Origin of the sequence: Bacillus sp. 7_6_55CFAA_CT2 (assembly GCF_000238655.1) — a bacterium.
In the GTDB taxonomy this organism is placed as follows: Bacteria; Bacillota; Bacilli; order Bacillales; family Bacillaceae_G; genus Bacillus_A; species Bacillus_A cereus.
This window is the reverse complement of record NZ_JH414711.1, coordinates 132,477-187,732: the sequence shown is the minus strand read 5'-3', so window position 1 is coordinate 187,732 and position 55,256 is coordinate 132,477. Positions and strand designations below refer to the sequence as shown.

Sequence of the window (55,256 nt, the reverse complement as noted above, 5' to 3'; positions counted from 1 at the left end):
TGGATGTATTTGTTAAGTAAGTACTAATTTGTTAGAACTTACTTTTTTCTTTCATATACTGAACAAAACTATTAACAAAAAATATAAGAAAGTCTGTTTATCCACATGAGGTGTGAATAAACAAGAACGAATAAGCACATCTTCCCCACTTTGTTCATAACCAATTACAGCTCGTATTTCTTCCGCCTCTTCCAAAATCATAAATTGTGCGTACAACTCATTTATTTTATCATCTTTTTTATTAGCTTGTCCGAAAAAAGAATGTAATCTTTCCACATCTGCTTTCGTAGCAAAATACACTTTCTTCATAATAAATCCCTCCTCATTTTTATATATGAAGAGGGATTTATTAATAGTACTATTTAGAGAATAAAGATGTAAAAGCTTCTACAATAAACAATTTAACTTCTGGCTTTTCTTCTTCCTCTTCTACTTTTACATACTCATTTTGTTTTTCTTGTTTTTTCTCCACAGGTTTCTCCACTTTTTCCACAGTTTTTATTTCTTCTTTACTTACAGGCTGCTCTTCGACTTTTGTTTCATTTTTTACTACTTTCTTTTCAGAAGCTGTTACTTTTTTTACTACTTCCTGCTTTACAGCTTTCGTTTCTTTTACCTTATCTACTTTCTTCTCTTCTTTATCTATTACTTCCTCATCTAGTTGTTTCACCTGCTCCTCTTCAGGAGATTCCGCCTTTACAACGTGCTCTTCTTTTCTTACAGCTGTCCCACTCGAAAAATCTAAGAAACACATTGGTGGAAATAATACACACCACCAGTTCGCCCCTTCACCTTCTCCAATTGTGATTAATACTGCTTCATATTCTCCTGCTGGATAAATAAAATTCCCGTATACCTTTGTAGGAAACTTTACATTCTTACTAAATTTCACTTGAAATGAATCTTTACTTCCTTCTCTTTTTAACGTATTTTCCACCGTTTTCTCGATTTCTGGAATATGACTTTGAATTACTTTGCGTGCCTCTTCAAATGAAGTTAAATCCGCTACCCATCCATCAATTTGTGCTTTTACTTCATCACGCACTTTACGCTTTAATGCCTGGTCTTTATCTGAATCACTATTTGCTAAAATTCTTAATCGAACGGCCTCTTTCGGAATAACTGAAGGCCCTTTCGCATCAGCTTTCATATATCCAAACTGCACAAGTAACTGTGCACCAATTAATAGTATAAGAAGATAAGCAATAACTTGTTTTTTCATTTCCTCCACCGTCCCTTCTACAAACAGTGTGGACAGACTTTCATCTTTCTAAACTATTAAATTTAAAATCTATATGAATTTTTCCACAAAAAAATAGAGTAAGGTGTGAACCTTACTCCATCTCTGCAAATACCATACGATCTTTTCCGTTAATATCGAAAACAACCTCAACATGAGCATGTGGAAAAGCTTGTTGTAACAATCTTTTTACATCCTCACCTTGTCCTACTCCAATTTCAAACGCCACAATCGCTTTCTTCTGCAACACATTCGGCAATTCTTCCATAAAACGGCGATAGAAATCTAATCCGTCTTCACCACCAACAAGTGCTCTCTTCGGCTCATGCTCTTTCACAACAGGAGAAAGACCACGCCAATCCTCTTCCGGTATATATGGAGGATTTGAAACAACAACATCTAGTTTTTGACCCGTTTTATGAAATGGTAACAATAAATCACCGTGATAGAACGTTACTTCTGCACCTAAAGCTTTTGCATTTTCTTTTGCAACTTCAATCGACCCTTGTGCAATATCTACTGTATAAACATGAAGATTTTTATTTTCTAAAGCAAGCGTAATAGAAATCGCTCCACTACCTGTACCTATATCTGCTACATGTAGTTTCTCATCACCAAAATGGCGCTCGATTCTTTCTAATACTCCCACTATAAGCTCTTCTGTTTCCGGTCTTGGTATTAATACTTCTTCATTCACAAAGAAAGACCGTCCATAAAACATTTCATAACCAATCATATATTGAATAGGAATACCTTCTACATGCTTGTGGATAAACTCCGTAAAGCTTTTCTCTTGATCCTCAGTTATTTCTTCACGCATATTCATAAGTAATCCTGTTCTGTTCACCTTTAATACATGACAAAGGACAATTTCTCCCGCATTTTCATCTCGTCCATTTTCCTGTAAAAAAGAAGAAGCCCATTTCAGGGCTTCATAGACACGCATTACTCAGCTGCCTCCATCTTTTGAGCCTGATCTTCCATCACTAAGGCATTGATGAAATCATCTAACTTACCTTGTAAGATTTGATCTAGCTTTTGAATCGTTAAACCGATTCGATGGTCTGTAACACGGTTTTGCGGGAAGTTATACGTACGAATACGCTCTGAACGATCTCCCGTACCAACAGCTTGTTTACGGTTTTGATCATACTCAGCTTGCGCTTCTTGTCTAAACTTATCATAAACACGTGCGCGTAATACTTTCATCGCTTTTTCTTTATTCTTGATCTGTGATTTCTCATCCTGACAAGATACAACTACACCAGTCGGTAAATGCGTTAAACGCACCGCTGACATCGTTGTATTAACGCTCTGTCCACCAGGTCCACTAGAAGCGAATGTATCAACACGAACATCTTTCTCGTGAATATCAATTTCTACTTCTTCTGCCTCTGGTAATACAGCTACAGTTGCTGTAGATGTATGAATACGTCCACCAGATTCCGTTTCAGGAACACGTTGTACACGGTGAGCACCATTCTCGAATTTCAGCTTCGCGAAAGCACCTTTACCATTAATCATAAAGATAATCTCTTTATATCCACCTAACTCTGTATAGCTAGCCTCAATAATCTCCGTTTTCCAGCCCTGTACCTCAGCGTAACGGCTATACATACGGTATAAGTCACCAGCAAATAAAGCTGCCTCGTCTCCACCAGCAGCTCCACGAACCTCAACGATAACGTTCTTATCATCATTAGGGTCTTTTGGAACAAGTAAAATTTTCAGACGCTCTGATAATGTTTTATCTTGTGATTCTAACTCAGAAACTTCTTCTTTTACCATTTCACGCATTTCTGCGTCTAACTTATCTTCTAACATTGCTTTCGCATCTTTTAATTGCTCACGAACATCCTTATACTCACGATACACCTCTACCGTTTCCTGTATATCAGACTGTTCCTTTGAATATTCACGAAGCTTATTCGAATCACTAATAATCGCTGGATCACTTAACAATTCATTTAACTTCTCATAACGATTTTCTACAGCTTGCAAACGATCTAACACATCATTCACCTCTACATCCTAGTATCTAATACAAATAGTATATGGTACTTACTCAAAAAAACGCAAATTATATTTAAAAGCGCAAGCGGCTCGCTCAGAATCGCAGGCCATTGGAGCTCTCGACCTTGAAGCGCTTTTTGCTTCGAGCGAGAGAGCGAAATGGCCGGAGATTCTAGCCGCTGGAGCTAGATAATATATTTAAAAGTGGCGGTGGCTCTTTCAGCTCTGACCAGCTAAGGTTCTTTCGACCTAAAGGTGCTTTTTACCTTTTGGGCGAAAGGTTCTTAGATGCGAAGAGCTAGCCACCAGAACTAGATATATTTAAAAGCACAAGCGGCTCTTTCAGAATCGCAGGCCACTTTCAACTCTCGACCTTGAAGCGCTTTTTGCTTCAAGCGAGAGAGTGAAATCGCCGGAGATTCTAGCCGCTGGAGCTAGATAATATATTTAAAAGTGGCGGTGGCTCTTTCAGCTCTGACCAGCTAAGGTTCTTTCGACCTAAAGGTGCTTTTTACCTTTTGGGCGGAAGGTTCTTAGATGCGAAGAGCTAGCCACCAGAACTAGATATATTTAAAAGCGTAAGCGGCTCACACCGCTCATTCTCTCTATTTTGAAAAAAACCCGCCTTGCGCAGCGAGTTTTACTTATCTTTGTTTGCAGGTACTGCATGACAATGACGACAACGCGGTTCATACGATTCTGAAGCTCCAACTAAAATAATTGGATCATCAAATGCCGCTGGTTCTCCATCAATTAATCTTTGTGTACGACTTGCTGGAGATCCACATACAGAACATACTGCTTGTAGTTTTGTCACATGTTCAGCAATCGCCATCAGCTGAGGAACTTGTCCAAATGGTAGACCACGGAAATCTTGGTCTAAACCAGCTACAATGACACGATAGCCACGATTTGCCAATACTTGCACCACTTCCACAATGTCCCCATCAAAAAATTGCACCTCATCGATTGCAATAACATCCAGCTCTTCTGTAATATGTTCAAATATATCCTTTGAAGCTGAAACAGGAACTGCTTTTACCTTTAATCCGTTATGTGATACTACATCTTCTTCACTATATCGATTATCAATACATGGTTTAAATACAATTGCATGTTGTTTTGCAAATTGCGTACGGCGCACACGGCGGATTAGCTCTTCTGACTTGCCAGAAAACATACTACCGCAAATCACTTCAATCCAGCCATTTTGATTTATTAAGTACATGAAGCTCTCCTTTCATCTACTTTTCAGTTAAAAGTAGGGTAAAGGTATAATATTTTCGCAAAAAAAACAGACAAGCGAATACATACACTTGCCTGTTTTATGTTTTTATTACTTAAGACCGTATTTCTTATTGAAGCGGTCAACGCGTCCGTCTGCAGTAGCAAACTTCTGACGTCCAGTGTAGAATGGGTGAGAATCAGAACTGATCTCAACTTTTAGTAATGGATAAGTGTTACCATCTTCCCACTCAACAGTTTCGTTAGATCCTTTAGTAGATCCGCTTAAGAATTTGAAGCCTGTGTTTGTGTCCATGAATACAACTTTCTTGTAATCTGGGTGAATTCCTGCTTTCATTCTTTTCATCTCCTTCCGCCCTGAATCATTTTCGAAACAGAGTTTTTCATCTTCAGCTGCATACACAACTATATTGATGAAACACATATGATGAAATTATAACAAGGCTAACTTCATTTTGCAACTACCTGTTTTTGTCTTTTGAAATTAAAAGTGTAGACGGCTCGTTTAGCTCTGACTGGCTAAGGTTCTCTCGCACAAAAGGTGCTTTTTACCTTTAGTGCGGGAGGTTCTTAGACACGAAGAGCTAGCCGTCGGAACTAGATACAATTTAAAAGCGCAAGCGGCTCGTTCAGAATGGGAGGGGGATGGAGCTTCTGACGTAGAGGCGCTTTTTGCCTCGTAGGAAGACGCGAAGCCACCGACCATTCTAGCCGCTGGAGCTGGATATTAAATTTAAAGTGGAGGTGGCTCGCTCAGCTCTGACCAGCTAAGGTTCTTTCGCCCTAAAGGTGCTTTTTACCTTTCGGGCGGAAGGTTCTTAGATGCGAAGAGCTAGCCACCGGAACTGGATATTATCTTAAAGTGTAGACGGCTCGCTCAGCTCTGACCAGCTAAGGTTCTCTCACTTATCTCTCTCTTTAATATCACCTAAACAGCATAAAAAACTCGCTTACTATAAAATAAGCGAGTCCTGATTTTTTCCCTTTACTTAGTTGTTACATACCTTTTTGAGTCTGCAACAATGTTTTGTAAAAACTCTTCATTTGTCTTCGTTTGACGAAGCTTACGTAAGAAACTTTCAACGAAGTCTGGTGTATCACGCATTGTTTTACGAATGCCCCATAACTTGTCTAAATGTTCTTTTGGAATTAATAGATCTTCTTTACGTGTACCAGAACGACGAATATCGATCGCCGGGAAGATACGACGTTCAGCTAATGAACGATCTAAGTGAAGTTCCATATTTCCAGTTCCTTTAAATTCCTCGTAAATAACATCGTCCATACGTGATCCTGTATCAACAAGGGCTGTTGCTAAAATTGTTAAGCTACCGCCTTCTTCAATATTACGCGCAGCTCCAAAGAAACGCTTCGGTCTATGGAAGGCAGCTGGATCGATACCACCTGATAATGTTCTACCACTTGGTGGAATAACGAGGTTGTAAGCTCGAGCTAAACGGGTAATACTATCCATTAAAATGATAACATCTTTCTTGTGCTCTACAAGACGCATCGCACGTTCTAACACAAGCTCAGCTACTTTAATATGATTTTCTGGCACTTCATCAAAAGTAGAACTTACAACATCTCCTTTAACAGAACGTTCAATGTCTGTTACTTCCTCTGGACGCTCATCAATTAAAAGTACAATTAATTCTGCTTCCGGATGATTTGTTGTAACACTATGCGCGATTTCTTTTAATAGACTTGTTTTACCAGCCTTTGGAGGCGCAACAATTAAACCACGTTGTCCAAATCCAACTGGTGCGATTAAATCCATGATGCGTGTCGGTAACTTTTTAGGTTCCGTTTCCAATTTCATTTGGCGATCTGGGTATAATGGTGTTAATGCAGGGAAATGCACACGCTCTTTTGCTGAATCTGGATCATCTCCGTTTACAGCTTCAACTTGTAATAACCCAAAATAGCGTTCATTTTCTTTCGGAGGTCGTACTTTACCAGAAACCTTATCTCCATTACGTAAATCGAAACGACGAATTTGCGAAGCTGAGATATAAATATCTTCTGAGCTTGGAGAATAGTTGATAGGACGTAGGAATCCAAATCCTTCTGATTGAATAATTTCTAATACGCCTTCCATGAAAAAGAAACCTTCTTTTTCTGCTCGAGCTTTCAAAATAGAAAAAATTAACTCTTTTTTCGTTAATTTGCTATAATACGAAATCTTAAATTCTTTCGCAAGCTCGTATAACTCTTTTAATTTCATGTTTTCTAATGCTGCAATTGACAAATTCATTCAGACACCACACTTTAACGTTATTCTCTTTTTTCATGGGTAAAGGGAAAAAATACGGAAGGCAAATAATTAATAATGAAAGGCAATAAGTTCAAGTAGGGTAATATTCACTATTGTAACCCTTTTATCTAGTTTTAATCAATACGTTGGAACACAAATACAAGAAGCGAAGACAAGAAAATTTGTCTTCGCTTCTTATTTAATTTAGTTCCAGCTCCGATAGTTAGAAAAGTCGACCATTTTAACCTTTCTGATCGAGCCGCTTCCACCTTTTATTTAATCCAGCTTCAGCAGCTAGAATGGTCGGTGGCTTCACTTCTTCCTACGAGGCAAAAAGCGCCTCTACGTCAGAAGCTCCATCCCCTTCCCATTCTGAACGAGCTGCTTACGCTTTTTATTTAATAACCAAGTTCGGTTTTTTATTTAAGCTATGACGACCATCTACGAAGCGAACTGTGCCTGATTTTGCGCGCATAACAAGGGATTGCGTTGTTCCTACGCTACCTTTAAATTGAACACCGCGTAATAGTTCTCCATCTGTTACGCCTGTTGCTGCAAAGATTGCATCGTCACCTTTTACTAAGTCCTCCATACGAAGGATACGATTAATGTCTTCTATACCCATTTTTTTACAACGCGCTAATTCAGCTTCGTTTTGTGGCAATAGTTTTCCGTGAATTTCTCCACCTAAACATTTTAAAGCAACTGCTGCTAATACACCTTCAGGTGCTCCACCAGATCCAAATAAAATATCTACACCTGTACGATCAAACGCTGTATTAATCGCTCCAGCTACATCTCCATCATTAATCAATTTAATGCGCGCACCAGCTTTACGAATTTCTTCGATAATTTCTTGATGACGTGGACGATTTAAAACTGTCGCTACAACATCTTCAATATCTTTATTTTTCGCTTTCGCAACTGCACGTAAGTTATCAATAATAGGCGCATCAATGTCTACCGCCCCAACTGCTTCTGGGCCAACCGCGATTTTATCCATGTACATGTCAGGGGCATGTAACAAATTACCGTGGTCTGCAATTGCAATAACAGCAAGAGCATTCCAGCCACCAGCTGCTACGATGTTTGTCCCTTCTAAAGGATCAACCGCAACGTCTACACGTGGTCCATATCCTGTACCTAATTTCTCTCCGATATATAGCATTGGTGCTTCATCCATCTCACCTTCACCAATTACAACTGTACCTTTCATCGGAATTGTATCAAATACATCACGCATAGCTGATGTTGCTGCACCGTCTGCCTCATCCTTTTTCCCGCGCCCCATCCAACGCGCTGATGATAAAGCTGCAGCCTCTGTTACACGTACTAACTCCATAGATAAACTTCTTTCCACGATAATCCCTCTCCTTTAAGTCTTTATATTTCTGCCGTATTTTGTGAATCGTGTTTTTCTATAAAGTGTACTTCCGCAAGTAGTGATGCTTCGCTTCCCCCTTGCGGAAGTATCACTTATGCGTTCTTCATTTCTTCAATTTCTTGCTTTGTCATTTGTTCTCGCCAAATGTTTGCTCCAAGCCCTTTAAGCTTGTCCACTATATTCTCATAACCTCGATCAATATGCTCAAGTCCTGTTACTTCTGTAATTCCATCTGCCATTAATCCTGCAATAACAAGTGCCGCTCCTGCTCGTAAATCACTCGCCTTCACTTTTGCACCTTGCAATAATACAGGACCAGTTACAATTGCCGAACGACCCTCTACTTTAATTTGAGCATTCATACGACGTAATTCATCAATGTGTTTGAAACGGGCACCGTAAATTGTATCTGTTACAACTCCCGTCCCGTGCGCCTTTGTTAAAAGCGTCGTAAACGGCTGTTGTAAATCCGTTGGAAAACCTGGATATACAAGCGTTTTGATATCAACTACTTTTAACTTTCTATTACCGTTCACCGTAATTTGATCATCGTTCGTTTCAACTTGAACACCAGCTTCTCTTAGCTTTGCAGTAACTGATTCTAAATGCTGAGGAATAACGTTATCAACCGTTACTTCTCCTCCTGATGCAGCTCCTAGAATCATATACGTACCAGCTTCAATACGATCTGGGATGATAGTATGGTGACAACCATGTAAAGAGTCAACACCATCTATTCGGATTACATCAGTACCAGCACCTTTAATACGTGCTCCCATGCTTGTTAACAATGTAGCTACATCAATGATCTCAGGCTCTTTCGCTGCATTTTCAATAACAGTTCTACCTTTTGCTCGTACAGCTGCTAGCATAATATTAATTGTAGCTCCTACACTAACAACATCTAAATAAATACGTGCCCCGCGTAGCTCATCTGCTCTTAAATAGATGGCACCTTGTTCATTCGTAACATGTGCACCTAGCGCTTCAAACCCTTTAATATGCTGATCAATCGGCCTCGGGCCTAAATGACATCCACCCGGAAGCCCAATAACAGCTTTTTTAAAACGGCCAAGCATTGCACCCATTAAATAATAAGAAGCGCGCAATTTTTTCACTTTTCCATTTGGCAAAGGCATTGCAACCATGTTAGAAGGATCGACTACCATTTCTTCCTCCTGTCCATAAGTTACTTTCCCTCCAATTTCCTCTAGTAAGTCTCCTAACATTTTCACGTCCGAAATATTAGGGACACCACCAATAGTTACTGGAGTATCTGCTAAAATTGTCGCTGGAATTAATGCAACGGCACTGTTCTTTGCACCACTTACTCGAATTGTTCCATTTAAAGCTCTTCCGCCTTCAATTAGCAATTTTTCCATATTGAGCTCCCTTCTTGTGAATGTATTTACTTTCTATCTTTTTATAGAAAGCTCCCCTTAAGAATCTCAATTACTCTTTCCATCCCAAAACTCAATAAATAGGAAACCATTATCTTCATTTCTCCTGTAGCACGAATAGATAAAGATCAACTATTCATCGAATTCACTTTATCAATTTAGATACGTTATCACATTTATTAATAGGACTATGCACATTATTTTCTATTTAAAAACCAAAAATGATAAAATCTTTAGACTTGTTCACGCTTTCATTATACAACGAAAGGAAACCGTCTAAAAGACTAGACGGTTTCCAAAACGGAATTTTATTCTTACGCTTTACCGTTAGAACCGAATTCGCGAATTTTACCAATAACAGTTGCTTTGATAGCGTCGCGGCCAGGTCCGATAAATTTACGAGGATCGTAAACTTCTTGGTCTTTGTTTAATACTTCACGAACAGCTTTTGTAAACTCGATTTGGTTCTCAGTGTTTACGTTGATTTTTGAAGTACCTAAAGAGATAGCTTTTTCGATATCAGCAGTTGGGATACCAGTACCACCATGTAATACTAAAGGTACGCCAGTGAAGTCACGAACTTGTTCCATTTCAGCGAATCCTAAGTTAGGCTCACCTTTGTAAGGACCGTGTACAGAACCTAAAGCTGGAGCTAGGCAATCGATACCTGTTGCTTCAACAAGGTGCTTACACTCTGCTGGGTCAGCGTAAATTACGCCTTCAGCGATTACGTCGTCTTCTTGTCCGCCAACTGTTCCAAGCTCAGCTTCAACAGATACGTTACGAGCGTGTGCGTATTCTACTACTTGTTTAGTAGTTTCAACGTTTTCTTCGAATGGGTGGTGAGAAGCGTCGATCATTACAGATGTGAAACCTGCATCGATTGCTTCTTTACATTTTTCGAAGCTTGAACCATGATCAAGGTGAATCGCTACAGGAACAGTGATGTTCATTTCTTCGATTAAAGCTTTAACCATAGCTACAACTGTTTTGAAACCAGTCATATGACGAGCTGCACCCTCAGATACACCTAGGATTACAGGAGATTTTTCTTCTTCCGCAGCAGCTAAGATAGCTTGAGTCCACTCTAAGTTGTTCATGTTGAATTGACCAACTGCGTATTTTCCTTCTAGTGCTTTGTTTAGCATTTCTTTCATAGAAACTAAAGGCATGGTGAATCCTCCTAAAAAACGTTTTTTGTATCCGATAAGTTCTTATCGCTGGTAGTATGACCAGAATAAGGTAAAATATGTATATCTACATACCGGACTTTTTTCTACACTCAATAGGATAACAACTTGTACTCAAAAACTCAACCGTATTCACCTGCACAATAGTCCATGTAAACGCTTTTTTCCATATTTTTTATAAAAAATTCATTTTTACGCCTCTACAGCGAGCTCATTTCTCACAGCTTGACGAATTTCATCAATATCAAATGGTTTAGCAAAATGCATTAAAGCACCTAAATCTTTTGCTTCTTGGATCATATCAAGCTCTCCATAAGCAGTCATTAAAATTACTTTAATACTCTCATCAATTTCTTTTACATGCTTTAAAATCTCTATACCATCCATGCCTGGAATTTTCATATCTAACACTACTAAATCTGGATTATCTTTTTTCACGATATCTAAAGCTTGAAATCCATTTGCTGCTTGGAATGTCTGATAACCTTCTTTTTGGAACACTTCATGTAATAGCACACGAATCCCATATTGATCATCAACGATTAAAATTTTACCTTCCATAATTCCCAACCTTTCTGTGTAAGTACAAGATTTAAAGCTTCTTATATCTTAACGATTTATTTTCGCTATTCTTTGGCAAATTCCTTCCTATTCTTTCTTATTTTACCGTTTCCTATTTTGTTATGCTACCCTACGATTTCACCTTTCTAAAAAAATAAACTATAATGAAAGCCGGCAAACACGTACGAAGGGAGTAACATTATGTTAAAAATTTTTTCAACTCAATTAAGTGGTTATTTCTCCAGAGTTTCTCAAAAAGAAGAAATGAATATAGAAGATAGTGCTCGTTTACTTGCTCAAGCACTAGTTGGCGATGGTTTCATTTATTTACATGGTACAAATGAAATGGAAGGCGTTGTTGCCGAGGCACTATTCGGTGCTGAACCAATGAAGCAAGCAAAACGCTTATTTGAAAATGGTAAAGAAGCAGAAGTAACCTCTGCGGATCGTGTACTTCTTATTAGCCGTTTTTCAACAGATGAAGCGATTGTAGAAATTGCAAAAAGACTACAAGCAGATGGACACTCTATTGTCGGCATTTCTGCTCTTCAAGAAGGTACGGAATCACTCGAAAGATATACAGACGTACATATTGATACAAAACTGTTAAAAGGTCTTATTCCAGACGATGAAGGTAATCGCTACGGATTCCCAAGTTTAATAGTAGCTTTATTTGCTTATCACGGAATCAAATTTACAATCGATGAAATGTTAAATGAATATTAAAAAAGCGCCTTATTTCAGGCGCTTTTTTTATTACTTGCTCTCTTTATTCGTAATAGAAGCTCTTACGAAGTCATGGAACAATGGTTGTGGACGGTTTGGACGAGAAACAAGTTCTGGGTGGAACTGTGCTGCCACGAACCAAGGGTGGTCTTTTAATTCAATGATTTCAACTAGACGGCCGTCTGGGCTTGTACCAGAGAATACAAATCCTTCTTTTTCCATATCCGGACGGAACTGGTTGTTGAACTCATAACGATGACGATGACGCTCATATACAACCGGCTCATTATAAGCATTGTAAGCATTTGTTTCTTCAGCAAGCTTACATGGGTATAGACCAAGACGAAGTGTACCACCTAGGTCCTCTACATCTTTTTGTTCTGGTAATAAGTCGATGATTGCATATGGTGTGTCAGGGTTGATTTCAGAAGAGTTAGCACCTTCTAAACCTAATACATTACGTGCGAATTCGATTGATGCAAGTTGCATACCTAAGCAAATTCCTAAGAATGGAACTTTGTTTTCACGAGCATATTGAATCGCAACGATTTTACCTTCTACACCACGATCGCCGAAGCCACCTGGTACAAGGATACCATCTGTATCGCCAACTAATTCTTTTACGTTTTCTGCTGTTACGTGCTCAGCATTTACCCATTTTACTTCTACATCTGTGTCGAATGAGTAACCAGCATGACGAAGTGCTTCTACAACAGAAATATAAGCATCTTGAAGTTCTACATATTTACCAACAAGAGCGATTTTTGTTTTCTTAGAAAGATTACGCACTTTGTTAACTAGCGCAGTCCACTCTGTCATATCTGCAGCTGGATTGTCTAATTTTAAGTGATCACAAACGATTTGGTCCATGTTTTGTTCTTGAAGAGATAATGGAACCGCATATAAAGTATCTGCATCGCGAGCTTCGATAACTGCTTTTGTATCGATGTCACAGAATAATGCAAGCTTGTCTTTCATATCTTGAGAAACAGGCATTTCTGTACGAACAACGATAATGTTTGGTTGAATACCTAAGCTACGAAGTTCTTTAACACTATGTTGTGTTGGTTTTGTCTTCATTTCACCCGCTGCTTTTAAGTACGGGATTAACGTACAGTGAATGTACATTACATTGTCACGACCGATGTCGCTCTTAATTTGACGGATTGCTTCTAAGAATGGTAGAGACTCGATGTCACCAACAGTTCCACCGATTTCTGTAATAACAACATCCGCATTTGTTTCACGACCAGAACGATATACGCGTTCTTTAATTTCGTTAGTAATATGAGGAATAACTTGAACTGTTCCTCCTAAATATTCACCGCGACGCTCTTTTTGAAGAACTGAAGAGTAAATTTTACCTGTTGTTACGTTGCTGTATTTGTTTAAGTTAATGTCGATGAAACGCTCATAGTGACCAAGGTCTAAGTCAGTTTCAGCGCCATCATCTGTTACGAATACCTCACCGTGTTGGTATGGGCTCATAGTCCCTGGGTCTACGTTAATGTATGGATCAAACTTTTGAATCGTTACGTTTAAACCACGATTTTTTAAAAGTCTTCCAAGAGATGCTGCTGTAATACCTTTTCCTAAAGACGATACTACACCGCCTGTTACAAAAATATACTTAGTCATGAAAAAGCTCCCTTCTACTCTGTTGTTATATAATCACCGTTGCAAAGCGCAACGTATGTAGATAACACTGTATCCATCTTATTGTTAGACTCTTTTTATTTTCTAAACAAAAAACAAAAAAGAAAATTGCTCCCCTCATCACAAAAAGTAATAAGTAGGGAGCAATTTTCTTTTATATTTACACTTTAAAAGTATTATCGTCCTTTTTTAAAGAGCCCAAAAATGATTCTACATGGACGATAATGAAAAGTCAAGAACTACAGTTCTTCCTCTTCTTCTTCTTCAGTTTCATCATACTCAAGTTCTTCTTCGGCGAAGTCGTCATCATCTTCATCTAAATCATCAAGATCATCGTCATCTCCGTCTTCATCTTCAAGAACCTTGTCCAAATCTTCTACATCATCATCTTCATCTTCAGTTATGTCTGCATCGTCGAAGTCTTCATCTTCTTCAATGTAGTCGTCAAAACCGTCTTCTTCAACTTTACGTTTCTTCTTCGGTTTTGGTTGAGGCAAGATTTCTTCATCAATTTGCTCATATGGGTACCAGCTGCGTAGCCCCCAACGATTTTCTCCTAAATTAATGAAACGTCCATCGATGTTTAAGTCTGTATAAAATTGTGCGATTTTCGCATTAACTTGCTCTTGAGATAGTCCCAGCACTTGAGCGATTTCTTGAACCAACTCGTTGAATGTCGTTGCTTGTTTTTTATCCCCTAAAACGCTATGTACAACTTCAATCATTGAACATTCTTTTAGCTCTTCTGGTGAATATTGCTTAAAATCCACTTATGCGGCACTTCCTTTCATCAAATATAATCTTATATATAACGGCCTGCTTAAAAAAATCCATACTATTCATTATAAACAAAAGTCGCACAAATATGCTACAAAAAAACGGGAAACTTTTATAGGGTAGTAAAATTATAATTTGTCTGTTCCTTATTTCGGAAGCATATGGGCCCCTTGCAATACATACCTAATTTGCATTTCTGTATATTCTTCGAGCGTATACAGTTTTTGCAGCGCCCAGCGTCTAAATCCCCACATCTGTCCTTGTATAAAAATATTATGCGCAAGAAGCTGTATTTCTTTTTTATTTAATGTAAATGTTCCATTTTCCGTACACTGTTCTAAAATATTCTCGAACATTCCTACCATTTGAAACTCCTTTTCTAATACATATGGGAGTGATTCTTTCGGTAAAAAGCGTACCTCTTGATACATTATTAATACTTCTTCCTGCAATTCGTCCATCACTTTAAAATAATTCGTTATCGCTATCTTTAAACTTTCTACACTTCCTTTTTCTGTACAAACTACTTCCTCTAATCTTTCTTTTACATGTTCATAAATACTATCACAAACTAAATACAAAACATCGTCTTTTGTACGAATGTATTCATAAAGCGTTCCAATACTAAATCCAGCCGCTTTTGCAATTTCTCTCGTTGTTGTACGCGGAAATCCTTTTTGTTTAAACAGTTGCACCGCACCTTTAATCATTTGTTCACGTCTTAACGCGACTAATTTTTCATCTTTCACCGATGCATGTACATTATGTTTAACCATTCCCTTCACCTCTCTCTATTATTTTTTGGAAGGAAAAAGCGTAGGAAAATACCTACGCTTTCGTTCCTACTTCGTTAACATACGAGAAATTACAAGCCTCTGAATCTCTTGTGTTCCTTCATATATTTGTGTAATCTTTGCATCTCGCATATAACGCTCTACTGGATAATCTTTCGTATAACCGTAACCACCAAATACTTGCACCGCTTCAGTCGTCACCTTCATAGCTGCATCGCCTGCAAATACTTTTGACATCGCTGATTCTTTTCCATACGGAAGCCCTTCTGATTCAAGCCAAGCCGCTTGATATGTTAAAAGGCGTGCTGCTTCTACATCTGTTGCCATATCCGCAAGTTTAAAGCCAATCCCTTGCTGCGCCGCAATTGGTTTTCCAAACTGATGGCGCTCCCTTGCATATTCTACAGAAGCATCTAAAGCCCCTTGTGCAATACCAACAGCTTGCGCCGCAATACCGTTACGACCTCCATCTAATGTTTGCATCGCAACTTTAAACCCTTGCCCCTCTCCTCCAAGTAGATTCTCTACAGGAATACGGCAATCTTCAAACATAATTTCAGTCGTTGGTGAAGAGCGAATCCCTAGCTTGCTCTCCTTCTTCCCAACTGAAAATCCCGGTGTATCACTTTCTACAATAAATGCACTCGTACCGCGCTGCTTCGATTCAGGATCAGTTAGTGCAAAAACAACATAAATATCAGCAATACCACCATTAGTGATAAATATTTTTGATCCATTTAATACATAATGGTCTCCATCTCTTTTAGCAATCGTCTTCATTCCACCAGCATCCGATCCAGATCCTGGTTCCGTTAAGCCGTATGCACCAATTTTCTTCCCTTCAGCCATCGGTCGTAAAAACTTTTGCTTTTGCTCTTCCGTCCCAAATTTAAAAATTGGCCATCCCGCAAGTGAAGTATGCGCGGACAGTGTTACACCTGTTGAAGCACAAACGCGAGATAATTCTTCAATAGCGATTACGTATGCTAAGTAATCGCTTCCAATTCCGCCGTACTCTTCAGGCCATGGAATACCAGTTAAACCAAGCTCTGCCATTTGATCAAATAACTCTCGATCAAATCGCTCTTCTTCATCACGCTCAGCTGCTGTTGGTGCCACTTCATTTTTAGCAAAATCTCGAACCATTTTTCTTATCATTTCATGTTCTTCTGATAGTTTAAAATGCATCTCCGTCTCCCCCTCGCCCTTTTATAAAGCACGGCTAATAACAAGTTTCTGTATTTCACTTGTTCCTTCATATATTTGCGTGATTTTCGCATCACGGAAAAATCGTTCTACTGGATAGTCTTTCGTATAACCGTAACCACCAAATACTTGCACCGCCTCAATCGCGACTTCAACCGCTGTCTTAGAAGCAAATAATTTCGCAATAGATGCTTCTTTACCGCATGGTAATCCTTGTGCCCTAAGAGATGCCGCTCTATATACGAGTAACCTTGCTGCCTCGACACTTGTTGCCATATCTGCAAGCTTGAAGCCAATCCCTTGCTGCGCCGCAATTGGCTTCCCGAATTGCTCTCTTTCTTTTGCATAATCAATTGCACAGCCAAGCGCCGCTTCAGCAATTCCTAAAGCCTGCGCACCGATTCCAATTCGCCCAACATCTAAATTCGCCATCGCCACTTTGAATCCTTGTCCTTCTTCCCCAAGTAAATTCTCAGCTGGCACTTTCATATCTTCAAAAGTAAGTTGTACTGTACGAGAACCGAGAAGTCCCATCTTATGTTCATCTTTTCCAATGATTAAACCCGGTGTATCTTTCTCTACTATAAATGCAGAAATACCACTTTTTCCTGCCTCTGGATTTGTAGAAGCGAATACAATGTATGTACTCGCTTCACCACCATTTGTAATAAACACTTTCGATCCATTAATAATATAATGATCACCTTTTTTCACAGCTCTTGATTTCAAACTCCCTGCATCTGATCCTGCATTTGGCTCTGTTAAAGCAAATGCACCTAAATATTCCCCGGTTGCAAGTTTAGAAACATATTTTTTCTTCTGTTCTTCTGTTCCAAAATATAAAATCGGATTCATTCCAACTGACGTATGTACAGCTAAAATTACACCAACTGTTGCACTTACCTTTGAGATTTCCTCAATTGCTAGAATGTAAGAAATAAAGTCCATTTCTGCCCCACCGTATTTTGCAGGCGCTGGAATACCCATTAATCCAAGCTCACCCATCTTTTGCAAAATCTCTTTCGGGAACACCCCTTGTTCCATACTAGGAACAAAGGGAGCTATTTCCTTCTGTGCAAAATCCCGAACCATTTTCCTCATCATTTGCTGCTCTTCATTAAAACGAAAGTTCATATATTCCGCCTCCATTTGCTATATATCCTTTAAATAATTTGGTAAGACCACTATGTTGTAACAAAGGGGGCATTTATTCGTAAACGTAGAATCCACGACCTGTTTTACGCCCTAACCATCCTGCATTCACATACTTACGTAATAATGGACATGGGCGATATTTACTATCTCCTAATCCTTCATGCAACACTTCCATAATGTATAAACACGTATCTAAACCGATAAAATCAGCGAGTGTCAAAGGCCCCATCGGATGGTTCATACCAAGCTTCATGACTTCATCAATTGCTTCTTTCGTCGCTACACCTTCATATAACGTATAAATTGCTTCGTTAATCATCGGTAGTAAAATGCGGTTTGATACAAAACCTGGGAAATCATTCACTTCAACTGGTACTTTCCCAATTTTTTTCGTAATATCTTCAATTGCTTCATATACCGCATCATCGGTAGCCAAACCACGAATAATCTCAACAAGCTTCATAACTGGGACTGGATTCATAAAGTGCATACCGATTACTTTTTCCGGACGCTTCGTTACCGCTGCAATTTCTGTAATTGGCAGAGATGACGTATTCGTCGCTAAAATTGCGTGTTCTGGAGCAATTTCATCTAGATTCGCAAAGATTTTCTTTTTAATATCCATTTTCTCAACAGCTGCTTCAATAATAAGATCCGCTTCTTTCACACAATCTAAATCAAGCGTTACTGTAAGACGATTTAATGTCGCTTCCTTCTCTTCTTCCTTCATGCGTCCTTTTTCTACTTGGCGCGCTAAGTTTTTCGTAATGATAGCCATTCCTCTATCTAATTGCTCTTGCTTTAAATCTTGTACCTTCACGTCATATCCTGCCATTGCACATACTTGTGCAATTCCTGATCCCATTTGCCCTGCACCAATTACAACAATGTTTTGTACACCCATTTTTTCTTCCCCCTTAATTGTTAATAAATTTTATACCCTCGAACTTTAATTAGTGAACTTCAATCATCACTGCGTCCCCTTGACCGCCACCGCTACAAATCGAAGCAATTCCAATTCCGCCGCCGCGCTGCTTAAGTGCATGGATTAGTGTAACGATAATGCGCGCTCCGCTTGCTCCAATTGGATGTCCCATCGCTACCGCGCCGCCATTTACATTCAATTTTTCCGGATCAATTCCTGCGATTTCTGTACTTGCAATTGCTACCGCTGCAAATGCTTCATTAATCTCGAATAAATCGATGTCTTCAATTTTCTTGCCTGTTTTTTCAAGCAATGCGTTAATTGCATAACCTGGCGTTCTTGGGAAATCTTTAGATTCCACTGCAATTGCTGTATGTGCCAAAATTGTCGCTAATGGCTTTCTTCCTTCTTGCTTCGCTCTGTCTTCGCTCATTAATACAAGTGCGGCACCACCATCATTTAGTCCCGGCGCATTACCAGCTGTCACCGTCGCTGTCTTATCAAATACAGGTTTTAACTTTGCTAACTTTTCAATCGTTGTATCTTCACGTGGCGCCTCATCCTTTGCAACGACAATAGGATCGCCTTTTCTTTGCGGAATCGTTACTGGCACGATTTCCTCTTCAAAACGCCCTTCTTTATGCGCTGAAACCGCACGCTGATGGCTACGATATGCCCATTCATCTTGCGCTTCGCGAGAAATTCCATCTTCCTTCGCAACTTCTCCACCGTAAACACCCATGTGTGTACCTGAAAATGCGCATGTTAAACCGTCAGCAATGTTTAAATCAACAACTTCGTTGTTACCCATTCTGTATCCCCATCTTGCTCCGCGTAAAATGTAAGGACTGTTACTCATCGACTCCATACCGCCGGCTACAATCAGTGATTGATCGCCAGTACGAATAATCTGATCCGCTAACGTAACCGCACGAAGTCCTGATGCACAAACTTTATTCACTGTTTCCGTCTGCACTTCCCAAGGGATTCCAGCAGCCCTCGCAGCTTGGCGCGATGGAATTTGCCCCTGTCCACCTTGAATAACCGTTCCAAATATAACTTCTTCAACATCACTAGCCGCAACATTTGCTCTTTCAAGCGCTGCTTTAATTGCAATTCCTCCAAGTTCCGTCGCTTTTACATCTTTTAAAGATCCTCCAAATTTTCCAACTGGTGTTCTTGCAGCACTTAAAATAACTGTTTTACTCATGTTTCTTTCCCCCATTTCATTTTTTAACACTGAGCGCTCGCTCGGTATCCCTACGTTGAGAAGAGGTGCAATCATTGCACCTCTTTCTAAAGTTGTATACATTCTTACAAATTACATCGCTTCTTTTTTCTGTCCGATAACAGATCGTTCTAAAATCTCTGTCACATCAAGAGTTTGAACTTTCTCTTCTACCTCTTTCGCTTTCGTTCCATCACTGATCATCGTTAAGCAATATGGACAACCTGTACCGATAATGGATGGCTGTACAGCTAATGCTTGTTCTGTACGAGCAACGTTAATACGTGAACCTGTTGTTTCTTCCATCCACATTAAGCCACCACCTGCACCACAGCACATTCCCGTTTCACGGTTACGTGCCATTTCTACAAGATTCACCCCAGGAATCGCTTTCAAAATGTCACGTGGCGCTTCATACACTTCGTTGTATCTTCCTAAATAACAGGAATCATGGTACGTAACTGTTTCTTCAATAGCGTGAACAGGCTTTAAGCGCCCTTCTTTCACCCACTGAGCTAACAATTCTGTATGATGATAGACTTCTGCTTGCAAGCCAAAGTCCGGATACTCATTTTTAAATGTGTTATAAGCATGAGGATCAATCGTAACGATTTTCTTCACTCCTGCCTTTTCAAATTCTTCGATATTCTTTGTCGCCATCTCTTGGAATACAAATTCATTTCCAAGGCGGCGTGGTGTATCTCCAGAATTCTTTTCTTTATTACCGAGAATTGCGAATGAAATGCCTGCTTCGTTCATTAACTTCGCAAACGATATCGCAATCTTCTGACTACGATTGTCGTATGATCCCATTGAACCAACCCAGAATAAATACTCGAATTCCTCCCCAGCTTTTGATTTTTCTTTTACAGTTGGAACTATTACTTCGTCATCACCTTGGCGCCATGTTTCACGCTCTTTACGGTTCAGCCCCCACGGATTTCCTTGACGCTCGATATTTGTCATCGCGCGTTGTGCTTCCGCGTCCATTTTCCCTTCAGTCAAAACGAGATATCGACGTAAGTCAATAATTTTGTCAACATGCTCATTCATAACTGGGCATTGATCTTCACAGTTACGACACGTTGTACATGCCCAAATCTCTTCTTCTGTAATAACATCTCCGATTAAACTCGGATCGTAAGCGAGCGTTGTAGACGCTGATTCTTGTTGCCCTTTTCCAGCTGCCATCATCGCTAACTGATTTCCTTGTGTATTATTGAAGGCAACTACTGGAACCCACGGTGCTTTTGATGTTACCGCAGCTCCTTTATCAGTTAAATGATCGCGAAGTTTTAAAATTAAGTCCATCGGTGATAACATTTTTCCTGTTCCTGTTGCCGGACACATATTTGTACAACGGCCACACTCTACACAAGCGTATAAGTCAATAAGTTGATTTTGTCTAAAGTCTTCAATTTTACCAACACCAAACGTTTCTTGCGTTTCATCTTCAAAATCAATCTTTTCAAGCTTCCCTGGGTTTGAAAGACGACCGAAGAATACATTAGCTGGTCCTGCAATTAAATGCGCATGTTTTGATTGTGGAACATACACTAAAAAGGTTAACAAAATTAGTAAATGCACCCACCAAGAAAAATAGAACACTGAAATGGCTACGGTTTCATTTATCCCGCTAAAAACGTAAGCGATTGCAGAAGCAATTGGTTCACTCCATGAAAGCTCCTCGCCATGCCATATAAGTCCCATACCGTTACCAAGTAGCACAGAAATCATTAAACCACCGATAAAAATAAGAACAAGACCTGATTTGAAGTTACGTTTTAAACGAACAAGCTTTTCTACATAACGTCTATGAAAAGCCCAAAATACTGCAATTAAAATAACAAGTGTGACAATTTCCTGGAAGAATGTAAATGCAGGGTATAGTGGTCCAAGTGGAAGATGTGATCCTGGTGCGAGTCCTTTCCAAACGAAGTCAATTGCTCCAAATTGGACAAGAATAAATCCGTAAAAGAACATAACGTGAATGATGCCGCTTTTCTTATCTTTCAGCAGCTTTTTCTGACCGAAAACATTGACCTTAAGGAGATCCCAACGCTCTTTAAAACGACGGTCAAACTCAATTTTTTTTCCTAATTGTATGTAGGCCATTCTCGTCCGTATAAGATATACAAACAAATATCCTGCATAAGCAATAACAGCAATGGCAGCCAGCCAATTAATAATCAGTAAGCTATTCATTTTTATGCTACCCCTCTCTTTGTAAGCCCTCTTTCTTTTTGAATCTTCAAAAATATATAATTTTCTGAATTATATCCCCTATCCCCATTATATAATGAGTGAGCATTCAGTCAACAGTTTTTTGTTATAGAACAACACATTTTTTCATAAAGCTGTTTATTTCGGTGAAACTATAAAGTGAAACTTTAATCAGTAGGGGCGGTTCTTCCCCCGCTGATTATTAGTTGAACCAATCGGGCTTTTACGGGCAGTTGATTTCCTAACTAGCTTCTGCTTATTCATCAATTTTTGAAATAGGAAGCTTACTGCCCGTTAAAGCGGGGTAAAGTGAAACTTTAACCAGTACAACATCTATCCTCTAAAGAAATTTATAATAACAGCCGTGCTACCCATATCATTTGTAACACACTGAAGGTGAAAAGAATGCGAAGGAGGGAATTCACTGATGCTCTACTTATCTCTTTTGTTAATATCCGTTGCTCTTTGGATTACAATTGACCTTTCATACGGGCGACTTCTTCATTTAAAACGAGTAAGCTCTCGCACTTTCCCTTTACGTCAAAGTGATTTTCGCCTTTATACATACGGGAAAGATTTATATGACGCTTTATTTACTGACATAAAACAAGCACAGCACCACATTCATATTTTATTCTTCATTGTAAAAAACGATAAAATCAGTCGTGAATTTTTAAAATTGTTGATTGATAAGGCTCAGGAAGGAATTGAAGTACGACTTTTACTTGATCGATTTGGCAGCCATTCTTTATCAAACGAAGCTATTCGCTCCCTGCAAAAACATGGTGTATCTTTTTCATTTTGTCATAAGGTAAAATTTCCTCTTCCTTTCTTTTCTGCCAATCAAAGAAATCATAGAAAAATTACAGTGATTGATGGGAAAACCGGCTATATCGGGGGATTTAATATTGGCGAAGAGTATCTAGGGCATAATGAACACTTAGGATTATGGCGAGACTATCATTTACGTCTTACAGGAGAAGGGGTTCAAGATTTACAAAAGCAATTTTTACATGATTGGTTTGATGATACGAAACAGAATTTATTGGATGCTTCTCTTTATTTTCCAAAACAACAACCAGGTACCATCCTGCATCAATTTATTCCGACTGATGGTGCTTATTTACAGCATACTTTTTTACATTTAATTAACGCGGCAAAAAAAGAAATCTGTATCGGTACACCATATTTCATTCCTGGAAAAAAAATTATGAATGCCTTATTAAAAGCAAGAGAAAGAGGGGTTCAAATCACAATTCTTGTTCCAGAAAAAGCTGATCACCCTCTCGTTCGGGAAGCAAAATTCCCGTACTGCCGAAAATTAATACAGGCTGGTTGCAATATTTATGCATTTCAACAAGGTTTTTTTCACGCCAAAATTATTATAGTGGACGATGATATTTGTGATATCGGAACGGCAAACTTTGATATGAGAAGTTTATATATTAATCATGAAATAAACTGCCTGTTATATAATAAACATTTCATTCAAACAGTAAAAAATAAATTCCATGAAGATCTAGAGAATGCATCCGTACTTTCCTATAGCGATGTAAACCCGCCTTCTCTTATCGATAGAGGAAAGGAATGGATTGGAACAATGTTTGCTTTCTTTTTATAGGAAAGACAATGAATAAAAGAGGTGTATCTCATATGATTATACGGTTTGGATATGTCTCACATGCAATGGCACTCTGGGACTGTTCTCCTGCCAAAACAATGACGTTTACAAGCTTTAAGAAACTTAGCAAGCAAGAACGAGAAGACAAACTGTACCATATTATAAGGCAAAATTTAGAGCACACAATACGTATCCTTCATTACAATATAGCACATGAAATCCCACTATATCGCCTATCGTCTTCCATCGTCCCACTTGCAACACATCCCGAAGTCGAGTTTGACTATATTGGGGTATTCACACCACTTTGGCATAAAATAGGGGCTTTAATTAAAGAACACAATTTACGAATAAGTTTTCATCCGAATCAATTTACGCTATTTACAAGCGACAAACCACATATTACTACTAACGCTATTACGGATATGACTTATCATTATAAAATATTGGATGCTATAGGCATTGCAGATTCTTCTTACATTAATATTCATGTAGGTGGAGCCTATGGAAATAAAGAAAAGGCAATTGAGCGCTTCCATGAAAACATAAAAAAACTTCCTACACATATAAAAAAACAAATGACTCTTGAAAACGATGATAAAACCTATACAACCGCTGAAACTTTATCAATTTGCCAAAAAGAAAATATCCCATTTGTATTTGATTATCATCATCATATGGCCAATCCTTGCGAAGAACCACTAGAAGAGTTGCTTCCTGCAATTTTTGAAACTTGGTCACATACAAATATCTCTCCTAAAGTTCACATTTCCTCCCCGAGATCGGAAAAAGAATTTAGGGCCCATGCTGAATATATCGATTTAGAGTTTATTAAGCCTTTCTTACACATTGCGAAAAAAAACAATCATAATTTCGATATTATGATTGAAAGTAAACAAAAAGACTTAGCACTATTCCAATTAATAGATGAACTTTCTGCTATAAGAGGAATGAAAAGAATAGGTGGTGCAAAGTTACAGTGGTAAATTGTAACTTTGCACCATTTTTTCAAAAAAGTAATTTTTATAGTAAAAAATATTCTATTTTATATGCTATTATTTAAATTAGCATTTTCTCCCCGAGATTCAACTTTATTGAAACGGAGTCACAATATGATTAATCAAAAAAAGTATATACAATCTGTCATAATATACATATTTATATTTGCTCTTTGGATATTCCTTATACCAAATGAGTCGTATATAAAAGAAATCGGGATTCTTTTCTTATTCTGTTTCGCTGCACTTTTTTCTTGCTATTGCTTATGTAAAGCGATTAGAAAAATGACGCATGGTGATAAATTATTTTGGATTTTATTATTATGTACTTGTCTATGCGGGTTAGCTATGGAGATAACTTTATTTCTTCCTTCACTTTCTATTCATAAGCAAGTTATATTCTCATATAAAGCATTACCTTTTTTTATCATACAATATGTTTTACTCTTTGTTGGATTTGCTATAAAGTTTATAAAAATTTACTCTATTAAGGGTCTTGCTCAATTTTCATTCGATAGCATCTTTATTGTTATTATGAACATTTATTTCACTTTAACTTTTATCTTGGACCTTTCAAACTTCCGTATGTTAACAAAGGAAACTTGGATTTTAATTGGCTATTTCATTGCACAATCATTAGTAATTTACGCCGTTATTAGTCTATATAGAAGAGAACAATATTCTTCGAGTAGAATCGCATTAATTATCGGTTTCACTATTATACTCGTATACGGTTACATTCATCTGTTTCAATTAAATTTTGGGATGAAAACTTCTCCTGAATTTAATTATTTAATACACACTGCTTCTATTTTATTAATTGGACTTTCTTCCATACTATATATCTTGGATAAACCAATGCAACATGAAACGAAAGCAAAATATTATCGATTCGATTATGTACGTTTTATACTACCTTATTTTAGTATAATTATTACTTTTTCCTTTATTATCATTCAACCTTGGGATGATAAATTTATGTTAATTGGTCTCGTATTATCACTTATTTTGTTATTCTTGCGGCAACTTTACATGTGGAAAGATAATCAAGCACTAATCCTTACATATGAACAGTTGACTACACAACTAGAGGACGAAGTTGAAGAAGGTGCATTTGCATTATCAAAAAGTGAACAACGCTATAAGTCTTTATTCGAAGATCATCCCGATGCCGTTTTCTCTTTAAATATGAATGGCATTTTTCAACAATCTAATAAGGCATGCGAAAGCTTATTTACTGCCTATTATTGCGAAGTGGCAAGCTATTCTCTGCTACACTTCATTGATTCAAAAGACCACGAACTACTGAAGAAGGCTTTACAAATAACAAAGGAAGGTAGGCCACAAACGTTAGAAGTTCGTACAAAAGAACAAGAAGGCTATTATTATTATCTTCATATTACACTTATCCCTACTTTTATAAACAAAGAAGTGGTCGGAATGTTTGGGATAGCGCGTGATATTACAACTTTATATGAAAAACAAAAACAAGTAGAGCATTTAGCCTTTCACGATGCACTTACTGGATTACCAAATCGCCGAAAGTTCGAAAAAGATTTAAAAGCCATTTTAAATACAGCCCAAACTAACGCAAATGATGTTGCCGTCATATTCCTTGATTTAGATCGATTTAAAAAAATTAACGATAGACTTGGTCATGACGTCGGAGATTTATTATTAATTGAAGTAGCAAAAAGATTACGCGGTTGCTTGCGTTCAAAAGATATCGTCGCTCGCCAAGGTGGAGATGAGTTTACAATTCTATTACCAGAAATGTACTCAGAAAAAAGTGCAATTTTTATAGCTGAACAGATTTTAACTATTTTAAACAAACCATTCTTCATTCAAGGCGAAGAACTCTCTATTACACCAAGTATCGGAATTGCGATGTACCCTGATTATGGAACTAATGTAAATGAGTTAATGAAAAATGCTGATATGGCTATGTACCGTGCGAAAGCAAATGGAAAAAACAGATTTGTTTTCTTCTCAAAAGAAATGAGTATCGCTCAAAATGAAATTCAATTCTTAGAAGGTGAACTTTCAAAAGCATTACAACAAAATGAATTTTTCCTTGAATACCAGCCACAAGTAAGCACAAAAACAAAACAAATTATCGGTTTTGAAGCATTAATACGTTGGAAGCATCCAAAACTCGGTATCGTATCTCCTGCCCAATTTATCCCTCTAGCAGAGGAAACTGGTTTTATTATTGAACTTGGCAATTGGATTTTACGTACTGCCTGCTTAGAGGCAAAAAGATGGCATAATCAAGGTTTTTCTCACTTAAAAGTTGGTGTAAATTTATCTGTTGTTCAATTTAACCATGCAGATTTAATCCCAACTATTTCAAAGGTGTTGGAAGAAACAGAACTGAAACCAGAAGCACTAGATATTGAAATTACGGAAAGCATCGCAATTAATCAAAATCAATCTGTAGTTGCAAAACTAGAACAACTTCAAAATCTCGGTATTCAAATTTCAATCGACGACTTTGGAACTGGTTATAGTTCTTTAGCTTATTTAACAAAATATCCAATCAACACATTAAAAATCGCTCGAGAGTTTATTTGTGGAATTACAACTAGCCCTTTAGAAGAAGCAATTGTCTCTTCCATTATTACACTATCAAAAGAACTAAATTTAGAAGTGATTGCAGAAGGTGTAGAAACAGAAGAAGAATGGAAATTTTTACATAAACAAAATTGTGATCACATTCAAGGATTCTTTATTAGCAAACCTGTTTCTAGTAAAGACGTTTGGATGTTACTCCATAAAAAAACAACCGTCTAAGTAAGACGGTTGTTTTTTAGAACTCAAAAGGTACTTCATTAGCTAATTGTATCTCTTGATTATTATGAGAAATTATTTGGTTTTTCTCTAATGCTGTATCTCCTAATGAAATACCCCATGCCATCGCTAACGTTAGTAAACTACCAATAAGTAGTTTTTTCATATTCCATCACCCGCATTTTTTCTTTAAATATATCATGAAAAATTATCCAGACTTTATGCAATTATGCATATTTGTTCTTTATGTCTTTTTTATTTCTTCATTTTTTTTATAAGTGATTCTTTTAATTCATGGTTTCCTAATATATCAAAAAAGAAGCATGCTTTTTCGTAAGCATCTTCAATTTCTGCTCTATCACACCCAAGTTTTGCTAAGCATTCACCTTTTCGAAAGTATAACTGTCCAATCAATGTCATACTGTTAATTTGACACGATAGGTCAATGGCTTTATTTGCGTGACAAAGCGCTTCTTCGTATTGATTGTCTATGTATAATGCTTTTGCATGATTATGTCTCACCTTCACATCAAACTCTTTATTATCATGCAATGCCTCTAATTGTTTTAATATATTTTCAAACAAATCAATACCCTGCTTCAAATAGCCGTTTTCAGCATAAATGTTTGCAATTGCGTTTTCAATATAAAGGTTCTGATATACATCTATTCCTACCAGTTGTTGATTGAGCAATTTCTTTAATTCTAAAATGCAATATTCGTAATCGATTTTTTTCAATACGTAAGCAGCTACATAATATTGCCATTGAAGAAATTGCTGAAGCTCGGGATGATATTCTTCCTTTTTCAATTCATTGCATACTCTATTATAAATTTCTTTATATTTTTTTTGCTTACAAAGTAGAATAATTTGATCTTTTAACTGCTTATTCCTCTCAATATCAGAATAAATGAGTACCTCATAAAAATGAATGATGGGAACTTGTAATTTTGCTGCAATACCTTGCAATATATCCATACTTGGGTATACCGCGCCCGATTCAATTCGACTTACTTCCGATTGATGACATATGTTCTCGGATAACTGTTTTTGTGTTAATCCTCTCATCACCCTAATTTTCTTAATTTCACTTCCTAATTTTTCTGCGTGCATACTTACTCACCATCCCATTATAACAATCTAGTTTTTTAAGTTGTCATACCACTACAATAATGTGAATTCGACAATTTTTGATATGAAATAATGCATAATATATATATAATTCGGCAAATTTTTCATACAATTCATCTCACATACAATAATAGATTAGGAGTGTTATAGATGAATTATAGAAAATTTGCTAGTGCTTTCGTTACGTTCGGTCTCCTTTGTCCTTTATCAACAAAAGCTATTCATGCCCAAGAATTAGATAAAAATGAAGTCAAAGTTGAAATTGCTCAGCCTGGTTTAACAATTGGAAAATTAACAGAACCTCAAAATGATACGAAAGAAAATATTGCGAAAAAGTATTTAAAAGGTGAGGTAAACGGGGCTAAAGCTCAACAAGAACAAGTCACTACTGAAAAAAATGTAGATTTCCAACCTACAAATAAAGAAACCAAAGAAAATCAAACCGAAGTTCGCCTTGCACAAACATATAAAAACTATAAAGTATATGGCCAAGATCTCATTGTAAAAGTAGATAAAAATGGAGTGATCACAACTGTTAGTGGTAAAGTTGTTCAAAATTTAAATCAACAACCTAATCTTACTATAACAAATTTTTTGTCGAAAAATGAAGTAAAATCTAAATTACGCGATATAGTTCAAATTCCAAGTGATGCAGTTGAGACAGAATTCTCTAGCGAAACCGTTGTTTATAAGAAAAAAGATGGCTATTATACATTCGCAACTGTTATTACATTTACTTATGAAAACAATGAACAAATTATAAACGGCAATGCTATCGTTGATTTAAAAACTGGCGAAGTACTTTTCCAAGAAAAATTCATTAAAAACAAAGAGAATAAGACTATAAATCAAGTAACATCACCTAGATTATCCCCTGCAAGTGAGCAAGGAACTGGGAAAAATGCACTTCAAGAAAACATCTCTTTCAATATTGCCAAAGGAACTGATGGGAAGTTTTATTTAGCAGATTTATCACGCGGAAATGGTATTTATATTTATAATGCAAACTACGCCGATTCTCTCGGAGGATATAGTCGAGCTGGTTATCCAGGGACACTAATTTCAAGTAGCAATCCTAATTTTGCAGATAAAGAAGCCGCGGGCGCTATGAAGAACATGAGTGATATTTACGATTACTTTAAGAAAGAACATAATCTAAAAAGTTACGACAATAAAGATTCAAAAGTTGTTGCTAGTGTACACGGTTTTGATTCTACTGAAGTTAGTGATGGTGTAAAAGAAGACTATGTAAATGCATTTTGGCATCCCGCTTGGAACCAAATGGTATTTGGTGATGGTTTAGACGGAAAACTAACATCCGCTCTTGATGTAACAGCTCATGAATTTGGACATGCTGTATTCAGTGGCACGACGAAAAATAAAGTCGTGAGATATCCAAGCGCTGAAACATCTGCACTAAACGAGGGATTAGCGGATTTCTGGGGTACACAAATCGAATATTACGTAAAGAAAGATAAAGGAAACTGGATTATGGGCGATACATTAGGTGACCTAACAATTCGTGATATCCCAAGGGAAATTGGTGACGGCGGTCATAAACTATATACAAATTTACAAGATTTCTATAACGATGGTAATAATCAAGAATCACACGTGAATTCTGGTATTATCAGTCACGTATTATATCAATTAGCTGAAGGTAAAACATATAACGGTGTTGCTGTTCAAAAACAAGGAAATGAAAAAGTAAGTAAAGTTGTTATGCGTGCATTGCAAAATTATGCAACTTCCGCTGAAGACTTTGAATCACTTCAATCTCACATCGTACAAGCTGCAAAAGATCTATATGGCACTGCCGTATCAAATGAATTTGCAAAAACATTTGAAGCACACGGTTACAAACCGTTACAAAAAGTAAATCAAGTAATAGAAGTACAATAATTATAAAAAGAAGGTTACCTCTCATAGGTAACCTTCTTTTTTATATCCAACCCTTTTCTTCCGCAATTGTAATTGCTTCAATTCTATTTTTCGCATCAAGCTTCGCTAATACTTCAGAAATATAATTACGTACTGTACCCGGCGAAAGATAAAGTGCCTTCGCAATTTCGTTTGCCGTCTTTCCTTCTTTCGCAAGCAACAGTACTTCCTTTTCGCGATCTGACAACGGATTTTGCTCCTGCCATAAGCCAAACATTAAATCTTGGGAGACCTCTCGTTTCCCCTTCATTACATTACGAATTGCTGCCGCTAAATCTTCACTTGGGCTATCCTTTAATAAATAGCCGTGCACACCAGCTTTCATTGCTCTTTCAAAATATCCCGGCCGTGCAAATGTTGTTAAAATCATTACTTTGCATGATGATTTTTCTTTCTTTAAAGTCTCAGCGACATCCAATCCACTTTGAATCGGCATTTCAATATCCATAATACTTACATCTGGCTTTAACGATTCAATTAATTTTAACGCCTCTTCCCCGTTCGCAGCTTGCCCAATTACTTCGATATCATCTTCTAGATCAAGCAGGGCCCCTAATGCACCACGAAGCATCCGCTGGTCTTCTGCAATAATAATTCGAATCATGCCCTCACCTCATCTTTTCCTGTTCTAATAACAACTGGAACTTTTACCGTTAATAACGTCCCTGGATTGATTGTACCTAGTTCAACAAATCCATCAATAAGAGCAATTCGTTCTTTCATGCCGCGAATACCATTTCCATCATGATTTTGATCTGTTAAACCGATTCCGTTATCTTCTACTTTCAAAATCAGTTCACCTTGTGATTCTAATACAGAAACTGCGCACCGCGTTGCCTTACTATGTTTTACAACATTTGTAACGGCCTCACGTAAACACATCCCGACAATATTTTGTTCAATTGGTGATAACGAGCTCGATCTTGCTTCTTGCCTCACTTCTAATTCAATATTAGCTGCTTGTAAGATCGCTTTTATTTGCTCTAGCTCTTCTTCTACCGTAATCATACGCATATCAGAAATTAATTCTCTCAGCTGTTTTAAGGCGGTACGAGAAGTTTGTGTAATTTCCTTCGCTTCCGCACTTGCACGCTCTGGATTTTTCACAATTAACTTCTCTACAAGCTGGCTTTTTAAAGTAATAAGAGATAACGTATGCCCTAATGTGTCATGAAGATCTCTTGCAATTCGCTGCCGTTCTTCACGTTTTACTAAATCTTTAATTTGCTCGTTCGCCTCATCTAATTGATTTCTTAACATCTTTTTCTGATTAAAATTACGCATACCAAATGGCGTAAGAAGCATTAAGATAAACATCGGAACGATATTTACTAAACTTGTAGTTGTTAGTTGATTCATATTTGCAAATAAAAATGCTCCAAGCATTATAACTAACGAGCATAACAGCACTCGAAATACTTTCTTATTTGGCGCAAATCCCATCGCACTTGCTGTGAAAAAGCCAAAAAATATCATAAAAGGATTATAAAATAAAGCAAATAAAAAGATGAGTATCATTTGAATGCATGCCCATAAAATAAACGTCTTCTGAACAAAATATAGCTGACGGTATGTGATAATAAAAAGTATCAACATACTGCCTCCTAGCACAAGCTTCCATCCTGATGCTTGTGCTAAGTGATAAATTGGAAATAATAGATAAACAAACCACATGTACGGAAAAAATCCCATATGTTTCGGAAAAATCTCAATCCTCTTCTTCTCTATCATTTATACCGCTTCCTGTCTTTTTCTTATATATATTGATACTACAACAAATATAAGGAAATAACCTCCTAATACCGCGATATTTTCCCATCCAATTGATTTTCCAGCTACAATATCCCACGCACCACTTCCGAAATGGTATGTCGGTGTCCATTCACCAATCGTTCTTAATATTTTTGGGAATACTTCAATCGGCATCCACAACCCGCCAACTATAGCTAAACTCATATTTAAAATATTTGCTAAGCCAGCAGCTGCGTCCGCCTTCTTAATGGAACCTATTACTGTTCCTAACGCTAAAAATGGTGTTACCCCTAACAATAACCATAACCCCGCACCTATCCATTGCCCTACCGTTAACTCAACATGATTAATTAGTATCCCTGCAATAAAAATAACTAATATTGAAAAAGCATTTACTACTGTTTGAGCGATAATTTTTGCTGTTAAATATGCTCCCTCTGGAAGTGGTGTAATTTTTAGAAGATGTGTCCATCCTTGCCCTCTTTCCTGAGAAAGTCTCACACCAAAACTAAAGAGTGCAGTCCCTACAATACTGAAAGTTGCCATCGAAATTAAATAATGTGCTTTCCACGCATCTCCGTTTTGTGGTACTTGAACAACATTTGTGAAAATGTAGTAAAACATAACAGGCATTAATAGTGAGAAAAAGATAAATAATTTATTGCGGAATGTGCGTAAAATTTCTATTTTGCACTGCATCCATAACGCTCTCATGCGATTTCCTCCTTCTGATTTGCAACGAATTGTTCAAATGCCTCATCAAGACTTCCACGTTCAACTGAAACATCTGTTACAGGTAAACTCCTTTGATAAATGGCTTTTAAAGTTGCATCCGTATCCTCCGTTGTTAAAATGAAGCGGCCTTCGTTTGACTTTACTTCTATTACATTTGGTAATTCCTTTAGTAATTTTGTAGGAATGCTTTCCTTTGAGTAAAATGTGATTGTTTTTCTCGAAATCGTTGCTTTCATTTCGTCTGGTGTACCATCTGAGATAATCTTTCCGTTCGCAAATAATAAGATACGATTTGCTAAAGCATCTGCTTCTTCTAAATAATGCGTCGTTAAAATAATCGTTTTCCCTTCACTTGCTAACTTTCGAATCGTTTCCCAAAACGTTCTTCGAGACGTAATATCCATTCCGACTGTCGGCTCATCTAAAAATAACAAATCCGGATTTCCCGCAAGTGCAAGCGCAAAGTTTAACCTTCTTTTTTGCCCACCTGATAATTTCTCACATCTTTGCTTTCGCTCTGATTCTAAATTTGATAACTGCAGTAACGTTTCTTTCTCTATAGGATTCGTATAATAACTACGGAATAACTCAATTGCCTCTTCCACCGTAATACTATCAATGACACTTACTTCTTGCAGCATCGCACCGAGGCTATTACGAACATCTTTATGCTTTGGACTCTTTCCAAATATAGAGACCTTACCTTCCGTTGGTTCCTTTAATCCAAGCATCATCGACATCGTCGTTGTTTTCCCCGCACCATTTGGACCAAGCAACGCTACTATTTCCCCTTTATTTACATGAAATGAAACATTATTTACTGCGTTTTTATGTTTAAATGTTTTAGAAACACCATTTACTTCAATAATCTTTTCCATCTCTCCACCCCCGCTGTTTCTTATATTTACATTGTATTACTTGGAAAACTTAGGAAACAGTATAGTGCGTCATAACATCGATATGACAATTGTCATGTATTCTTTATGAGAGGAATCAACCCGCATACCGCAAGCGAGTAGCAGGACGAAAATAAACATGATACAATCGGATAAGATATATATTCGAGGAAGGACAGTGGTTTTCATGATTATTCGTAATGAACAAGATTTAGAAGGCTTACGAAAAATCGGCCGCATCGTTGCGCTTGCACGTGAAGAAATGAAAAAACAAGCGAAGCCAGGTATGACAACGAAAGAGCTTGATTTGATCGGTAAAAAAGTATTAGATGAGCATGGTGCTATTTCTGCACCTGAAAAAGAATATGATTTTCCAGGTGTAACTTGCATTAGTGTAAATGAAGAAGTTGCTCATGGTATTCCAGGAGATCGTGCATTAAAAGAAGGCGACTTAGTAAACGTCGATGTATCTGCTGCACTTGATGGCTATTATGCAGATACAGGCATTTCATTTGTTCTTGGAGAAGACGAGGCAAAAGAAAAACTTTGCCAAGCAGCGGTTGATGCATTTTGGGCAGCAATGAAAAAGGTTAGAGCTGGCTCAAAACAAAATCAAATTGGTCGTGCTGTTTCAAACTTCGCACATAAAAGTGGATACAATGTTATCCAAAACTTAACTGGTCACGGCATTGGTCTTAGCTTACATGAAGCACCAAATCACATTTTAAGTTACTATGACCCAATGGATAATGCGCTTCTAAAAGACGGTCTTGTTATCGCTGTAGAACCGTTCATCTCTATGAAAGCTGATCATATTATTGAACGTGGTGACGATGGTTGGACATTCGTTACACCAGATAAAAGTCTTGTTGCACAATGTGAACATACCGTTGTCGTAACACGCGGTGAACCAATAATCTTAACAGAAATCTAATACCAAAAACGGCTGTTTTGTAGATTTATTCCACATAAAACAGCCGTTTTTTATTTTTGGGAAAATATGTGAACTAGTGTTGAACTCTTTATCATTTAAGTATATAATCTTTAGCGGAGGTTACTTAAGCTTATCTTTACTAAAAAGATATTGTAACTAAGGAGTAAAACACCTTCTTTGCTATTGTTTAAACAGGCTCAAAAATGACCGTAGTAACGTGTTAGTCGAATATTCTGTAATCCTTATATTTCTCTAACAATGTAAGAAACTATCACCTTTCAACTTCGGTCCACTAATCGCACAACTCTCTTTAGACAAAATAAATGACTATTTTCAAAGTACATATTGTCTTCATTCTGACCAAAACCAACCCTATCTAGATTTTTATTTCCACATAACTTTAAGGCAAAAATAAGCCTTCACAAAGGGATACACTACATTGGTTAGTATGTATCGTAAAACTTACCTTTATAACCATTCTTTTTTACTAGATATACATGAAAACTATCTCACATATAAAGGTCTGATATCATTATTTATATCAGTATTTTTTTCGACATTTTTTGTCGAATTGTGTATATTTCCATAGAACTGTGTAAATATACATTTTGTTTTACGTTAAATAATATTGCTTTGAACATAATTCTGTTTGTCTGAGAACGCGTATAGAAACGGAGGGATAACAAAAATAAATAGCTTATAACAAATACTTTTAATATTCCATTTGTTCATGTGGAATAAGTCCCCAATGGACAAATGAATGTTCAGAGGAGGAAAAATGAAAAAACTTTTTAATGTATGTTTAATTGTATTCGTACTATTTTCGCAACTTGCTAGTTTTCCATACAATCAAGTAAGAGCGGAAACCTTAACAGGAGATTCCTTATTTGACACTGTTGAAATGAAAGATGCAACGAATCATATTATTGACGAAGCATTAAATCCTAAAAACTTAATAAAGATAGGATCAATCATTCACCTAGAATATGCTTGGTCAATAAAAGATCATCAAATTGCACAGCAAAAAGACGCAACAGTTCTTCAAATACCTAATGTATTAAAAGTAAAAAATGACCAACAAGGAAACTTGATGGCAGATCAACAAATTATTGGTCAATATTTTGTTACGGCAAACGATAACAAAATAAAAGTAGTCTTTAACAATTCAGTAAAAGATTCAAAAGGTGTTAAGGGAAAAATTAAATTTGACACTGTATTCAATCCAGATTTAAAACCTGGCATAAAAGCTGTCCCACTCACTTTCCCTCTAGGTACAGTAGCTAAGACTATCTCAGTTCCTGTTCAAGTAGATAACCCTACTTCACCTACTATTAATAGTGATGCCGCTAAGCAGACTACCGAAGAGCAAAAGAACGGTGTCACACAGCAACCTATGGAACAGCCAAAGGATGGGAATCCCCAGCAGCCTGCGAAACAACCAAAAGATGGTGAGACACAACAACCTGTTGAACAACCAAAGGACAGAAATCCTCAGCAACCTGCGGAACAACCAAAAGACGGGAACACTCAGCAACCTGCGGAACAGCCAAAAGATAGTGAGACACAGCAGCAACCTGTTGAAAATCCAGATCCATCACCTAAGCAAATTAAAGAAAATATTTTAACGAGCGTAAAATTAACAGATAAAGACGGAAAACCATTTAATGATACAGATAATCGTCCAAATCCTGATTCTGCTGCCAATATCGATTTTACATGGGAAGTTTTAGAATCATTAAAAGTAAAAAAGGGAGATTACTATATTTTCCAACTACCGGAATATTTTATCGTCCACAACACCATTACACAGCCTTTAGTTGATGGAACAGGACATGAAATTGGGACGTTCGTTGTTGACTTAAACGGAAAAGTAACTATGACTTTTAACGAGTACGTTGAAGACAATCCTAATATAGATGGTCATTTAAAAGTTGGTACGGAATTTAATAAAACAAAAATTAAAGGGACTACGGAACAAAAAATTCCTTTCCCAATTAAAGAACAAGACGTTATTATCGAGCTTGATTTCAAACCTAATGTAAAGAAATCTATGAATAAAAAAGGGATACCTGATAGACCGATTAATACGAATCAAATCAATTGGACAGTCGAAATGAACAAAACAAAAGACATTCTTACAAGCGCTGTCTTCCAAGACAATATTCCAAATGGAGCTAGTCTCAATGAAGATTCTATTAAAGTTTATGAGTTAGAAGTAGATATTAACGGGAAGACAACTCGTGGAGCCGAAGTTAGTAAGGAAGAATATACACTCACTTCATCCTCCGATAAATTAAATATCGCTTTTAAAAAGGAAACGAAAAAAGCATATCAAATTGAATATGCGACAAAAATTACTGACGAAAGTGTTACTAGTTTCAAAAATGAAGCAAAAGTATCCAGCAAGAATCAAGGAGATGTATCCGCAAATGCAACTGTAACTGTTTCACGCGGTACACATCTAGAGAAAACTAGTAAATATAATCCAAAAACACAAACAATTGAATGGACAATTACTTTCAACGGTGACCAGAGAGATATTAAACAATCTGATGCGCTTTTAAAAGACATTTTGGACAAAGCTCATAAAGTTGATGCAAGTTCTATCGTCGTTAAAAATGCTTCTTATGATAATAACGGAAAACTTGTTACAGGTGACAACGCCACAAACTTTACTGTAAAAGAAACCGATGAGGGATTTGATTTACAATTTAATGAAGATATTAATAGTGCCTATGTAATTACTTATACATCGAAAGCCAAGAATGATGTTATACAAGATGGCGAAATCGAAAATACAATTATTGCAGATGGAAAATGGAGTAAAACAAACAAAGTTACATTACAACAACAAAACATCATAAAGAAACATAATAAAAATGCAAACGATACAGATTACAATAAGAAAACAACGAAATGGACAATTATTGTAAATGATAACAATTACGTGTTAAATGATGCTGTTATCACTGATACGTTTGACTATAGTGGACTTACATTACAAAAAGATAGTTTCAAAATTACTGATGGATCAACTGAACTGAAATTAGACTCTGATTACACACTTGATGTAACAGCTGACGGATTCAAAGTAACACTAGCTGGTATTTATAAGTCTAATATGGATAAAACTTTAACCATCACGTACACAACAGACTTTAATTACGAGACTCTATCTAAAAAAAATAGATAATAAATCATTCAAAAATACAGCAGAGTTATCATGGAAAGATACAAATGGGAACGATAAAAATAGTTCATCCCATGATAGATTCAATCCTGACGGCTATACAAAAGGAAACGGATTTAAATACGGTTCTTACAATGCCCAAACGAAAGAAATCAAATGGGACATAGGGTTTAACTATAATAACAGGACTATTAAAGACCCTTCTATCGTTGACGTACTAGAAAACAATCAAAAACTTATACCAGACTCCATTGAGATTCATCATATGGAATTAACTGGTGGTGCAGACGGTTATAAATTAGGGGCACTTGTTTCCCCTGACGAATATACGGTAGAAAATGCAACGAAAGATAATAAAAATACATTAACAATTCATTTTAAAAATGAAATTAAAACAGCGTACCATATCAGCTTTAAAACTTCACTCGCAGGTGAAGAAATTAATAAGCGCTATGATAATTACGCCAAATTAAAAGATGGATCGGAAACTATCGCCAATATTCATGGTGCATTCGAGATCAAAAATGGTGGTAGCGGCGTTACGAAAAAAGCAAAACAAAATGACAAATACATTGATTGGAGCGTTTCTATTAATGCAAGCCAATCAACGATTGAAAATGCTGTCGTAACAGACGATCCGACAGACAATCAAATTCTCGATGAAAAGTCATTCCACCTATATGGGACAACAGTAGCAGTGGATGGCACTTTAACGAAAGATACAACAAACGAATTAAAAGAAGGAAAAGACTATAAACTCAAAATAACAACAGACAACAATACGGGGAAACAACAATTTACAATTGAATTTCTTCATACTATTGATCGAGCTTATATTTTAGAATACCGTTCACTCATTAATGCAGACAATAATGAAAAGGTAAGCAATAAAGCGAAGATTACTGGTAATAGTTTGAAATTAACAGAGACTGAAAAAATTGAAGAAATAGTAGTTAAAGTATCTTCTGGATCTGGAGGCGGTTCTGCTACTAAGGGACGCGGAAACCTTCAAATTAAAAAAGTAGATCATGCAGATCCAAATAAAATTTTATCTGGCGTAGTATTTACTTTATTCGATCGCACAGGTACAACTGCTATTCGAACAATTACAACAGACGAAAATGGTATCGCTCAGTTTAATAACTTAAAACGCGATGAATATCTGCTCAGAGAAATGAAAACTCTTGATGGCTATGTCATTAGTAAAGAATTAAAAGCAGGTAAACTTGTTAAGCTTGGTGCAGAAGAAACTACAACATATACTCTTAAAAACGAGAAATTTGTTGGAAAAGTAGTACTTACAAAGACTGATGCTCATAACAAAGAAAAGCTTAAAAATGCAGTTTTCTCTCTGCTTGATCAAAACCATAATGTCATTCCTGAACATAAAGAATTAATAACAAATGATAAAGGACAAATTACTGTAGATAATTTAAAACCAGGAACTTACTATTTAAAAGAAATAAAGGCTCCTGAGCATTATCAATTAGATGATCGACTTATTGAATTTACAATCGAGGAAGATCAAACAACAGTAATTAATAAAACGGCCCAAAACAGCTTAATTAGAGGCTCAGCTATCCTAACAAAAGTTGATAAAGAGGGTAATACTTTAGAAGGTGCTGTATTTAGTATACGGGACCAAAATAACAAAAGAATTCCTGGTTATACCAAATTAACGACAAATGGTAACGGACAAATCGAAGCGAAAAATTTACTTCCTGGAGAGTACCAGTTTGTTGAAGAGAAAGCACCTGAACATTATGATATAGATAAAAAACCGCTTAAATTTACAATTGAAAAAAGCCAACAGAAAGCACTTACTGTTACCGCGACAAATCACCTCATTAAAGGTGGTGTCACTTTAACGAAAGTCGATGATGTCGATGGCACTGCCCTTGAAGGTGCTGTATTTAAAATTGTCGATGCGAATGACGAGAAACAAGTAATTCGTGAAAATATAAAAACAGGTTCAGATGGAAAAGTTACCATTAAAGATCTAGAGCCTGGTGTTTATAAATTTATCGAAACAGAAGCTCCTAAGGATTATACGTTAAGTACAAACCCTATCGAGTTTACAATTGATAAAAGCCAACAAGCTCTTGCTACTGTTACGGCAAATAACAGCTTAAAAACGGGCGAAGTTGAATTATTAAAAGTTGATGAGTTTGGTGAGAAAAAACCACTTGAAGGTGCAGTATTCAAGCTTGTCGATACAAATAATAATGACGTTTCCCCTTACACTAACTTAACTACTGATAAACACGGTAAAGTTAAAGTTAGTAACCTACGTCCTGGTACGTATAAATTCATTGAAATAGCTGCTCCTGAACATTACGTTTTACGAGCAGAACCTATTGAATTTACAATCGATAGAAGTCAGAAAGAAACTCTACTTGTGAAAGCTGAAAATGCTTTAAAACCAGGAGATGTTGAATTAACAAAAGTTGATGATATCGATGGTACAGCTCTTGAAGGTGCTGTATTTAAAATTGTTGATGCAAATGATGAAAAGAAAGTCATTCGCGAAAATGTAGAAACTGGTGCGGATGGTAAAGCTATCGCTACTGGCTTACGCCCTGGCGATTATAAATTTATCGAAGTAACAGCACCGAAGTATTACGACAAAAATACAAAACCAATTAAATTTACGATTACAGAAAGTCAAACAACTCAGGCTACTGTTACCGCTAAAAACAGCTTAACAAAAGGCGGTATTGAGTTAACAAAAGTGAATGCTGCAGATGAAAAGGAAACACTTGAAGGTGCAGTATTTAAAATCGTTAATAGAGATACTAATGAAGATGTTCGTACGGACCTTGTTACGAATAGTAAAGGAAGGCTAGTTGTAGATGACTTACGTCCTGGTAACTATAAACTTATCGAAACAAAGGCTCCAACTTATTACGATGTAAATGTAGAACCAATTGAATTTACAATCGAAAAAGGACAACAAAAACTCCTTCCACTTACATTTAAAAATAGTTTAACGAAAGGAAAAGTTAAACTTATTAAAGAAGATGATGTGGAAAGTAGTAAAGCTCTTGCCGGCGCTGTATTCACATTGCAAGACGCAACTGGCAAAGAAATTATGAAAGATTTAACAACAGATGATCACGGAGTATTAGTTATTCCTGATTTAGCACCAGGGGATTATCAATTTATCGAAACAAAAGCCCCTGAACATTATAAATTAGACAAAACACCTATTAAGTTCACAATTAAAAAAGCTAGTAAGGAAGATCTTCCTATCCCTGTTACTGTAAAAAATAGTTTACTTACAGGTGGCGTCACTTTAACAAAAGTTGATGATGTTGATGGCACTACTCTTGAAGGTGCAGAATTTATAATCGTTGACGCTCATGATACTAAAAAGGTAATTCGCAAAGGTTTAACGACTGATAAAAACGGTAAAATTACTGCTTCTGATTTACGTCCTGGAGACTATCAATTTATTGAAGTAAAAGCTCCAAAAGACTATACCTTAAGCAAAGACCCTATTCCGTTCACTATCGAAAAAAGTCAAAAAGAGAATATTACTGTTACCGCTACTAACAGTTTAAAGAAAGGTGCAGTAACATTAACAAAAATTGATGACATCGATCGTACGATGCTCGAAAGTGCAATCTTTAAGATTGTGGATATGAATGGTAAGGAAGTTCATACGAATCTTGTTACAGATAAAAACGGTAAAATTTCTGTTTCTGATTTACGCCCTGGAGACTATCAGTTCATTGAAACAAAAGCTCCTGAGCACTATGTATTAGATGAAACAACGATTCCATTTACAATTGAAAGAAGTCAAACGAAAGAGATCAATGTTACAGGCAAAAATGCTTTGAAAAACGGTAGCGTTGAACTAACAAAGATTGACGATATTGATATGAATACAAAACTTGCTAACGCCGTATTTAATTTATTAGATGCAGACGGAGAGCTAGTTAAAGAAGGCTTAAAAACAAATGATGAAGGTAAAATTGTTGTTGAAAACCTACGTCCTGGTACGTATCAATTCGTTGAAACAATTGCTCCTGAACATTACGATTTAGATAAAAAACCTATCGTATTTACAATTAAAAAGAGCCAAACTGAAACTCTTCATGTCACTGCTACAAATGCTTTAACAAAGGGTGCAGTTAAACTTTCTAAAGTAGATGATGTTGATGGCACTGTTCTTAAAGATGCAGTATTTAAAATTGTTAATATGAACGGTGATGTAGTTCATAAAGACCTTGTTACAAATGAACAAGGAATAATCGAAATTAACGACCTACGTCCTGGTGATTACCAATTTATCGAAACGAAAGCTCCGAAGCATTACGTTTTAGATGAAACACCAATCAAATTCACTATTGAAAAAGGACAGAAGAAAGCTATTTCTTTAACTGCTACAAATAGCTTACAACAAGGTAGTATCGAATTACTTAAAGTTGATGATTTAAACACTCAAACAAAACTTGCCGATGCGGTATTTAATTTACTAGATCAAGATGGCAAAGTACTTAAAACAGATTTAAAAACAAACAGTGAAGGTAAAATCGTTATCGAAAACTTACGTCCTGGTACGTACCAATTCGTTGAAATAACGGCTCCTGAACACTATGATTTAGACAAAAAACCAATTATATTTACAATTGAAAAAAGCCAAAAAGATATTGCTACCGTTACTATGAAAAATAGTTTAACAAAAGGCGGCGTGGAACTTTCTAAAGTGGATGACGTCGATGGCACTACTCTTGAAGGCGCAGTATTTAAAATTGTGGATATGAATGGCACTGTAATTCGCAAAGATCTTGTTACGAATCAACAAGGTAAAATTAGCGTTTCTGACCTACGTCCTGGTGATTATCAATTCATCGAGACAACGGCTCCGAAACACTATGATTTAAACAAAGAGCCAATTCCATTCACAATCACAAAGAGCCAAGCTGATCCTATCTCCGTTACAGCTACAAATAGCTTAACGAAAGGCGCTGTGGAACTTTCTAAAGTAGATGATGTAGATGGTACTGCTCTTAAAGATGCGATATTTAAAATTACTGATATGAATGGTAACGACATTCGCACTGAGCTTACAACAGATGTACATGGAAAAATTTCTGTTTCTGATTTACGTCCTGGGGACTATCAGTTTATTGAAACGAAAGCTCCTGAACACTATAAATTAGATAGTACACCTATTAAGTTTACAATTAAGAAAAGCCAAAAAGAAAAGCTCCAAGTTACTGCTACAAATAGCTTAACTGAGGGTGCTGTAGAATTAATAAAAGTGGATGATATAAATCCAGATACAAAACTTTCTGATGCAGTGTTTAACATCATCGATGCGAAAGGTAAAATTGTTCGCACTGATTTAACTACTGATAAAGATGGGAAGATTTCAGTTTCTGATTTACGTCCGGGAGATTATCAGTTCATTGAAACGAAAGCTCCAACTGGCTATGATTTAAACGTTAAACCAATTCCTTTCACAATTACGAAAGGACAATCTCAGGTTACCTCTGTTACAGCCTTAAATAGTTTAACAACAGGTTCAATTGAGTTAACTAAAGTTGATATTGATCACCATGGAACACTTGAAGGTGCCATTTTCAATATTTTAGACCAAGATGGAAAAGTCATCCGAGAAGGTTTAAAAACAGATCAACACGGAAAAGTAATCGTAAATGATTTGAAACCTGGTAATTATCAATTAGTAGAAACAAAGGCTCCTAAAGGCTATCAATTAGATGCATCACCAATAAACTTTACAATTGATAAAGCCCAAGCTAAGCCACTACAAATTACAGTTTCAAATAAAAAAATTGAATCTTCTTCAGGTGGAGATGACAAGCCAATTACTCCTCCAAATAAAGAAGATAACAAAGGCAATGAAACATCTGAGAAACACGAAAACGGAACTTCTGAAGAACAAAATAATGAAACACCTGAGAAACACGAAAACGGAACTTCCGAAGAAACATCGAATAAAACAGATAACAAACAGCAAGATGATCGAAATACGGATAAGCACCTTCCAAATACAGGTCATAAAGAAGACCCTACACAAACAGTAGGTATTGTTCTTCTACTAGCTGGATTATTAAGTATTTTAGCTACAAAACGCAAAAAAAATTATTAATAATTTTTTCACATCCAATCAATCTCTCAATTGATTGGATGTTTTTTTATACAAAAAGGACGATACATAAAGTATCGTCCTTTTAACGGGGTGAGGCTGCCCAAAAGTACGGAAAACCTTTGAACAGCCTCTTATTTTCATATGGATGCCTTACATATATCACTGATAATAATTATGAAATGCGGAAACATAATTACCATCAACTGATTCAAACATGAGAAATGAAACCCTACAGTGGTTCCATTCCTCTACATAATCTAAAGTTTGGGTACACTAGATTCATGCAATGTAGGAGCTTTCAGAGTAGAAAGCGAACCTTCGTTTAAAATGATAGCATACATATCTCCCTCAAAAATATGCAAATATGCATATATCGTTTTTTTATTTCTCAATGTCAGAATATTGAAAAATAAAAGGTGTGAAGGTAAAATAAAGTCATTATCCGTCTTCTTTTGTCAGTCAGAGAGAATAGAAGAATAGGAGAGGAAAAAATGAGAAAATCATTGAAACAAAAAATAGTAAGCTCTTTGCTTGCTGTATCACTTGCTGTTAGCTTAGCTCCAATTGGGCAAGCAAAAGCGGATTCCACGTCAGAGGTTACACAAACTCCATCTATTACAAAACAGATTGATCCAAACCGCGCGATTGAACATGTTCGTTTCTTATCTGAAACAATTGGTCCTCGCCCCGGTGGAACAAAATCCGAAGAATGGGCTTCTCGTTACATTGGTATGCAGCTTAAATCAATGGGCTATGAAGTAGAATATCAACCATTTCAGGTGCCCGATCAATACGTTGGATTCATTGAATCACCCCTATCAACAAAACGTAATTGGCAAGCTGGTGCTGCTCCTAATGCACTAATTTCTACAGAAGCTGTTACAGCTCCCCTTATCTTTGTTCAAGGTGGGACAAAATTAGAAGATATTCCAAATGAAGTAAACGGTAAAATTGTTTTATTTGAAAGAGGAACGACAGTTACCGACTATAATAAACAAGTTGAAAATGCTGTTAGCAAAGGTGCAAAAGGTGTTCTTTTATACAGTTTAATTGGCGGACGCGGAAATTATGGACAAACCTTCAATCCCCGCCTAATGAAAAAGCAATCTATCCCTGTCTTTGGCCTTGCTTATGCGCAAGGAAATGCATTTAAAGAAGAAATCGCTAAAAAGGGGACAACAATTCTTTCCCTAAAAGCGAGACATGAATCTAAATTAACATCTCTAAATGTTATCGCCAAAAAGAAACCAAAAAAGAGTACAGGTAATGAAAAAGCAGTCGTTGTAAGCTCGCACTATGATAGTGTTGTCGGAGCACCTGGCGCAAATGATAATGCTTCTGGAACTGGATTAGTATTAGAACTAGCTCGTACTTTTCAAAATGTAGAAACTGATAAAGAAATTCGCTTTATTACCTTTGGTTCTGAAGAAACTGGATTACTTGGTTCGGATTATTACGTGAATAGTCTATCCCAAAAAGAACGCGACCGTATTTTAGGTGTCTTTAACGCCGACATGGTTGCAACAAATTATGATAAAGCAAAGAATTTATACGCTATGACACATGATGGCTCTACAAACTTTGTAACAGACGCTGCCTTGCAAGCAGGTAAACAACTAAATAACAACCTCATCCTACAAGGTAAATTCGGTTCTAGTGATCATGTTCCATTTGCTGAAGCTGGTATTCCTGCTGCTCTATTCATTTGGATGGGTGTCGATAGTTGGAATCCATTAATCTATCATATTGAGAAGGTATACCATACACCTCAAGATAACGTATTAGAAAACATTTCACCTGAACGAATGAGAATGGCATTAGACGTTATCGGAACAGGTGTTTATAACTCGCTTCAAAAACCTGTTACTCAAACTGAACAGAAAGCTGCTTAATCAATAAAAGACCACTGATTTTTATCAGTGGTCTTTTATTGAGAAAAAATATATATGCATAAAAGCATATTTTATCCTACTCATTATCGTATACAATATTAACTGTAACAATACCGATTACAACTTATAAGGAGGCTTTTTCTATTATGAAAAAAATGATTTTAGCAGGTGTGTTAACTTTAGCAGGAATTACCGGCGCTACCGCGTTTATTCCTGAAACAAAAGTCGCTGCTGCCGCTCAAGAACAAAGCTTTACAAAATTTTATTCTTTGCAAACTGGAGGTAGTTCTGAACAAGAACCTATTTTCCTTCAAAAGGGACAAGAGTTAACAATTCAACCTAACAGCAAAACTCCTAGTTACAGTGTTTATGACTCAAATCATAACCTTATTGGACGTTATTCTGATGGTTACGGCCGAATTTTCACTGCAAAAACAGATGGAAATATGTACGTTCAATTTCATGCACCTTACGTTTACTATAGTCCTGTTAGTTTTTCTGTTACTTATACTATTCAATAGAAAAGAGGTCCTTTATAGGACCCTTTTATTTCTCTTCCCAATTCACTTTTACAAATCCATCTTTTACTGTTAATCCGCTTATATTCAATACATATTCTTCATTTGCTTTTAAAGTAACTGTAAAAGTACCTTTTTTCGATTCACAAATTTCCTTTAACTCTTTTATACCTTCTCCTTTTCTTTCATACACACTAAAACATAAGTTTCCTCGTTTTGCATCTGTCTCATAAGAAAATGTCACTTCTGTATCCTTTTCATACTGAAATTCAATATCCTTACCGGCAATATCCCATGATGAGAATTTTGCCTCGTAACTTGTTTTCCCTTGCTTCTCATTTGCTAAATATATATCTCCGGCTCTCCACGCATCATCTAACGTTTGTGCAAAAGTAAAACCACTAAGTAATACAAACATTGTGCTTGCCAATATCGCAACTAATGTTATTTTCTGTTTTTTAACAAAGTTCATCTTATATTCTCCTTCAACTTTCTTTTTACTTCTTCTTACCATATATAATAAAAACCCAATAAAGAATGGCAATATAACTGCTAAAATACTCCATCCTTTGCTCATTTGATGTGCTTTAGCATCTGTATATACCCATGACCCAACACATATTAAAAGTGCTATAAAAGCCAAAAACATTGTAATCCCAGCTATCTCAAATACTACAAATGGATTAGCGAACTCTATCATGTAATTTATACTCCTTCTTTAAAAACGACTGTATTACAACATATATCGGAATGTATACGTGCATCGTAATCACACTTGCTATCAGCATAGGAATTTTATGATCCAAATGAGTGATAAATTGTTCTATAACAATTGTTAACAAAACAATCCAAATGGTGTGAATGCAAATCATCCATTTCCTCTCTAACTTCTGAGCCTTTCGCACGCCCTGCTTCGTGTTATTTATTAGCTCTTCGCTTGGAGTTATCTCTTCTGCTAAGCTACTCTTTACCTTCTGTTCAAATTTATCTTCTGTCATAAACGAACCCCTCCAAATGTTCTCGCATTTGCTTCTTCGCATAATTAAGGCGATATTTCACTGTACCAATCGGTATATTTAATATTTCGCTCATTTCTTTATAAGAGTATTGTTCATAATAGTAGAGTACGAGCACGGTTTTATATTTTTCATTCAATAGCTGTATAACTTCCCGTATCATTTCCGCTTCCACTTTTTGAATAAATTCTTCTGATATATTCACATCATCTGCGAAATCTATTTCTCCACCATCTTCTTTATGGAATAAATCTAAGACGCGATCTTTCCATCTTTTCTTCTTGCGGTAAAAGTCATAAAATGTACGAACGCAAATTGTAGTAATCCACTTTTTATAATTATCCACATAAGAAAGTTGGTGCCTTGATGAAAAAACCTTTATCCACGTCTCTTGAAAAATATCTTCCGCATCTTCTTTCGTTTTCGCTAACTTATAGCATAAGGAATATATTTGCTGCTTATATATATCAATTAATTCTTCTATCTTTTCTTCCATCATAAGCCTCCTGTCATTTATATAAGACGACGCAAATTCCCCTTTTGTTTGATAAATTTTTTTTATTATCTCCACATAAAAAAGGCAATCACAACATCGTGTGATTGCCTTTTATTTAAAAACGAAAGTCCGCTTCCGTTTTTCTTTATGTCCAGCTCTGCCTCCTAGCCCCTTCTGTCTAAGAACCTTCCTCACGAGAAGATAAAATGCATCTTCTGTTGGAAAGAACCTTAGCCTTCGGGACTAAACAATCGGCTCCGCTTTTCTTTATTGTCCAGTTCCAGCGGCTAGAATACTCGGTGGCTTCGCGCCTTCCTCCGAGGCAAAGTACGCCTCTCTGTCAGGAGCTCCATCCCCCTCCTATTCTAAACGAGCCGCTTCCGCTTTTCTTCATTACATTTTTTCTGGTGCAGATACTCCTACAATTGCTAGTGCGTTTTGAAGTGTAGTGCGTACTGCTTTCATTAATTCATAACGAGCTTTACTTAATTCTACGTTATCTTGGTTTAATACTTTTTCTGCATTGTAGAAGCTGTGTAATGTTGCTGCTAATTCAAATGCATAGTTTGTAATACGGTGTGGCAGACGTTTTTGTGCTGCATCCGCAACTACAGCTGGGAATTCACCAAGTTTTTTCAGTAACTCTACTTCTTTCTCAGAAGTAACAAGCTTGTAGTTCACATCTCCGCCTGTAGCTAATCCTAACTCTTCACCTTGACGAAGGATACTGCATACGCGAGCATGAGCATATTGTGCATAGTATACTGGGTTTTCATTAGATTTTGATACAGCTAAGTCCATATCGAAGTCTAAATGAGAGTCACCGCTACGCATTGCGAAGAAGTAACGCATTGCGTCCACTCCTACTTCTTCCATAAGCTCACGAAGTGTAACTGCTTTACCCGTACGCTTACTCATCTTCATTTTTTCACCATTTTGATATAGTTGTACCATTTGGATGATTTCTACTTCAAGCGTGTCTTTATCGTAACCAAGTGCTTGAATAGCAGCCTTCATACGAGGAATGTAACCGTGGTGGTCAGCACCCCAAATGTTGATTAACTTATCAAAACCACGCTCTAATTTATCACGGTGATACGCGATATCTGGCGTTAAGTATGTGTAAGAACCGTCGTTTTTAATTAATACACGATTTTTGTCATCGCCGTAAGTCATTGAACGGAACCAAGTTGCGCCGTCTTCTTCAAAGATTTCTTCACGCTCTTTTAATACAGCAAGAGCTTGATCGATTTTTCCGTTTTTGTATAGTGATGTTTCTGAGAACCATACATCAAATTTAACACGGAAGCTTTCTAAGTCTTTTTGAAGTTTTGCTAATTCATATTTTAAACCGTATTCACGATAGAATTCATAACTTTCTTTTTCATCAGCTTTCGCATAACGATCGCCGAATTCTTCAGCTAAACGTTTACCGATTCCAATGATATCCGCACCATGATAACCGTCTTCTGGCATTTCTTTATCTAAGCCTAAAGCTTGCATGTAACGAGCTTCAACAGAAAGAGCTAAGTTATGAATTTGGTTACCAGCATCATTAATGTAGTACTCACGAGATACATCGTAGCCTGCTTTTGCTAATAGGTTACATAAAGTGTCACCTACTGCCGCACCACGTGCATGTCCTAAGTGAAGGTCACCTGTTGGATTCGCAGATACGAACTCAACTTGTACTTTTTCACCTTTACCAGTATTCGTTTCACCGTAAGCTTCACCAGCGTTTACGATTGTTGGAATTAAATCTGTTAAGTAGCTATTATCCATATAGAAGTTAATAAAACCAGGACCAGCGATTTCGATTTTTTCAATAGAAGCTTTTGCTTTATCGAAGTTTGCAACTAGTTCTTCTGCAATCATACGAGGTGCTTTTTTCGCAACGCGTGCAAGTTGCATTGCCATATTTGTAGAGAAGTCACCATTTGTTTTATCTTTTGGAGATTCTAATACAACGTTTGGAATCTGTTCTTCTGTCGCTAATTCTGCCTTTAATACAGCAGCCTGAATTTCTTCTTTAATCAATCCTTTTACTTGTTCTAAGGAATTCATTATTTTGCCTCCTTCAAATTAATTGTAATAGTATATCTGCCAGCTTCTTGTTCACTTAGAAGCAATGCGTAAGTTAAGAAGAGTTGTCCTTTTTTCTTTTCATCCGACCATTTAAAAAGAACGTTATCAGTCTTTGTTTGCAATGCAAACGTACCAAGTTCACTCGTATACGTACCAGTTGTCCATTCACCTTTCACATGCGTCTGACGCATAGAAACAGCACCTGAACGCATAATGAGAACTTGTTCATCTTGAATTTTAATAATTGTTTTCACTTCGCCTTGTTCGTTCGGCTCCTGGAATGTTACATATGTACCTTGACCTTTTACATAGTATTGACCATTTGCTTCAAAAGCAACGGTTTCCTTCCTCGCCCCTTCACGGATTTCTGTTACGAAATGAACGTGTACCGGCAAGCCTGCAAGTTGTTTCTCCACGTCTTGCACACCTTTCAAATGTTATAGATATTAAATACTACTTATAATAAATCACTTTTCCTATCATATCAAAAAAAGACTCTGTCTGTCTGCTGAAAAATCAGGAAAACTCCATTTCAAAAAATAATTCACTTCTACTTTATTTTATATGATAAAATATTTTTTAAATCTAAATATTCTTTCAATTAAAGAGGTGAATATAGTGATACCAACAAAGTTAAAAAAGGGTGATGAAATACGGGTGATTTCACCATCGTGTAGTTTAAGTATTGTTTCAAATGAAAATAAAAAATTTGCTATAAAAAGATTAACCGACATGGGCTTTCAAGTTACATTCTCAAAATATGCCGATGAGATAGATCGATTTGCTTCCTCTTCTATTTCTTCCCGCATTCAAGACCTCCATAAAGCATTTAGAGACCCTAATGTAAAAGCTATTTTGACGACACTTGGCGGATACAACTCCAATGGTTTATTGAAACATCTCGATTATGATCTAATTCGTAAAAATCCGAAATTTTTCTGTGGTTATTCAGATATTACTGCTTTAAATAATGCAATTTACGCAAAAACAGGTCTCGTTACATATTCAGGACCCTATTTCTCTTCCTTTGGAATGGAGAAAGGGCTCGAGTATACAACCGATTACTTTTTAAAGTGCTTAACTTCTAATGAGCCTATTGAAGTCCTGCCATCTGAAACATGGAGCGATGATTCTTGGTATATAGATCAGAAAAATCGAGAATTTATTAAAAATAAAGGATACGTTTCAATTCAGGAAGGAGAAGCTACGGGAGATATTATCGGTGGCAATATGAGCACATTTAACTTACTGCAAGGTACACCATATATGCCAAATTTAAAGGACAAAATTTTATTTATTGAAGAAGATAGTTTAACTGGAACATCTACTCTTAAAACTTTTGATCGTTATTTACATTCCCTTATGCAGCAGCAAGATTTTGAATACATAAAGGGAATCGTTATAGGAAAGATGCAAAAAGGTGCAGAATGTACGATAGAAGACATTCAAGAAATGATTGCTTCAAAACCTGAACTTGCACATATTCCTATCATTGCAAACGCAAGTTTCGGGCATACAACCCCGATTTTCACTTTCCCAATTGGTGGACGTGCAAAAATTATTTCTAACAAGGAAAAAACATCTATCACTATTTTAACGCACTAAAAAGGAGCGAATGAGTCGCTCCTTTTATGGTTTTTCTATTTTTTCCAACGCTTTTTGTGGAATAGATTCTTTCGGGATTTCAGCCCATCCTTTTCCTTGCATACCTTTTGCATAAATTTTTATAAACGCCCCCGTATGCAATTCACGGTTCATCATTCTTTTAATGATCTGTAACTTTCCGTCTTCTGTATACCCTTTAAAAGTATACAAGTATTCTCCGTCTTTTTTCTCACCTTTATCTATAACCGCATAATAATCTTGTATTTCTTTATTTGAAAAGAAGTTGTCTACAAAAGCATGTACACCTTCTGTTTTTGTGTTCAAATAATACGCTGTTCCACCTAGAATAATGGCGAATACAGCTAAAACTTTAATTACCAATTTCATACATGAACCTCCTGTTTGCACTTCTTTCTCACTAGTATTATATCTATACTTGTATTATACGGAAAAGAGCATACTATACTCTATCTAAAAGTCTTACACTTTCCTTACATTATTGTAAGGGATTTTTCTTACAGCAAGTTCCCAAGAAAAAATTTTTCCGTTTCATACACTTTTATATTATTATTGAATGATACGAATTTTTATTACAAAAATCAAAGGAGACAGTTTTCAAATGGCTATCTTGCAAGGTTTAGCACTATTACTTGTTGTACTTTGTCTATTTACACTTTTTAGTTACCGTGCGCCTTATGGAATGAAGGCGATGGGTGCTTTAGCTAATGCAGCAATCGCAAGTTTTCTTATTGAAGCATTTCACCGTTATATAGGTGGAGAAATGTTTCATAATGACTTTTTACAATCAGTAGGAGAAGCTTCCGGTAGTATGAGCGGTGTCGCAGCAGCGATTTTAGTCGCATTAGCAATCGGTGTTTCCCCCGTATACGCTGTTTTAATTGGTATCGCTACTAGTGGATTCGGTATTTTACCAGGATTTTTCGCTGGATACGTTTGTGCTTTCGTCGTGAAATTTCTCGAAAAGAAATTACCAGCTGGCGTGGAATTTTTAGCAATCCTATTTATCGCTGCACCAATCTCACGCGGAATGGCAATGCTTATGGATCCGCTTGTTAACGCAACACTCGGTAAAATCGGTTCTATGATTTCAGTTGCAACTACAGAAAGCCCTATCATTATGGGTATTATGCTTGGTGGATTAATAACAGTTATTTCTACCTCTCCACTGAGTTCTATGGCACTAACTGCAATGCTTGGATTAACAGGTTTACCAATGGCGATTGGTAGTCTTGCCGTTGCGGCCTCAGCCCCGATGAACTTTATTTTCTTTAAACGATTAAAAATTTGTTCAAAGAAAGATACAATTGCTGTAGCAATCGAACCTTTAACACAAGCCGATGTTGTCTCAGCAAATCCAATTCCAATCTATATGACAAATTTCGTTGGCGGTGCACTTGCCGGTATTATTACATCGCTATTCCAGCTTGTTAATAATGCACCAGGAACAGCATCACCAATTCCAGGTCTTCTTGTCCTATTCGGATTTAATGACGTTGTAAAAGTAACACTTGCTGCTATATTATGTGGAATCGTTACCACTATTGTCGGATACATTGGATCTATTGTGTTCCGTAAATATCCAATCCGCTCTGCTGATGAAATTCGCGGAGTTACTTCAGAAGAGAAGGTTGCATAAGAAAAAGAGCTATTCCCATCGTTTGAGAATAGCTTTTTTTGTGTTGCGTAACGGTAAATGAAATTATATCGGCGATTTTTTCAATATATCGACTTACCGACACATAACGACAAAATAAGAGCCCTCTAATCATATAGAGGGCTCTTATTTTATCTAGCTGCAGCGGCTAGAATGATCGGTGGCTTCGCTTCTTCCTTCGAGGTAAAAAGCACCTTTTGCAAGAAAGAACCTTAGTCACCGGGTCTAAACAGTTGGCTGTACTTTTATTTCACCCAACCGAGCAGCATTTCCCGCACGAATTTGCTTGCTGCAACTGGTGTTTGATCACTATGGTCGTAGACAGGAGCTACTTCTACTAAGTCTGCTCCAACTACATTTATATTTGAATTTGCAATTGCCACGATGGAATCTAATAATTCTTTAGATGTGATACCTCCAGCTTCTAACGTTCCTGTTCCAGGAGCGTGAGCTGGGTCTAATACGTCAATGTCAATTGTGACATAAACTGGGCGTCCTGCCAGTTTCGGTAATACTTCTTTTAACGGTTCTAATACGTCAAATTTATATAAGTTCATACCTACTTCTTTTGCCCATTCGAATTCTTCCTTCATTCCAGAACGAATACCGAAAGAATATACGTTTTCCGGACCAATTAAATCGCACACCTTACGAATAGGTGTAGAGTGGGATAAAGGCTCCCCTTCATACGACTCACGTAAATCAGTATGAGCATCCATATGGATGATTGCTAAATCCGGATATTTTTTTGCCATTGCCTTAAAAATTGGCCAAGACACTAGGTGCTCACCGCCGAGACCTAGTGGAAACTTATCGGCATCTAAAAGTTTTGATACATACTCTTCAATCATGTCTAAGCTGCGTTGTGCGTTTCCGAATGGTAATGGGATATCACCCGCGTCAAAATATTTTACCTCTTCTAGTTCACGATCTAAATACGGGCTATATTCTTCAAGACCGATTGATACTTCACGAATACGTGCAGGGCCAAAACGAGATCCCGGACGGTAACTTACTGTCCAATCCATAGGCATCCCATAAATAACTACCTTTGACTCTTCAAAACTTGGATGACTTTTAATAAATACTTTACCTGAATAAGCTTCATCAAAACGCATATTCTTTTCCTCCTTATGTGGAACTTAAGGTATCCCAACCTTTCATTATTTCTCAAATTTGGAGCGCATTGCTCCTCTTTCTCGATTTACCGGGTCTTCTTTTTCATAACAAGAAGACGATTTTCTTTACAGGAGTGTAAGTAGCTAGCATGTTCAAGTCTTCTGGACAAACACCTTAAATGAGCTACTCACACTTTATTTGTTCAAACGCGATTTTCTTACTTAATTAAATCGCCAACAAATTTTGGTAATGCGAACGCTGCGTTGTGTAATTCTTTTGTGTAGTATTTCGTTTCGATTTCGTGGAAACGCTCTTCACTTACTTGTAATGGATCATGTTTTTTAGATCCAATTGTGAACGTCCAAAGACCACTTGGGTAAGTTGGAATGTTCGCTGTGTATAAACGAGTAATAGGGAAGATCTCTTTTACGTCTTTAAACACAGTTGTAATTAATTCTGGTGTAAACCAAGGGTTGTCCGTTTGTGCAACGAAAATACCGTCTTCTTTTAACGCTTTAGAGATTCCAGCGTAGAAACCTTTCGTAAATAAGTTTACTGCTGGTCCTACTGGCTCAGTAGAATCTACCATAATTACGTCATATTCATTTTCGCTCTCTGCGATGTGTAGGAAGCCATCTCCTACTTTTACTTCTACACGCTCATTATCTAATGCGCCTGCAATTGATGGTAAGTATTGTTTAGAGTACTCAATTACCTTTCCATCGATTTCAACAAGAGTTGCTTTCTTTACACTTGGGTGT

At 36.8% G+C, this 55,256-nt stretch carries 42 protein-coding genes and 2 pseudogenes (1 of these 44 only partly in view); 11 read left to right on the top strand and 33 right to left on the bottom strand.

Going from position 1 to position 55,256, the window contains the following annotated elements; all coding sequences use genetic code 11:
- Window positions 1-40: 40 nt before the first annotated feature.
- The 11 genes and pseudogenes from HMPREF1014_RS21520 to spo0F all read right to left on the bottom strand — a co-directional run.
- Window positions 41-309 (bottom strand): annotated as a pseudogene (locus tag HMPREF1014_RS21520) (GNAT family N-acetyltransferase); the annotation flags it as partial.
- A gap of 49 nt (window positions 310-358) precedes the next feature.
- Window positions 359-1,222: a stage II sporulation protein R gene (gene spoIIR, locus HMPREF1014_RS21515; RefSeq protein WP_000745063.1), complete on the bottom strand. Its 864-nt coding sequence runs from the start codon at window positions 1,220-1,222 to the stop codon at window positions 359-361.
- A gap of 112 nt (window positions 1,223-1,334) precedes the next feature.
- Window positions 1,335-2,186: a peptide chain release factor N(5)-glutamine methyltransferase gene (prmC, locus tag HMPREF1014_RS21510; protein ID WP_001267057.1), complete on the bottom strand. Its 852-nt coding sequence runs from the start codon at window positions 2,184-2,186 to the stop codon at window positions 1,335-1,337.
- The gene (gene prfA, locus HMPREF1014_RS21505; protein ID WP_000887064.1) at window positions 2,186-3,253 is read right to left on the bottom strand and encodes a peptide chain release factor 1; all 1,068 of its coding nucleotides are present in this window, start codon (window positions 3,251-3,253) and stop codon (window positions 2,186-2,188) included. The genes prmC and prfA overlap by 1 nt, the downstream gene beginning before the upstream one ends.
- Window positions 3,254-3,893: 640 nt before the next feature.
- The gene (locus tag HMPREF1014_RS21500; RefSeq protein WP_000280859.1) at window positions 3,894-4,481 is read right to left on the bottom strand and encodes a thymidine kinase; all 588 of its coding nucleotides are present in this window, start codon (window positions 4,479-4,481) and stop codon (window positions 3,894-3,896) included.
- A gap of 108 nt (window positions 4,482-4,589) precedes the next feature.
- Entirely contained in the window at window positions 4,590-4,835 is a 246-nt protein-coding gene (locus tag HMPREF1014_RS21495; protein WP_000643433.1) for a type B 50S ribosomal protein L31, read from the bottom strand.
- Between the two features lie 648 nt (window positions 4,836-5,483).
- On the bottom strand, window positions 5,484-6,755 hold the full coding sequence (rho, locus tag HMPREF1014_RS21490) for a transcription termination factor Rho (protein ID WP_001053903.1): 1,272 nt from the start codon (window positions 6,753-6,755) through the stop codon (window positions 5,484-5,486).
- Between the two features lie 394 nt (window positions 6,756-7,149).
- Complete coding sequence (gene glpX, locus HMPREF1014_RS21480) at window positions 7,150-8,115, bottom strand: class II fructose-bisphosphatase (protein WP_000442340.1); 966 nt, start codon at window positions 8,113-8,115, stop codon at window positions 7,150-7,152.
- A 116-nt stretch (window positions 8,116-8,231) separates the two neighbouring features.
- Window positions 8,232-9,521 (bottom strand): UDP-N-acetylglucosamine 1-carboxyvinyltransferase, encoded by a 1,290-nt coding sequence (gene murA / locus HMPREF1014_RS21475; RefSeq protein ID WP_000413254.1) that lies wholly within the window; start codon window positions 9,519-9,521, stop codon window positions 8,232-8,234.
- 332 nt (window positions 9,522-9,853) lie between these two features.
- Window positions 9,854-10,711 (bottom strand): class II fructose-bisphosphate aldolase, encoded by an 858-nt coding sequence (locus tag HMPREF1014_RS21470; protein ID WP_001131855.1) that lies wholly within the window; start codon window positions 10,709-10,711, stop codon window positions 9,854-9,856.
- A gap of 210 nt (window positions 10,712-10,921) precedes the next feature.
- Entirely contained in the window at window positions 10,922-11,290 is a 369-nt protein-coding gene (spo0F, locus tag HMPREF1014_RS21465; RefSeq protein ID WP_000398594.1) for a sporulation initiation phosphotransferase Spo0F, read from the bottom strand.
- A 201-nt stretch (window positions 11,291-11,491) separates the two neighbouring features.
- Here spo0F and HMPREF1014_RS21460 point away from each other — a divergent pair, with 201 nt between their 5' ends.
- Window positions 11,492-12,016, top strand: a complete 525-nt coding sequence (locus HMPREF1014_RS21460) for a DUF2529 domain-containing protein (protein ID WP_000912401.1) — start codon at window positions 11,492-11,494, stop codon at window positions 12,014-12,016.
- A gap of 30 nt (window positions 12,017-12,046) precedes the next feature.
- Here the strand turns inward: HMPREF1014_RS21460 and pyrG are convergent, their stop codons facing one another.
- The 8 genes from pyrG to HMPREF1014_RS21420 form a co-directional block, all read right to left on the bottom strand.
- Window positions 12,047-13,654, bottom strand: a complete 1,608-nt coding sequence (gene pyrG, locus HMPREF1014_RS21455) for a CTP synthase (protein WP_000170460.1) — start codon at window positions 13,652-13,654, stop codon at window positions 12,047-12,049.
- Window positions 13,655-13,911: 257 nt separating this feature from the next.
- Window positions 13,912-14,442, bottom strand: a complete 531-nt coding sequence (gene rpoE, locus HMPREF1014_RS21450; RefSeq protein ID WP_000346284.1) for a DNA-directed RNA polymerase subunit delta — start codon at window positions 14,440-14,442, stop codon at window positions 13,912-13,914.
- 153 nt (window positions 14,443-14,595) lie between these two features.
- The gene (locus HMPREF1014_RS21445) at window positions 14,596-15,225 is read right to left on the bottom strand and encodes a TetR/AcrR family transcriptional regulator (RefSeq protein WP_000238605.1); all 630 of its coding nucleotides are present in this window, start codon (window positions 15,223-15,225) and stop codon (window positions 14,596-14,598) included.
- 66 nt (window positions 15,226-15,291) lie between these two features.
- On the bottom strand, window positions 15,292-16,431 hold the full coding sequence (gene acdA, locus HMPREF1014_RS21440; RefSeq protein ID WP_000545549.1) for an acyl-CoA dehydrogenase AcdA: 1,140 nt from the start codon (window positions 16,429-16,431) through the stop codon (window positions 15,292-15,294).
- Between the two features lie 21 nt (window positions 16,432-16,452).
- A complete protein-coding gene (locus HMPREF1014_RS21435; protein WP_001011179.1) occupies window positions 16,453-17,583 on the bottom strand; it encodes an acyl-CoA dehydrogenase in 1,131 nt (376 codons plus the stop codon).
- A 73-nt stretch (window positions 17,584-17,656) separates the two neighbouring features.
- On the bottom strand, window positions 17,657-18,508 hold the full coding sequence (locus tag HMPREF1014_RS21430) for a 3-hydroxybutyryl-CoA dehydrogenase (RefSeq protein ID WP_000538880.1): 852 nt from the start codon (window positions 18,506-18,508) through the stop codon (window positions 17,657-17,659).
- Window positions 18,509-18,557: 49 nt separating this feature from the next.
- Complete coding sequence (locus tag HMPREF1014_RS21425) at window positions 18,558-19,841, bottom strand: acetyl-CoA C-acetyltransferase (RefSeq protein WP_009327427.1); 1,284 nt, start codon at window positions 19,839-19,841, stop codon at window positions 18,558-18,560.
- A gap of 9 nt (window positions 19,842-19,850) precedes the next feature.
- Window positions 19,851-21,962, bottom strand: coding sequence for a (Fe-S)-binding protein (locus HMPREF1014_RS21420; RefSeq protein ID WP_001086775.1), 2,112 nt, complete (start codon window positions 21,960-21,962; stop codon window positions 19,851-19,853).
- 445 nt (window positions 21,963-22,407) lie between these two features.
- Here HMPREF1014_RS21420 and cls point away from each other — a divergent pair, with 445 nt between their 5' ends.
- The 3 genes from cls to HMPREF1014_RS21405 all read left to right on the top strand — a co-directional run bounded on the left by cls (window position 22,408) and on the right by HMPREF1014_RS21405 (window position 27,392).
- A complete protein-coding gene (gene cls, locus HMPREF1014_RS21415) occupies window positions 22,408-23,601 on the top strand; it encodes a cardiolipin synthase (RefSeq protein WP_000966427.1) in 1,194 nt (397 codons plus the stop codon).
- A gap of 32 nt (window positions 23,602-23,633) precedes the next feature.
- Window positions 23,634-24,587, top strand: a complete 954-nt coding sequence (gene uvsE, locus HMPREF1014_RS21410; RefSeq protein WP_009327426.1) for a UV DNA damage repair endonuclease UvsE — start codon at window positions 23,634-23,636, stop codon at window positions 24,585-24,587.
- 126 nt (window positions 24,588-24,713) lie between these two features.
- Window positions 24,714-27,392 (top strand): DUF4084 domain-containing protein, encoded by a 2,679-nt coding sequence (locus HMPREF1014_RS21405; protein ID WP_000609933.1) that lies wholly within the window; start codon window positions 24,714-24,716, stop codon window positions 27,390-27,392.
- Between the two features lie 16 nt (window positions 27,393-27,408).
- Here HMPREF1014_RS21405 and HMPREF1014_RS21400 read toward each other — a convergent pair whose 3' ends face one another.
- Together HMPREF1014_RS21400 and HMPREF1014_RS21395 are read right to left on the bottom strand one after the other, a co-directional pair.
- Window positions 27,409-27,555: a quorum-sensing peptide PapR gene (locus HMPREF1014_RS21400; RefSeq protein ID WP_000734726.1), complete on the bottom strand. Its 147-nt coding sequence runs from the start codon at window positions 27,553-27,555 to the stop codon at window positions 27,409-27,411.
- Between the two features lie 89 nt (window positions 27,556-27,644).
- Entirely contained in the window at window positions 27,645-28,502 is an 858-nt protein-coding gene (locus HMPREF1014_RS21395; protein ID WP_000542924.1) for a helix-turn-helix domain-containing protein, read from the bottom strand.
- 168 nt (window positions 28,503-28,670) lie between these two features.
- On the opposite strand from HMPREF1014_RS21395, the gene HMPREF1014_RS21390 reads away from it, so the two are divergent.
- The gene (locus HMPREF1014_RS21390; protein WP_001109498.1) at window positions 28,671-30,422 is read left to right on the top strand and encodes a M4 family metallopeptidase; all 1,752 of its coding nucleotides are present in this window, start codon (window positions 28,671-28,673) and stop codon (window positions 30,420-30,422) included.
- A gap of 40 nt (window positions 30,423-30,462) precedes the next feature.
- On the opposite strand, the gene HMPREF1014_RS21385 is transcribed toward HMPREF1014_RS21390, so the two are convergent.
- Genes HMPREF1014_RS21385 through HMPREF1014_RS21370 form a run of 4 tightly spaced genes read right to left on the bottom strand, consistent with a single transcriptional unit; the run spans window position 30,463 to window position 33,826 of the window.
- A complete protein-coding gene (locus tag HMPREF1014_RS21385) occupies window positions 30,463-31,065 on the bottom strand; it encodes a response regulator transcription factor (protein ID WP_000619259.1) in 603 nt (200 codons plus the stop codon).
- Window positions 31,062-32,192 carry a sensor histidine kinase gene (locus tag HMPREF1014_RS21380; RefSeq protein ID WP_000570609.1) on the bottom strand — a complete coding sequence of 377 codons (1,131 nt, stop codon included), beginning with the start codon at window positions 32,190-32,192 and terminating at the stop codon, window positions 31,062-31,064. Before HMPREF1014_RS21380 ends, HMPREF1014_RS21385 begins: the two co-directional genes overlap by 4 nt.
- Window positions 32,193-32,927, bottom strand: coding sequence for an ABC transporter permease (locus HMPREF1014_RS21375; RefSeq protein ID WP_001202431.1), 735 nt, complete (start codon window positions 32,925-32,927; stop codon window positions 32,193-32,195).
- Complete coding sequence (locus tag HMPREF1014_RS21370; protein ID WP_000411131.1) at window positions 32,924-33,826, bottom strand: ABC transporter ATP-binding protein; 903 nt, start codon at window positions 33,824-33,826, stop codon at window positions 32,924-32,926. Before HMPREF1014_RS21370 ends, HMPREF1014_RS21375 begins: the two co-directional genes overlap by 4 nt.
- 157 nt (window positions 33,827-33,983) lie before the next feature.
- Between HMPREF1014_RS21370 and map the strand changes: the two genes are divergently transcribed.
- The 4 genes and pseudogenes from map to HMPREF1014_RS21350 all read left to right on the top strand — a co-directional run bounded on the left by map (window position 33,984) and on the right by HMPREF1014_RS21350 (window position 46,502).
- Window positions 33,984-34,778 carry a type I methionyl aminopeptidase gene (gene map, locus HMPREF1014_RS21365; RefSeq protein ID WP_142238203.1) on the top strand — a complete coding sequence of 265 codons (795 nt, stop codon included), beginning with the start codon at window positions 33,984-33,986 and terminating at the stop codon, window positions 34,776-34,778.
- 778 nt (window positions 34,779-35,556) lie between these two features.
- A pseudogene (locus tag HMPREF1014_RS31380) lies at window positions 35,557-44,089 on the top strand (SpaA isopeptide-forming pilin-related protein).
- A gap of 491 nt (window positions 44,090-44,580) precedes the next feature.
- Window positions 44,581-45,981, top strand: a complete 1,401-nt coding sequence (locus tag HMPREF1014_RS21355) for a M28 family metallopeptidase (protein ID WP_001232227.1) — start codon at window positions 44,581-44,583, stop codon at window positions 45,979-45,981.
- Between the two features lie 146 nt (window positions 45,982-46,127).
- Window positions 46,128-46,502 (top strand): hypothetical protein, encoded by a 375-nt coding sequence (locus HMPREF1014_RS21350; protein ID WP_000738230.1) that lies wholly within the window; start codon window positions 46,128-46,130, stop codon window positions 46,500-46,502.
- Between the two features lie 25 nt (window positions 46,503-46,527).
- Here the strand turns inward: HMPREF1014_RS21350 and HMPREF1014_RS21345 are convergent, their stop codons facing one another.
- The 5 genes from HMPREF1014_RS21345 to HMPREF1014_RS21325 form a co-directional block, all read right to left on the bottom strand.
- On the bottom strand, window positions 46,528-47,199 hold the full coding sequence (locus HMPREF1014_RS21345) for a hypothetical protein (protein WP_000568892.1): 672 nt from the start codon (window positions 47,197-47,199) through the stop codon (window positions 46,528-46,530).
- Window positions 47,183-47,497 carry a hypothetical protein gene (locus HMPREF1014_RS21340; protein ID WP_000133820.1) on the bottom strand — a complete coding sequence of 105 codons (315 nt, stop codon included), beginning with the start codon at window positions 47,495-47,497 and terminating at the stop codon, window positions 47,183-47,185. The genes HMPREF1014_RS21345 and HMPREF1014_RS21340 overlap by 17 nt, the downstream gene beginning before the upstream one ends.
- The gene (locus tag HMPREF1014_RS21335) at window positions 47,484-48,011 is read right to left on the bottom strand and encodes an RNA polymerase sigma factor (RefSeq protein ID WP_000391479.1); all 528 of its coding nucleotides are present in this window, start codon (window positions 48,009-48,011) and stop codon (window positions 47,484-47,486) included. The genes HMPREF1014_RS21340 and HMPREF1014_RS21335 overlap by 14 nt, the downstream gene beginning before the upstream one ends.
- A 393-nt stretch (window positions 48,012-48,404) precedes the next feature.
- Window positions 48,405-50,075, bottom strand: a complete 1,671-nt coding sequence (gene argS, locus HMPREF1014_RS21330) for an arginine--tRNA ligase (RefSeq protein ID WP_001086445.1) — start codon at window positions 50,073-50,075, stop codon at window positions 48,405-48,407.
- Complete coding sequence (locus HMPREF1014_RS21325) at window positions 50,075-50,512, bottom strand: YwiB family protein (RefSeq protein ID WP_000414867.1); 438 nt, start codon at window positions 50,510-50,512, stop codon at window positions 50,075-50,077. Before HMPREF1014_RS21325 ends, argS begins: the two co-directional genes overlap by 1 nt.
- Before the next feature lie 202 nt (window positions 50,513-50,714).
- On the opposite strand from HMPREF1014_RS21325, the gene HMPREF1014_RS21320 reads away from it, so the two are divergent.
- The gene (locus HMPREF1014_RS21320) at window positions 50,715-51,701 is read left to right on the top strand and encodes a S66 family peptidase (RefSeq protein ID WP_000613232.1); all 987 of its coding nucleotides are present in this window, start codon (window positions 50,715-50,717) and stop codon (window positions 51,699-51,701) included.
- A gap of 24 nt (window positions 51,702-51,725) precedes the next feature.
- On the opposite strand, the gene HMPREF1014_RS21315 is transcribed toward HMPREF1014_RS21320, so the two are convergent.
- Window positions 51,726-52,088, bottom strand: coding sequence for a YxeA family protein (locus HMPREF1014_RS21315; RefSeq protein ID WP_000779920.1), 363 nt, complete (start codon window positions 52,086-52,088; stop codon window positions 51,726-51,728).
- A 232-nt stretch (window positions 52,089-52,320) separates the two neighbouring features.
- Between HMPREF1014_RS21315 and HMPREF1014_RS21310 the strand changes: the two genes are divergently transcribed.
- Entirely contained in the window at window positions 52,321-53,358 is a 1,038-nt protein-coding gene (locus tag HMPREF1014_RS21310) for a PTS sugar transporter subunit IIC (RefSeq protein ID WP_000996333.1), read from the top strand.
- 263 nt (window positions 53,359-53,621) lie between these two features.
- Here HMPREF1014_RS21310 and speB read toward each other — a convergent pair whose 3' ends face one another.
- Window positions 53,622-54,494, bottom strand: a complete 873-nt coding sequence (gene speB, locus HMPREF1014_RS21305) for an agmatinase (protein WP_001209831.1) — start codon at window positions 54,492-54,494, stop codon at window positions 53,622-53,624.
- A gap of 218 nt (window positions 54,495-54,712) precedes the next feature.
- Window positions 54,713-55,256, bottom strand: the 3' portion of a protein-coding gene (gene speE, locus HMPREF1014_RS21300) for a polyamine aminopropyltransferase (protein ID WP_000424698.1). The gene runs 284 nt beyond the window's last position; the window shows 544 of its 828 coding nt (coding positions 285-828); its start codon lies off the right edge, out of view — the gene reads right to left on this strand; it ends in the stop codon at window positions 54,713-54,715.

Excerpts from the sequence above, each read along its gene's own strand:
- uvsE (WP_009327426.1), top strand. The coding sequence starts at position 23,634 with ATGATTATACGGTTTGGATATGTCTCACATGCAATGGCACTCTGGGAC.
- HMPREF1014_RS21435 (WP_001011179.1), bottom strand. The coding sequence starts at position 17,583 with ATGAACTTTCGTTTTAATGAAGAGCAGCAAATGATGAGGAAAATGGTT.
- HMPREF1014_RS21390 (WP_001109498.1), top strand. The coding sequence starts at position 28,671 with ATGAATTATAGAAAATTTGCTAGTGCTTTCGTTACGTTCGGTCTCCTT.
- HMPREF1014_RS21425 (WP_009327427.1), bottom strand. The coding sequence starts at position 19,841 with ATGTATACAACTTTAGAAAGAGGTGCAATGATTGCACCTCTTCTCAAC.
- HMPREF1014_RS21340 (WP_000133820.1), bottom strand. The coding sequence starts at position 47,497 with ATGACAGAAGATAAATTTGAACAGAAGGTAAAGAGTAGCTTAGCAGAA.
- spoIIR (WP_000745063.1), bottom strand. The coding sequence starts at position 1,222 with ATGAAAAAACAAGTTATTGCTTATCTTCTTATACTATTAATTGGTGCA.
- map (WP_142238203.1), top strand. The coding sequence starts at position 33,984 with ATGATACAATCGGATAAGATATATATTCGAGGAAGGACAGTGGTTTTC.
- spo0F (WP_000398594.1), bottom strand. The coding sequence starts at position 11,290 with ATGGAAGGTAAAATTTTAATCGTTGATGATCAATATGGGATTCGTGTG.
- speB (WP_001209831.1), bottom strand. The coding sequence starts at position 54,494 with ATGCGTTTTGATGAAGCTTATTCAGGTAAAGTATTTATTAAAAGTCAT.
- cls (WP_000966427.1), top strand. The coding sequence starts at position 22,408 with ATGCTCTACTTATCTCTTTTGTTAATATCCGTTGCTCTTTGGATTACA.
- HMPREF1014_RS21350 (WP_000738230.1), top strand. The coding sequence starts at position 46,128 with ATGAAAAAAATGATTTTAGCAGGTGTGTTAACTTTAGCAGGAATTACC.
- HMPREF1014_RS21420 (WP_001086775.1), bottom strand. The coding sequence starts at position 21,962 with ATGAATAGCTTACTGATTATTAATTGGCTGGCTGCCATTGCTGTTATT.
- HMPREF1014_RS21395 (WP_000542924.1), bottom strand. The coding sequence starts at position 28,502 with ATGCACGCAGAAAAATTAGGAAGTGAAATTAAGAAAATTAGGGTGATG.
- HMPREF1014_RS21315 (WP_000779920.1), bottom strand. The coding sequence starts at position 52,088 with ATGAAATTGGTAATTAAAGTTTTAGCTGTATTCGCCATTATTCTAGGT.
- HMPREF1014_RS21470 (WP_001131855.1), bottom strand. The coding sequence starts at position 10,711 with ATGCCTTTAGTTTCTATGAAAGAAATGCTAAACAAAGCACTAGAAGGA.
- HMPREF1014_RS21405 (WP_000609933.1), top strand. The coding sequence starts at position 24,714 with ATGATTAATCAAAAAAAGTATATACAATCTGTCATAATATACATATTT.
- HMPREF1014_RS21460 (WP_000912401.1), top strand. The coding sequence starts at position 11,492 with ATGTTAAAAATTTTTTCAACTCAATTAAGTGGTTATTTCTCCAGAGTT.
- HMPREF1014_RS21430 (WP_000538880.1), bottom strand. The coding sequence starts at position 18,508 with ATGGGTGTACAAAACATTGTTGTAATTGGTGCAGGGCAAATGGGATCA.
- HMPREF1014_RS21370 (WP_000411131.1), bottom strand. The coding sequence starts at position 33,826 with ATGGAAAAGATTATTGAAGTAAATGGTGTTTCTAAAACATTTAAACAT.
- HMPREF1014_RS21495 (WP_000643433.1), bottom strand. The coding sequence starts at position 4,835 with ATGAAAGCAGGAATTCACCCAGATTACAAGAAAGTTGTATTCATGGAC.
- HMPREF1014_RS21355 (WP_001232227.1), top strand. The coding sequence starts at position 44,581 with ATGAGAAAATCATTGAAACAAAAAATAGTAAGCTCTTTGCTTGCTGTA.
- HMPREF1014_RS21400 (WP_000734726.1), bottom strand. The coding sequence starts at position 27,555 with ATGAAAAAACTACTTATTGGTAGTTTACTAACGTTAGCGATGGCATGG.
- HMPREF1014_RS21500 (WP_000280859.1), bottom strand. The coding sequence starts at position 4,481 with ATGTACTTAATAAATCAAAATGGCTGGATTGAAGTGATTTGCGGTAGT.
- rho (WP_001053903.1), bottom strand. The coding sequence starts at position 6,755 with ATGAATTTGTCAATTGCAGCATTAGAAAACATGAAATTAAAAGAGTTA.
- HMPREF1014_RS21380 (WP_000570609.1), bottom strand. The coding sequence starts at position 32,192 with ATGATAGAGAAGAAGAGGATTGAGATTTTTCCGAAACATATGGGATTT.
- argS (WP_001086445.1), bottom strand. The coding sequence starts at position 50,075 with ATGAATTCCTTAGAACAAGTAAAAGGATTGATTAAAGAAGAAATTCAG.
- HMPREF1014_RS21375 (WP_001202431.1), bottom strand. The coding sequence starts at position 32,927 with ATGAGAGCGTTATGGATGCAGTGCAAAATAGAAATTTTACGCACATTC.
- HMPREF1014_RS21445 (WP_000238605.1), bottom strand. The coding sequence starts at position 15,225 with ATGGTTAAACATAATGTACATGCATCGGTGAAAGATGAAAAATTAGTC.
- HMPREF1014_RS21335 (WP_000391479.1), bottom strand. The coding sequence starts at position 48,011 with ATGGAAGAAAAGATAGAAGAATTAATTGATATATATAAGCAGCAAATA.
- prmC (WP_001267057.1), bottom strand. The coding sequence starts at position 2,186 with ATGCGTGTCTATGAAGCCCTGAAATGGGCTTCTTCTTTTTTACAGGAA.
- acdA (WP_000545549.1), bottom strand. The coding sequence starts at position 16,431 with ATGCATTTTAAACTATCAGAAGAACATGAAATGATAAGAAAAATGGTT.
- HMPREF1014_RS21345 (WP_000568892.1), bottom strand. The coding sequence starts at position 47,199 with ATGATAGAGTTCGCTAATCCATTTGTAGTATTTGAGATAGCTGGGATT.
- HMPREF1014_RS21310 (WP_000996333.1), top strand. The coding sequence starts at position 52,321 with ATGGCTATCTTGCAAGGTTTAGCACTATTACTTGTTGTACTTTGTCTA.
- pyrG (WP_000170460.1), bottom strand. The coding sequence starts at position 13,654 with ATGACTAAGTATATTTTTGTAACAGGCGGTGTAGTATCGTCTTTAGGA.
- murA (WP_000413254.1), bottom strand. The coding sequence starts at position 9,521 with ATGGAAAAATTGCTAATTGAAGGCGGAAGAGCTTTAAATGGAACAATT.
- HMPREF1014_RS21385 (WP_000619259.1), bottom strand. The coding sequence starts at position 31,065 with ATGATTCGAATTATTATTGCAGAAGACCAGCGGATGCTTCGTGGTGCA.